We start from the raw sequence: 43,238 nt of genomic DNA, 5'->3' as shown, positions 1-43,238 counted from the left end.
ATCCTTTATTTGGAATTATTCTGCGAAGAAAATTCAACTCTCTTAATAATGTTTTGTTAATTTTATCAAACGAAAGGATAAAACACTTTTACGTTGTGTGTAACTAAAGAAAATATAACCCAGATTTAAGAATCATTTATGGCTAACAATATAACAAAGAGACAGCATTATGTATGGAGGAATTATCTTAGGGCTTGGGCAAATGATGATGTGATATATGCATACATCAAGATGAAGCAAGATATTATTCAAACTGAATTAATGAATGTTGCTCAGAAAAGATATTTTAATAATATTGAAAAATTTGATGCAACTGAAGAGAAATTTCTGAAGTATACGTGTTCTAAAATAAAAGGACCTATAAAGAAAATTGTTGATGACCTTTTCGCTATTTTGGATATTTATAATGGAGTAAAAAAGATTCAAGAAGAGATTACTGATGAAGTTCCCAAGCCATTAGAAGAAATAGAAAAGAACGGATTTGAATTATTACATTCAGAAATTGAAGGGCATGGGAGCAATCTAATTGCATGTAGAAAGAAAGAAGATTTATACTTTTTTGATAATGAAATGCAAAAATATAAAGCTCTAATGTATATATGTTTTCAGTATTTTAGAACTAAGAAGCAAAAGGATTCTCAAATCAAAAACTTTGAAGGTACTCCACTTGATATTGGAAAGATATATAATTTCCTAGCCATTACTAGTGCCGCACAAGTGGCTCAGAATATTTCATTTGACCCTAAAATACGGTATTGCTTGTTAGAAATAACAAATAATGAAATCAGTTTTATCACTGGTGACCAACCTGTAATAAATTTGGTAGCTGACGACGTGGATGATGAAGGTGGAGCTAAAGATTTAGTTTTTTATTACCCTATTTCACCTAAACATGCGATAAAAATTGAATTTAATGATTTAGGTGAGAAATATCAACACCGTGAATTGTCGGTTGAAGAAGTTGATGATTTGAACAAAAAAATGATAAATGAATATCATGAATTCATTTTTGCGGATTCTCATGAACAATTAAATAGCTACACACAACATTTTGTATAAGTAATGGCAGGCGATGTGGAGAATTTCAAGGTTTGTAGCCCGCTCAATCTGCGTAGCGGTTTGACAGGAAAGTGCCCCTTAATCTGCCACTACTCATACAATTTACCGTTAGGTGCAATTTAGATAAAGTCAATAATATTAATAAAATACAGGAGGGAATATATGAATTTTTCAAATTTTGATAATGATATAATTTCATTAATAAAACCAGATGGAACTATTATAGAGAATATAAAAGCCCTAGTTGAAACTGGGACAATACATATTAGTGACGTAAAATTGCCATTAGAGGAAGGTGATAAGATTTATAGAAAATTGCCTAGTGGTTTGGTTGATACTTATGTCGTGATCGACAAAGGTTATTATTCAAAATTTGGTAGTATCCCCGCTCATTATGAGGTAAAAGTGAGGAAAGAATGTAGTATTCCCGAAGATAAATATCAATCAATTGTAAATATATATAATGTTAACGGTATTAATTCAAGAGTAAATATTAACTCAATAGATAATTCTAGTAATATATATAATGATCCAAGCTTACTCTTTGAAGAAATAAAACAAACTCTAGAAAGTATTGCAGAGAAAGAAATACAAGAAACATCTTTACAGTTACTTGAAGATTTAAAAAACACTCATAATACACCTGATTTCATAGGCAATTATCAAAAATTCATTTCAACCCTCGCGAACCATATGACTATAATCGCTCCTTTCATTCCAGCATTAACACAGCTGATTAGTTAAATAATATTTCTACAGTAATAATTCTGTTGAGTTTATCAAACAACAGTAGTTCTTTACTACAAACAACAGGGAATAATTAACGATGGTTTAATGTAAATTATAAAAATATGATGGATGTTAGGGAAAGATTTCCAGAACTGCTTCAAACAAGAGAATATGTAAAACCTAAAGAAACAGTGTCCTATGAGGAAATTAACTTTAGAGAATTCGCAAAGCAAATTTTTAAATCAGACGACAAGTTTATTGAGTTAAATGACTTTGAAGTAATTCGACAATCTATCATCTCAACTTTCGGCAATGACACAAGTTGTTTTGAGGAAAAAGGTGAAATAGAAACCTTTAAGATAAATAACTTGTTCTTCTACCAACCGACAGTTGGAATAGATGGTCCACAATATTCTCATGTAGATGATCCTGTTTTTGTCATAAAATTGAAACATAGGAATATTTTATATAATGGATACCATAGAACATTTGCTAATATTATAAAAGATGTAAAAACGATTGATGCATTAACAATCAAATTAGGTTAAAAACAGCACCTAACAAAAGTAACCGTTGCACAACCAAGTAATATTTCAAAAAAATAAGATAAAAGCCTTAAAAGTATGCGGAGGGGCAAGCTTTTAAGGCTTTGTTTTTACAGTTGATTTGTTATGTGTTTTGATTTTGTTATGTAATTAGAATGCACTATTTCACCCTCACAAAATTGCCTTTGGCAAATCCGCTTCCTTGCACAATGGAACACTTGGAAGCTTTTCCATTTCCTACACTGGCATCGGTAATTTTTATTTCTCCTATTTTGGTATCCACACTTCCCAAGGAGATGCCTGTGTCGGGATCAATCAGGTCTTCTCCTTTGCTGTAAACCGCAAATACATCACCCACTTTAAGGCCATCGGCTTCTCCTGAGTTGATAAACACAATTCCTCCTTTTTCGGTGATTACTTTGGCTTGCCAAGGAATGTTGTTGGCGTTGTTATCTATCATGGCTACTACATCTTCAATGGCTTCACGAGCTGCTTTCCCAACCAATGATTCATCAAAATCTTTCCTGTCCTTAAAGGCGAGTTTATTGGTTCTTAGCTTTAATCCTTTTGCCGATTTCTTTTTGCGTACATTTTCTGCAGTAATAATTTCTCCGGTGTTTGTGTTTACCATGCGAACATCAACACCAACAACGGCTTGCTGGTTCGAAACGCCAATACCCAAGCCTTTAATGGCACCTCCGGTTTCTCCCTTTTTGTATCCAAATTCTGATACCGATCCGATTACAGCAATCTCAACACCCAACACCTGACCAATTTTCGCAGCGCTTTGTTGTGTAACTCTACCAGACTGACCAAAGTCTTGTTCGTTTAAGATACGGTCGATTTCGGCACGTTCCATTACCCTGTAGTTACCTGATTTAACCAATGCAGTGGTCAGCATATCGCTAACTCCATCGCCAACTCCTTTGTTGTTCCACCATCTCCAGCTTTTATCGGTTTTATCTTCAAACACAAAGACAGCAATTCGCTTTTTAATCTGTGGTTGTTGTGCTGAAACTTTAAAAGCTATGAATGAAAACAAGACAAGCAAAGCACTTATCTTGATTAGATTTCCGATTTTTTTCATTTTGGTTTAAGTTTAGTTAATATTCTAAAAATCAACAGATAGAAAAGTAAGTTACGGAAATTTGTGGAGCTTGTAAAGGGGGAGAAGAAGATCATCTTTCTCAGCTAAATTCTATTCTTTATACACAAATCTGAAATAATTCGTTTGATTTAACAATGCTGAATCATTTAAAGTATTTTCAAATTGATTGTTTCCCTTTTAGGGAACCGAAGCGAAGTGTAGCTCGTGAACACATTAAGTGTGAACAAACTGTCGACAGACAAAAGGGTGAGATAAGAAAAAATAATCAAAAATACACCCTTCTCCCTGTCGGGATCTTCCCTAGAAGGGAAGAATTTAGGATCAAACGATTGTATATATAATTCTTCTTCATACTATATTCTGGAAAATAAAGGTGCATAAGGGGTCGCCTAGAGGAAAGGGAAAAATATTCGCAGGTTTTATTCCATTGCCTCGGGTTTCAACCCGAGGATAAAATAGATTTCAAAAAAAAGAGACACCCAAAGGCATCTCTTCTCATTGATTGAAACATAGGTCTTAATATAACATGCAGCGACCTAATATTATCTTCTTGCTTGATCGATTAGTTTTAAGTCTGCCAGTGCAATGGCAGCAGCAGCTTCAATAATCACCGGGATGCGAAGTGCAATACAGGCATCGTGGCGACCTTCAATCAGCAGTTCTTCTACTTTTCCTTTGGCAAAGTTCATGGTGTTTTGAGTTTTCCCAATGGATGAGGTTGGTTTGATGGCTACCCGGAAAACCAATTCATTGCCATTGGTAATTCCTCCATTGATACCACCCGCATGATTGGTTTCTGTTTTTCCAGTTTCATCGATAAAATTATCGTTGTGCTGGGAGCCTTTCATTTTGGCAGCTTCGAAACCCGAACCAAATTCAATTCCTTTTGTTGCAGGAATGGCAAAAATCAGATGAGAAATCATTGATTCAACCGAGTCGAAAAATGGTTCTCCATATCCGATAGGAAGATGGTTTGCTTTACACTCCACAATTCCTCCAATTGAATCATGTTCAAGCAGAGCTTCTTCAATGGCAGCATCGAAATCGGTTCTACCACCAATTTCAGTTAGTTTGGCATCAATGTTAACATCGCCTAAGATCTTTTTCGCTACCACACCCGCTGCTACAATTCCCAGGGTAATTCTTCCTGAAAAGTGACCGCCTCCTGTGTAGTCGTTGTTCTTTCCAAATTTATGCTGCGCAACAAAATCGGCATGTCCGGGACGTGGACTGTCCAATAAATTGCTGTAATCCTTCGATTGGGTATTCTTGTTTCTGAACAGGATAATGATTGGAGCTCCCGTTGTTTTGCCTTCAAAAGTTCCACTTAAAATGGCTGGTAAATCTTTCTCAATTCTTGGAGTGGTTCCTCTTGCTCCAGATTTTCTGCGACCTAAATCGTGCATTAAATCTTCTTCTGTTAGAGGAATTCCTGCCGGACAACCATCAATGGTTATGCCAACCCCTTTACCATGTGATTCACCAAATATGCTTAATCTGAATATTCTTCCGAAATTGTTCATGTTCTATGTTTCTTATGCTATGTGTGCTCTAAATTAATGTTTTTGTCATGATAACATTGTCAATATATTCGCCATCATGTGTTTTTATGAATTTTTCTTGCCGACCATTCTCCTCAAAACCAAATTTTCGATACATATGTAAGCCTGATAAGTTGGATCCAAATACTTGTAGCCATAAAAGTTCAATTTCCTGGTTTCTTTCGTAGCAATCAATCATTTTCTGAAACAGAAGAGAGCCAACGCCATTGTTTTGCCAAGCTTCATGAACACCCATACCAATATATCCTGTGTGCTGAAGCATGCTTCTTCGGCTGGATGTTACATCAATATTGCCAATAATTTCACCTTCATATTCCGCAATTAGCAATAAACTGTTTGGAGCAGAGTTTAGGCCTTTAATCCAGTTTTCAATTTCTGTATTCGACTTATCAAATTCCTCTCTTGTAAAAGGAATGGTAACTCCATTGATATAGGAAAGAATACAATTTCTAAGTGAATGAGCATCCGAAATGCTTGCCTCACGAAGTGTAATTTCTTTGCCAGATTTGCTTGTGTGTATAGAAGGCTCGACTTTCATCGTTAGTGTATTATTTTATTCTTTAAAGTTCGTTTCATCTGTTTATATTTTTCTGTTATTTGCCAGATGGAACTCTCGATGAATTTTAATCATTCTCTTGTGTATAATTTAGAATGCTAAAATTGATTTCACGATTTCCACTTCGTTTCAATTCATGTTCGTTTCATTTTTGATTTCAATTCCTTGCTTTGACAATAGTTCGGCGGTCAATCCTTTTCCTTTGATTTTCTTTCCCGTAAAGCTGCCATCGTAAATCATTCCACATCCACAAGATGGACTATTGGCTTTTAAAATGGCTTGTTTGCTATCCAGAATTTTTGCAATCTCGGCTACCTTTTCAGCTCCTAGCAGGAATTGTGCTGTGCAATCAACTCGATCCTTTGTCATCACCTTTAATTGATTGTCCTCTTTCACAATTTCGCAAGGAGTTCGTGGGGTAGACAAGCCTCCTAATTCCTCAGGACACAATGCAATGGCTTTTCCCGATAAAACCAGTTCTTTGATTTCAGCTACCAGGTTGTCATTTCCATCGTATCTGCATTTTACTCCTGCCAAACAGGAACTAACTATGATCATTGATATTGATTTTTATACAAATTGACTTTTGAAATAGAATTCGGCAACGCCACCACCAATCTTTCTCAAATCCGTGAAAAAATCAGGATAAGACTTTGCAACACAATCATGATCACCAATTTCCACTGGATATTTCGAATTTAATCCGGCAACAGCCAATGCCATTGCAATCCTGTGATCGTTATTACTGTTTGTGATGCCGCCAATTAATCTTCCTCCCGGAATTACCATTTCATCGCCTTCAATTCGAATAGGTACGGCAAGTTTTCCAAATTCCTTCTGCAGAACGATACTGCGATTGCTCTCCTTGTGCTCCAGTCGATGTACTCCTTTAATTCTTGTGTCGCCATTACAATGAACCGCTAAAGATACCAGAGGAGGGAAGAGGTCAGGACAATGAGTTGCATCAAATTCAAAGGCGTTTAATCCTTTCTTTTCAACCGTCAGGCTATTGCCATTCCAATGTAAACTTGCTCCGCATTTTTTCAAAGCATCCAAAATGGCAATGTCGGCCTGGTACGAATATGGATTCAAATTTTCAAGGGTAAGTTTTCCTTTTAATGCTCCTGCTACCAAAAGTGGTGCGGCTGAACTCCAATCTGCTTCAACTGTGTATTCTATGGATTTGTACTGCTGATTTCCTTTGATGGTAAAGCGCTTGTAATTCTCATGATTGATTTCAATTCCAAAATCCTTTAACAAATCAATGGTCATATTAATATAAGGAATGCTCTTGAGGTTTGTTGCCTCCAGAATCGTATCTTCTTTTCTGCAAGGCAATGCCATTAAAAGACCTGTTAAGAACTGAGAACCCAATGCACCATTAATCACAGCTTTATTATTTTTATATCCACCTTCCAACTGGATGGGAAGTAATCCTTTGCCGGGATTTTTACATTCTATGCCCAGGACTTCCAGTCCTTCAAGAATATTGTGAACCGGACGTTTTAGAATACTTCCTCTACCGTTGATGCTTACTGGTTCGGGATTTAAAGCCAGAATGGGAGAGAACATTCTTAATGATAAGCCTGATTCTCCTACCATTACTGATTTGGCAGCATTATCTTCATTGCTTTTTACAATAATTTTGTGTCCCAAATCAGTAACATCAGCACCCATTTTTTGAATGATATTGCTTGCGGCAGTGGCATCATCGCATCGGCATGGATTTAGAATAATTGTTTCACCTTTTGCCAAAGCGGCTGCGGCCAATGCTCTTTGCATCATGCTTTTTGAGCTGGGAGGAGTGATGCTCCCTTTTATATTTGAATTTTGAATTCGAACTCTCATTGTTTTGTGGTTATTGTATTGGTTTTGGGTCTTTGCAAAGCTGAATGACCTTGCTTTTTAAATCTTCAATTGGAATTGACTTGATGCAAGCTTCTCCAATTTTTGTTAATAAGATAAAGTCAATAGAAGAGCGATTCTTTTTCTTGTCTTTGATCAGAAAATCATTAATGACTTCCGCTGGAACTTCATGATCAACAGGTAGCTTGAATTTTTTGAGAAGCGAGATGACCTCTGAACTTTCTTCTATATTCAAACCACACATTTCTTCTGATAATTTTGTTGCCAAAGCCATTCCAACAGATACAGCCTCACCATGTGTGAGGTCAGAATTGTTTTCGATGGCATGACCAATGGTGTGACCAAAATTCAGCTTTTTACGCTCACCTCTTTCAAATGGATCATTGTTTACCACATCAGTTTTGATAGAGACTGCTCTGAAAATCAAATTTTCCATTAGTTCCGGCTCCAACTTCAACAGTGCATCCTTATTGTCTTTCAAAAACTCGAAAAGATCTTTATCCTTAATAAAAGCATGCTTTATCACCTCTCCAAATCCACTTCTTACTTCGCGCTCAGGCAGTGTTTTTAGCAGTTGTGGATCGCAAATTACAAACTGGGGAGGATTGAAAACACCAATCATATTTTTGAGCTTGCCAAAATTGATTCCGTTTTTTCCACCAACACTTGCATCTACTTGCGATAAAAGGGAAGTAGAGATGAATCCAAACTCTAATCCTCGCATAAAGATAGAAGCAACAAAGCCTGTAACATCACAAACCAATCCGCCACCCATTCCCAATAGGTAACTGTTTCTATCGGCTCCGGATTCAAGCAATTTGGCTACAATCTTCTCTGCCGATGACCAGGTTTTAATCCCTTCGCCACAGCCAATTACGATGTGATCAAAGTCATCTATAAAACTTTTGTAATGAGCGTATATATTTTCATCGCAAATTAAAAAGCACTTCTTCTCAGGCAAGTATTTTTTAATGTTAAGATAAGATTCACCAATTAAGATTGTGCTGTTCTGATTTTCGATGTGTATGCTTTTCATTGTTTAGAGTAATTAGTAGGTTCGTATTTGGCAATGCGAATCAAGAGTTGAAACAACTGATTGGTTATACAATAATAAATTTTATAATATTTTCAAGTTGAGTTTTTCTCTTTTAGGGAAAATCCCGACAGGGAAAAGGGTGAAATAAGAATAATTTAATCAAAAATACACCCTTCTGGCTGTCGCCATCTTCCCTAAAAGGGAAGAATTTAGAAATAAACTTTTCTGTTATATTTTAAACTCTACTTTCAATTCTTGACTTGTTTTTAGCAACCAGTCATTACTATTAACTAACGACTAGTCACTAATTATTTCTGTTACGAATTCATGATATCTTCCTGCTGGTTGATTGATTCCTGGTGAATTGCTTTGAACAAATTATTAATGAATTGTTCACTGAATCCTTTTTTCTTCCCGTTTTCAAGGCTCTTTTCAAGAATCTGTCCCCAACGTTTATTTTGTAATACAGTAATGTTATTTTCTTTTTTGTAATGACCAATTGTTTTGGCAACCTGCATTCTGTTTTCCAGTAATTCCAAAAGTTTCTGATCGAAGTCATCAATTAAGTGTCTCAATTCGCCAAGAGTATTATTGATCACCTCATTGTCAGCTTCAGGATCACGAAGCACTAAGTTAGCTAAAAGTTCTTCAAGTGTCTTAGGAGTCAGCTGTTGTTTTGCATCACTCCATGCTTCTTCTGGTTTGCAGTGCGATTCAATAATCAAACCTTCGTAGTTCAAATCCATCGATTTTTGAGTCACTTCTTCCAGGTAAGCTCTGTCACCGGTAATGTGGCTAGGATCGCAGAACATTGGCAAGTTTGGCAATCTTCTTTTCATTTCAATTGGAATCTGCCATTGCGGATCGTTTCTGTACTTTAACTTTTGGTAAGTTGAGAATCCACGGTGAATTGCAGCTAGTTTGGTTAAACCTACTGCACTTAGTCTTTCAATTGCTCCAATCCATAATTCCAAATCTGGATTAATAGGATTTTTTACCAAAACCGGAATATCATGACCTCGTAATGCATCTGCAATTTCTTGTACTGCGAAAGGATTTACAGTAGTTCTTGCGCCAATCCAAAGAATATCAACACCTGCACCAAGAGCCAATTCAACATGTTTTGCGTTGGCAACCTCAGTTGCAGTTAGCATTCCTGTTTCAGCTTTAACCTTTTGTAGCCAGATTAATCCTTGTGCACCAATTCCTTCGAAACTATTCGGGCGAGTTCTTGGTTTCCAGATACCTGCGCGGAAAATTGGAATCCCAGCTGCTTTAATTCCTCTTGCTGTTTCCAACACTTGTTCTTCCGTTTCAGCACTACAAGGACCACCAATAATTAATGGTCTGTCAATATTTTCGATTGGCCAACTGCTTAGTTCTGCTATTTCAATTTTTTTGCTCATGCGATTTTGATATTTACTCTTTTTCCGAGTGATTAAAAATTTGGTTTATTTCTTTATACTTATTCCTTAATACTTTATCCTTTTCAGGCTCTTCTTATTCTTTTTGCATTCTTAATGGTTTCAGCTTCATTTCTTTCTTTTTCATCTAAAACCCTACGAATGTCATTGGCTTCATTAATTAAATCATCAACTCCCTCTAAATCGTCATTCTCAATTCGATCTTTAAATTGCTGTAGTGTATCGATATATTTCTGAAGAACCTTTCCAATGTTCTTTTTGTTCTGATGGAAAATTGGAGTCCACATTTCGGCCGAACTTTTTGCCAATCGAACGGTAGAGTCGAAACCACCACTTGCCAATTCAAAAATGTGTTTGTCTTTCTTTTCCTTCTGCAAAACGGTTAGCGATAAGGCGAATGCGCTGATATGCGAAAGGTGAGAAACATAGGCAGTTTGTCTGTCGTGTACCTCTGCATCCATGTAAACGCATCGCATTTGTAATGTGTGAAACATGTCGCTAATCATGTTAACCGCTTCTTTGTCCGAATCTTCAGGATTACAAATAATAGAGCATTTGCCATCAAACAATCCAGAGTGTGCCGCTTGTGGCCCAGAGAATTCGGTACCCGCCATTGGGTGGGCAGGAACATACTGCTTTCTCTTTGGATGATTTGCTATGGATTCTATCAACTGTTCTTTGGTCGATCCCAAATCGGTTACAATCTGTTGGTCTACCAAGTCCATGATTTGTGGAAGAGATTTAATGCATGCACTTACCGGAATGGCAAGAATAACCAAATGAGATGATTCAATCGCAGTTTTTAAATCCTGGATTTCATCTGCAATACCCAACTTTTTGGCTTGATGTGCATGCATTGGATTATTGTCCACTCCAATCACCTTGTCAGCAAATCCCCTTTGCTTTAAATCCAAAGCAATAGAGCCACCAATTAATCCTAATCCTATAACTGAAACTATCATTTTTTATTTTTTTCTTGATTTTTCGATACGTTGAATTGCTTCATTGATTACAGATTCACTGCTGCATAAAGAAATTCTGATATACCTTTTTCCTTGCTCTCCAAAAATTCCTCCAGGAGTAATAAATACTTTTGCCTGCTTTAAAATCTCATCACTTAATTCGTAACAATCTTTGTACTGTCCAGGAATTGATGCCCAAACAAACATTCCACTTTGATCCTGACTTGGCTTACAATTGATTAATTTCATCAATGAAAAAACCAATTCTCTTCTGGTTTTGTACACCTGGTTGATCGATTCGTACCAGCTTTTGTCATGACTTAGTGCTTTAATGGCAGCTTGTTGTACCGGATAGAACATTCCAGAATCCATATTGGTTTTTACTTTTAAAACCGGCTCCAGAAGTTCTTTGCTTCCGCAGATCATTCCAACTCTCCATCCTGGCATATTGTGCGATTTGCTTAATGAGTTCAGCTCCAGGCAACAATCTTTAGCTCCTTCAATACTCATAATGCTCATTGGCTGATCGTTCAGAATAAAGCTGTATGGATTGTCATTTACAATAAGGATTTTGTGCTTTCTTCCAAATGTAACAATCTTCTTCAACAAATCTTTACTAGCTCTTGCTCCAGTTGGCATATGTGGATAATTGATCCACATGATTTTTACCTTCGATAAATCTCTTTTTTCCAATTCATCAAGATCTGGTTGCCAATTTTGCTCTTCGCAAAGTGGATAAGAAATGATTTTACCACCCAGTAAATTGGTTACCGACTTGTAAGTTGGATAGGATGGATCTGGAATTAAAACTTCATCACCCTCATTTAGGTACGCCAAAGAAGTTATCATGATACCTTCCTTAGAGCCCATAAGAGGAAGAACTTCACTGTCAGGATTAATATCCACATCAAAATAGGTTTTGTACCAGTTCGAAAAACCTTGGCGTAGTGCAGGAATTCCCTGGTAACTCTGGTATCCATGACTTTTTGGATGAATACATGCTTCCTTAAGAGAGTTCCATGTATCTTCAGAAGGAGTCATATCAGGATCTCCAATTCCAAGGTTTAGAACTTTTACTTCACCCTCGTTCATGCGAGCAATCTCCTTCAGTTTTACCGAGAAGTAGTACTCCTTAATCACTTGGGTTCTGTTAGCTGGTTGAATCATTTCTATTGTTTGTTAAAAATTTGGTTTTGGTCATATAAAAAAAAATCCTGCTCTTTTCAGGCAGGATCTTTTATACTTTTTACTTGAGTTATGGTATAAGGCATCCTGCCCGATTTGTGTTAAACCAGAAATAATAAAAGTAAAATCGGTATGTGAATGCTTTGTTACTCATGCTTCAATTTATTCAATAAAAAAAGGCCTTACCTGTTGGGCAAGACCTTTGATTTATATTCTTTGTATTACTACATATCAATTCTTGCCCTTATCTTGTTGGATAAAAGTAAAACCAGAAATAATAAAAGTTAGAAATGTATGTAGTTACTGTTTTCATCGCTGTTTTGTGCGTTAATTCTGTGTCAAATGTATGAATTAATTTTTTACCCGCAAATTAAAATAGCTTTACTTAATGAAACGTTAACGTTTGAGTAGGTTAATTTATATTGCTCTTTAGTTAGTAAAATCAGGCTTTTCAGATCTTTTTTAAGAATTTTAATTTTTCTTTTATTGTCATGAGATTATGGGGGAGGGTTTTGAAAATTATCGCTTTTATAAATGTTAACCCTTTTTATAAAGGGTATGATGGAGATAATCTTAAAATCGAATATGAGTTTTAAAAATTAATAAAAAAATCACATTCGCTTCGAAGTTCAATGTTTATAGGGGATATAGAGCTTGTTGAGCATGGGGTTTTAAGCTAGGTTGAAAAATTGGATTTGGAATTTGAAAAAATAATTCTTTAGATTTGTAAAGACAAAAAACGAAAAAAATGTTCGGATTGAATAGCAAATATTGGTGGTGGCACAACTGTAATCTCTCAAATACCATGAGCGGAAGTGTCCTCCCTATGTGCTAAAATCAGACGAAAGAAAAGATAAAGCAAGCGGCCTACTGAAACTCAGTAGGCCGCTTTTTTTTTAACCAATCCTGAAATAACTATTAGTCATGATAAAATTTAAATACCTGAAAAAAGAAATGCTTGCCGATGTAATTACACCGGTGAGTATGTATCTAAAACTTCGAGATCGCTTTCCTGGTGCGATTCTATTGGAGAGTTCGGATTATCACAGTCCGGAAAATGCAAGTTCTTTTATTGCCTTGGAACCAATTGCCAGTATTCAGTTAAAAGATGGTGATTTAATTGAGGAAGTTTTTGGGAACAAACAACATATTGATGCAAGAGGAAAAGGCAAACGATTTGTTTCGGATCGATTGAAAGCTTTTGTAAATCAATTTGATTTGGAAGACAAGGAGAATGTGACCAAAGCCAATGCCTTGTTTGGATACACAGCCTACGATGCTGTGCCTTTTTTCGAGGATTTAGAATTTAATACAGGTAAAAAACAATCCGGAATTCCGCAAATGCGCTACTCTCTTTATCGTTTTATCATTGAGGTAAACCACTTTAACAACACCTTGAAGATTATCGAGTTGGTTGAGAATGGAAATGAATCCAGAATTCGTGAAGTGTCTGATTTGTTGAGAAACAGAACTTTGCCTGCTTTTACGTTCTCACTGGAAGGACAAGAGCAATCCAATATGGACGATCAGACTTACATGGATATGGTAAGCAAAGGAAAACAACATTGCAGGAGAGGAGACGTTTTCCAGATTGTATTGTCAAGACAATTTTCACATGATTATAAAGGTGATGATTTTAACTTGTATCGTGCACTTCGATCAATTAATCCATCGCCTTATTTGTTCTATTTCGATTATGGTTCGTACCGTATTATGGGCTCTTCGCCTGAGGCACAAATCGAAATCAAAAACAAGAAAGCATACATCCATCCAATTGCCGGAACTTTTAAACGTACTGGTGATGCGGTAAAAGATGCAGCTTTAGCAGAGGAATTGCTTAACGATGAGAAGGAGCAAAGCGAACACGTAATGTTGGTGGATCTGGCAAGAAATGATTTGAGTCGTGATGCACAAAATATCAAAGTAGAAACCTTCCGCGAGGTACAATACTTTTCGCATGTGATTCATCTGGTGTCGAAGGTATCTGGAGAGTTACCTGATGATTACAATCCTTTCCAATTAATGGGAGATACTTTCCCTGCAGGAACCTTATCGGGAGCACCAAAATACAGAGCCATGCAATTGATTGATGAGTATGAACCAACTGCTCGTGGTTTTTATGGTGGTTGCATTGGAGCTTTAGGTTTTAACGGTGAAGTAAACCAAGCCATCATGATTCGTTCTTTTCTGAGTAAGAACAACAGATTGTACTATCAGGCTGGTGCTGGAGTGGTAGAAAAATCGAGTGAAGAGAGTGAATTAAACGAGGTAAGTAACAAGCTGGCAGCTTTGCGTAAAGCAATGGAATTGGCACAAAATATTTAGACTATGAAAATTTTAGTATTAGATAATTACGATTCGTTCACCTATAATTTGGTCGAATATCTGCGAAAGCTTGGAGCTAATGATATTGAAGTTTACAGAAACAGAGAAATAGAATTGAAAGATGTAGACAAGTACGATAAGATTTTATTGTCGCCAGGGCCTGGAATTCCAGATGAGGCAGGCATTCTAAAAGACTTGATTAAAGAATATGCAGCTACAAAATCGATTTTGGGTGTTTGTTTGGGAGAGCAGGCCATTGCAGAGGTTTTTGGTGGTAGTATCGAAAATTTGAATACGGTATATCATGGTGTGGCAACTTCTATTTTCAGAACAGAATCCGATCAAGGAGTTTTAAAAGGAATTACCCAGGAATTTAAGGCAGCAAGATATCATTCGTGGAATGTGGTAGAGCAGGATTTGCCTGATTGTCTTGAAATTACTTGTCGTGATTCGGAAGGTGCAATTATGGGAATTCGCCACAAAGAATATGATGTAGAAGGTGTTCAATTTCATCCTGAATCAGTTTTAACTCCCGATGGAATGAAGATGATTGAGAATTGGCTGAAAAAATAAGCTACAAGAGACAAGCTTCAAGTTATAAGCTTTCGTAATACATTCTTGAAGCTTGCGGCTGTATAGTAAAAAGAATTCTATAGGTAGAATGATCATTAAAGAAAAAAAAAGAAGATGCGAAATATATTACAACACTTATTCGAACACAAAAGCCTGAAACAAGAGGAAGCCAAGGAGGTTCTGATTCAGATTACCAAAGGGGAATTCAATGAATTTCAAATCACCTCTTTTCTAACGGTTTTCATGATGCGTAGCATTACGGTTGAAGAGTTGACTGGTTTTCGTGAGGCATTATTGGAACTTGGAATTCCTGTTGATTTATCGGAATACAATGGAGTTGATTTGTGTGGAACCGGTGGCGATGGCAAAAATACCTTTAACATATCAACCTTGGCATCCTTTGTTGTAGCCGGAGCAGGAGAAATGGTTACCAAGCATGGTAACTATGGTGTTTCTTCGCTAAGCGGTTCTTCAAATGTAATGGAAGAATTGGGTTACCAGTTTAAGAGCAAGGAAGAAGATCTGAAAAGAGATTTGGACAAAGCGGGTATTTGCTTTTTGCATGCGCCATTATTCAATCCTGCCATGAAGAATATTGCTCCAATTCGTCGTAACTTGGGAGTACGAACTTTCTTTAACATGCTGGGACCCTTGGTGAATCCATCTCGACCTAAGCATCAGATTGTAGGAGTGTTCGATTTGGAGTTGGCACGTTTGTACCAGTATCTATTACAACAAACCGATTCAAAATACACCATCATTCATGGTATTGATGGTTACGATGAGGTTTCCTTAACCGATAAGGTAAAACTGATTGGAAATGGCATGGAAGAATTGTTGGAACCAGAGGAATTGGGATATAGAAAACTAAATCCAAGCGAATTGCATGGTGGGGAAAGTGTAGCGCAAGCAGCTAAGATATTTACTGATATCCTGAAAGGAGATGGAACAGATGCACAAAATGCTGTGGTGACCCGAAATGCAGGTTTGGCAATTCACTGTTTGCATCCTGAAATTAGCAGGGGTGATGCAATTGCAAGAGCGATTGAGTCTATAGAATCTGGAAAGGCATACGAGGTGTTAAAGAAATTAACGAGGTAGAAGATGAGTGCAAAAGCAAATATATTAGATCGGATTGTTCAGAAAAAATTGTCTGAAGTTGCTGTTCAAAAAATGAAGCAGCCTATTTACCAGGTAATGAGTGAGGAGAATTTCAAGAGAAAGTGCTATTCGGCAAAAGAGTCGATAACAAAAGCAGGAGCCTCTGGTGTAATTGCTGAATTCAAGCGTCAATCTCCTTCAAAGGGTGTAATCAATGGAAGTGCAACTCCAAATGAGGTGGTTGGAAAATACCAGCAGGCCGGTGCTTCTATGGTTTCGGTCTTGACAGATGAGAGTTTCTTTGGCGCAAAAGCAGAAGACTTTGGCACAGCCAGGAAAACTCTGCAAATTCCACTTCTTCGCAAAGAATTCATTGTCGATCCTTACCAGATTTACCAGTCGAAGGCAATGGGAGCTGATGTGATTCTTCTGATTGCAGCCATTCTAACCCCACAACGGTGCAAAGACTTCGCATTCCTGGCAAAGGAATTGGGTATGGAAGTACTTCTTGAACTTCACGATGAATCGGAATTGGAGCATGTAAATAAATTTGTGGATTTGGTTGGTATCAACAATCGAAATCTAAAGACTTTTGCAGTAGATACCGATAAGTCGATTCAACTGGCCAGCAAATTGCCTGAAGATATGATTCGCGTGGCAGAGAGTGGCTTAAGCAACTCGGGTATCGTGAAAGAAATGAGAGACAAAGGATTTCAGGCATTCCTGATGGGAGAGTACTTTATGAAACAAGAATCGCCAGGAGAAGCCTGCAAAGAACTAATCAGAGAGATTAATAATTGACAATGAATAATAAATCAAGCATGTGATGTGAGATACAAATTTGTGTAATAACATGTTTTCGATTTAAAATTTAAGTGAAAATTATAACATATAGCTGCCAATTTCCCTTTTCCAGGAGGGATTAAGGGGGGTGTGAAAAACTCAAATTAACCAAAATGAAAATTAAAGTTTGTGGATTAAAACATAGCAAGAACATCAAGGAGTTAACGCAATTGCCAATCGACTATGCAGGTTTTATCTTCTATCCAAAATCACCAAGATATGTTGGTGAAGAATTTGATGCTGCAATTCCAGCCCTATTTTCCAAAAGCACTCGTAAAGTTGGGGTTTTTGTGAACGAAGAATTGGATGTTTTATTGGCAAAAGGAAAGAAATACAAGCTGGATGCCATGCAATTGCATGGTGGCGAATCAGCAGAATACTGCCGAAAAGTAAAAGAAGCAGGTTTTGAGGTGATTAAAGCATTTCAGATGAATGATAGCTTTCAATTTGAGAGCTTGGAAAAATATGGAAATGTGTGCGATTTTTTCCTATTCGATACCAAAACAGAAAACTATGGCGGTAGCGGCAGAAAATTCAACTGGGAGCTATTGGAAAATTACAAAGGATCGATCCCATTTTTCCTGAGCGGTGGAATAGGAGCTCAAGATGCGGAGCAGATTAAACAATTGTCACACGATAAGCTTTATGCTCTGGATCTGAATTCAGGATTTGAATTACAACCTGCAAAGAAAAATGCAGATCAGTTGGAGATCTTCCTAAACAAATTAGAATTGAATACAATGAACAAAGATAAATATGCAGTTGACGAAAGAGGTTACTATGGAGAGTTCGGTGGAGCTTACATTCCTGAATTACTTCGTAAAAATGTAGATGAACTGCAAGAGAATTACCTAAAGATATTGGCCTCGGAGCAATTCAAGAAAGATTATGCTCGTTTGTTGGATAACTATGTAGGTCGTCCTACACCATTAACCAAAGCAGGAAATCTGTCAAAACGATATGGAACCAATATCTATCTGAAACGTGAGGATTTAACTCATACCGGAGCGCATAAAATCAACAATACCATTGGGCAAATTCTATTGGCCAAGTATATGGGCAAGAAGAGAATTATTGCCGAGACCGGAGCGGGGCAGCATGGTGTTGCTACAGCTACAGTTTGTGCCTTGTTTGGTTTAGAGTGTATCGTTTATATGGGAGCTTTGGATGTAGAAAGGCAAGCACCCAATGTGGCCCGTATGAAAATGTTGGGAGCGAAGGTAGTTCCTGCAATCTCGGGAAATCAAACTTTGAAAGATGCTACCAACGAAGCCATTCGTGATTGGATTGCAAACCCCGAGTCGTTCTATCTGATTGGATCGGTGGTAGGCCCACATCCATATCCTGATTTGGTAACGCGCCTACAATCGATTATTTCGAAAGAAATTCGTGAGCAGTTGGAAAAAGAGACAGGAAATCCAAATCCAAACTATGTAATTGCATGTGTAGGAGGAGGAAGTAATGCAGCTGGTGCATTTTACCATTATCTGAACGAGAAAGATGTGAATTTAGTAGCAGTTGAAGCCTCTGGTTTAGGTGTTGAAAGTGGAGAAACTGCTGCAACCATTACCATTGGTGATATCGGTTTTATCCATGGAAGTAAAACCATGTTAATGCAGGATGATGACGGACAAATTACCGAACCGTATTCCATTTCGGCAGGATTGGATTATCCAGGAGTTGGGCCATTGCATGCTCATTTGGCTGTTTCGGGAAGAGCTCAGTTCCTGTCGGCTACCGATGAAGAGGCACTTAATGCTGCAAAAGTGCTGGCAGAATCAGAAGGCATTATTCCGGCATTGGAATCATCACATGCATTGGCTGTTCTGGAAAAAATGCAGTTCAAAAAAGATGATGTTGTGGTAATCAACTTATCGGGGCGTGGCGATAAGGATATGGAAACTTACATGAAGAAATTCAATTAATATTTGAATTTCGTACAGACGCACGGCCGTGCGTCTCTAACAAATGAAATTATGAATAGAATCGATCAATTATTTCAAAATAAACAAAAGGATATTTTATCAATCTATTTTCCTGCGGGATATCCTAAACTGGAAGATACGCTTCCTACCTTACAACTATTGCAGGACAAAGGTGTTGACCTGGTAGAAATTGGCATCCCTTTTTCTGATCCTTTGGCGGATGGACCAGTAATTCAAACTGCAGCCAAGCAAGCCTTAGACAATGGTATGACTCTACAGATTTTGTTTGATCAGCTAAAAGATGCACGAAAAAGCATCACCATGCCTTTGATTTTAATGGGCTACTGGAATACCGTGTACAAATTTGGCGTTGATGCTTTTCTTGCAGAATGTCAAAAGGTAGGAATTGATGGCGTAATATTACCCGATTTGCCTTTGGAAGAGTACCAGGAAGAATACAAAGCAAAATTCGAGGCAGCTGGAGTGCACAATGTTTTGTTGGTAACACCGCAGACTACCGATAAACGATTGGTGACAATTGAGAAAGCTGCAAGTGGATTTCTATATATGGTTTCTACAGCTTCCACAACGGGTGGAGCACTGCAAGCCAGCAAAGAGCGTGAGGATTACTTCAAGAAAATTGCTGCCCTTGATATTCCATCTCTTATTGGTTTTGGAATACACGACAAAGTTAGTTTCCAGCATGCAGCCAGCTTTTCGAATGGAGCTATAATTGGAACCGCATTTATCAAAGCATTGGAAAAAGGAAACGCTGCAGAATTTCTGGAATCATTACAATAAAGAATTTCTGCCTTCAGTTCTTTACAGCCTGAAGGCAGTTTCAAATAGCATTTAAAAATAAAGCCAAGGCGATCCCTTGACTCTAACTATCAACCATTTTATAAGAGTACCGCACGTGATTTTTTCGTGCGGTATTTCTTTAGTGTTAATTTCTTCGCATGGTAATATTCAAAGGGAATGTGATAGATTCCTATTCAAATACTTGTACTCCTCGGGTTGTGTAAGACAGACCTTGCTGACCAGAGGTAGAAATCATTACAGCTTCGAATAAAGGAGGATTTTTATCATTGTTCATGGCCCAGTCAAAAATAAAATTTGCACCAGAACCTCCCTCGGTATCCTGCTCTTCAATAATAATTTCCAAAGTTTCAAGTGGCTTTAAATAAATGGGATTTTTTAGGTATTGCCTGATGTTTTCACCAACTGTATTGTAATAATTTGCCTTAAGCAGAAAAACCGAATCATTTACAGATACATTGCGGATGCTTACCGTAGTGGTAAGATCAAATGTTCTGTGTTCGTGATGATGATAGATGTGAGAATAAACCGGAAGGTATGTTTTTCCATGAAAATACTTCTCAATACTATCGATCTTGATTTCTTTGCTTTCCCAATTTGCTTGTTTAATAGGATATTTATTTGACTTGTCACTACAAGCCATTAAAATCAGGAGTAGAATCAGTATTTCAATTGTTTTTCTCATGTTCTCAATAATTTATTGACTGGTAAGTAATTCCAATTTTGAAGATACTGATTTTTTTAAATCACAATGTTCTTACACAAAAGAAGTTTAAAGAAATATATACTATTGGATTCACCACCAAATCTCAAAATACCGCAATACTTGTTCTATTTGATTTTCTTTGGTAAGGTAAAAGTCTGGAGCAATTCCATGTTTATCAATTTGGTTTACAGGCAATCCATAAATTTTAGTAGTTGGTGCTTGTATGTATACTTCATCTTTTATCACCTTGAAATGCCTGCAATTGCTGTAGTCCAAAGTGCCAGCCGTATTCTCACCAAATACTTTTACCTTAAAACTTTGTTTTGCGCAAAATACAAACGATTCGGCAGCGCTTCCCACTTTTCGATCTACCAATACTGCCACATGTTTTGGAAAATCATATACTATATTTACTCTTTGGTCGTTCATTCTCAAGAAAGGTTTCTTACTGTTTAACCAAGGAGCAGGGATTACCTGATCATCATATTCCTCTTTCCATTCACCTATATTCACTAATGAATCAACAAACTCCCAATTGGCTTTTGTAGCCAAGAATTCAACATTTCTATAGTACATGTCATTGGTGGCAATAATGGGTAGTAATTTTGAAAAGGCATCATCACCACCTCCCGTATTGCCTCTGATGTCAATGATTAAATTCTTTCTCTTGGATATGGAGTTGATGGCTTGGTATAGCAGACTATCTACGCGGCTTTTGTACATGAAGTGAGGAATTTTAAGATAACATGTACTATCATTCAGGTTTTTGAAATTAAACTCTTTGATTCGGTATTGTTTTTTCGCCACATACTTTTCGGCATCAAATTCATTAAGCTTTAGGTGATTGTCATCGAAAAAAGAAATGTAGGTTTTTAATCTCTTCTTTAAGGTTGATAAATCTCCAATGGAATCTTTCTCTAATTCCGTTTTAAAGATTTGGTAAAAACGTTCTTTGCCTTCGGTTTTATCCTTAAAACCAGCGTAGTTCTTTTCAATGGATGCGATTGCCTCTCTATACTTTGAATGATAATCTACTTGAGCGGACAAAGCTTGAAATAAGAATAAAATAAGTAGAGTAAGGGTAGTGTGTTTCATATTAATGAGTTAGTTGTTTCTTTTTGTTATATAATGGTTCTTCAAACATTTAATGAATCCTTCAGATTCTTTTTTAAAAATCCCACTCTTTTTGAATATAGCTTAGGCGAAGACGAAGCAACTCGTTGTTTTTGGCACCTTCATGCATCAATTTGTTGATGTGCTTTTTGTAGAAAAAAAAGCTGTATGCAAGTAAGCTAAGACCAATGGCAAAAACAATTCCCATCGATTCCCAATCCTTTTCTGCTTGCGTTACATTCACAACAATTTCTATTGACATGAAAAGCAAAAACATAACGAGCCAACCTAGCATCTTTTTCATAACCTCTTGTTTGCTTTTCTTGAACAATAGGCCAGGGGTTTCACCTTCTTTTAAATCGGCTTGCAATTCTTCAATGCATAGCTGTTTCTCCTCTTGAAGGATTTGTCTGTCGAAACCTCTTTCTTTTAATAGTTTACCTGCGATTATCTTCTTCTCGAAATTGTAAGCACCATCGTGTCTAAAATAAAAGAACAATTCATCTGTGCTTTCTTGTTCCAGTGATTTTTTTAGTGTTGTGTTCATGTGATTGGCTTTGTATGTTTACGATTTCCCAAAACAAGGGAGTAGTGGGGCTTTATTTTTCGACAGTTTTATACTGCTTTGATTCTATCTGCTTGAGCGAATAAATTGGTTCAATGATTTCATTCCCTTTCTTGTCAACAAATCCATAAGTACCAACGACAGTTTTGACCAATGCCAATCCTTCTTCAATTTCATTAAATCTTCCAACTTTTGAATAATTCGCAGGGATTACTTCATTGCCATTTTCGTTAACATATCCATAAGTACCAACAATAGATTTGACCAATGCCAATCCTCTTTCAATTTCATTGAATTTTCCAATTTTAGAGTATTCTGCAGGGATCACTTCTTTGCCATTTTTATCAATCAGTCCGTATGTACCAACGACAGATTTGACCAATGCCAATCCTTCTCCAAGTTCGTTAAATGTCCCAATTTTTGAATATTTTGCCGGGATTATTTCTTTGCCGCTTTTATCGATCATTCCATATTCACCGGTAATCGATTTTACCAATGCTAAATTTCCATTATCTCTGGTGAATTTTTCTATTTTCTTGTAGACTGCAGGAACAATTGGATTGCCATTTCGGTCTATCATTCCATATTCACCAGTAATCGACTTTACTTTTGCCCAATTCTCCTGGTATTCACCATACTCATAAATTTTTCTATAATCTGATTGAGAATAAACTGCAATTGAGCTTAAAATCAGCAATATAAAATTCAATAATTTTCTCATTACCTATTTTCAATTAAAAATTCCAATTCCTTGCAAGTTTTGCTCGGAACAAATTCAGTCAGCTCGTAATTCGCCAACTCGTTCTGTTTGAAAGGATCTTTTTCAATAATCGCTTCCAATTCCGATTTCGAAGCTACATTTGATAGAATGATTCCTCCGGTTCTTGGTATTTTTCGGCCCGAAGCCAGGAAATTACCCAATTCGTATTGCTCATTTAAAAACTCAATGTGAGCATTCAAAAATTGGTCAATTCGATCCAATTCGCTTTTGTAGTTTAAATTTATAATGAACATTTTTTCTCTTTTGTAATTTGTTTTTTGATCTATTTTGGAAGTTTACTTCTGCTTTATAAAGCACATGCTAGTTCGCCCTATCAAGGGACTTTTTATTGAATTTTTTCTCGTTAACAAATATTTGTATTATCGATGCTATAATTATTATTGAAGCACCAATAAACAACCAAGTTTTTTTAGATTCAATATTAAAATTTGAAAAATCAAAATTGAGAATATTTATAAGCATAGCTATAATAATCAATATTGATGATAGGTTTCTTTTTGTCATATTTTTTGTTTGTTATATGTTTCTTATTGCAGAGTAAGAGATACAAGTTCGCGTTGGCAGGGGGGCTTAGGTAAAATCATTCTTTATTAAAGATTTTTATAAGTGCTTTTTCTCTGATTTCATATGCAGTTGACTTCAGTTTATACAATTCATCTTTTGTCAATTGCTTCCAACCAAAATGAAAGTCATAAATCCATACTTTATTAGATTTCGAGTTGCTTTGAATATGAACACATCCTGGCATATTGTTTTCATTTAAAGTGTATAATATGACCATATCAAATTCTAGTTTTCTTGATCCTTTGGGGTAGATGTCTTTTGATGGTGCTGAGTTAACTTTCCAATAGATTTGATAATATTCAATTTGCTTCTCTAAGGCTATCTCTTTTCCATTCAAATGACGATGATAGCTATCCAAAATTATTCCAGTCATATCATCTGGATGAGATACTCCTTTTTCATTGAAATATTTTGATAATCTTGAGCCTCCCCATAGTTGCCAATTATTTCTCATCCACCTTCCAAATCCGATATGAGTTCTTCCGGTAAATTCATCTTCAGTCCATGATTTAATTTCTGTTTTTGTTGAATCAGCCCAAAACTCATTTATTCTCCTAAAACAGTCTTCTAAATCTTTTGGTATATATACTCCCCGAATAGTATCTGTTGTATATCGAACCAAGTCTTCATTTGCCCAATTATTTTCAATTTTTTTGAAAGGTTCAATAATTTCAATTTCATTCACATTTACTCCAATTAAGGATTTTTTGAATGCTATAAGAATAATTGATTGTTGGTGTTTATTATTTGAGATTCCTCGGTTAATCAGGTATTTTCTAAGTACTGACCTTTTGTTTTTACTCGAAGTCCAATCATAAATGATTCTGTAATCTCCTTTCCATGGGTAGCACAATTGAAATAAATAACTATCTTTTGTCTCTACAATAATGTTTTTCAAACTATCTGAGCAATCAGTTTGTAATCTGGTAATTGCTTCTTTTATGTCTTTTGGGGTCTTTCTTTTCTGTCCATATGATAATTGACCAAGAATGAGCACAAGGATGAATATTGTGATTAGTTTTCTCATTTGATTGTATCTAATTTATTTAGATTTGTACTCATTTTTTATTTCAGATTAAAACGGTACACAATACATACCAATAGAGGCTGTATTGTGCACATTTATATTTAATAATCATCGAATCTACACATCTTCCTTCATCATTCCAAAGAAACCATTATTGTTTAATCTTTTTAAAGCTTAATTTTGAAGCCATATAAATTATGAAATGTATTTTGTGCATTGTAAAAGAATTTGTGAATTGTGCCAGATGTTGTCTGTTGTTTAGAATTCGTGTAGTCTGAATAATCCTATGATTCTTTTATTTTTTAATGGTGTAAGAATATTATTGGTTTTCTCATGAAATTTGGATTAGGTAAGGCTAGTGTCTTGTAAGTGACTGAAAAATAAGGATAGGAAAATTGTTGAGATAAAAATAAATTTTGCATAAAAATTAAAAAAAAATGAATCGGCTTAAACGAGCATGAGCAGAGGGATAAGTGGGTGTATTAAACATAGAAAGTTGGCTTTTATAAATAAAAAATCAGCAAAAAGCTTTTTTTTAAATAAATTTATTTATAGCTTAGTTATTGTTATCGTAAAATTGAGAATTGACTCGTCTCAGTTGTTTAAATTTATCTTTTTTGGAGAAGGATTTGTGGAGAAGGATAATATTAATCTTTTAAATGTATTATTATGTCTGATCAACAAAGTTTACTGGATCATCTGGAAGAAATTAATGCAGTACCCGAAGAAAATGTCAAGTATTGCGATATTCCCTACTGGATTTTTATTGGAGAGGCCGAATCGTTGCATTCTCGTGCTACGCAAGATTTACCTATGCTACAGGCCTTTAATTTTGATGCTACAAAGCTGGAACGTTTGTTAAGCCTTACTGGAGCCATGCGTACGGCACAGGCCAATTGGGAAACCAAGCAAACCCTAAAACAAGTGGCCATTGAAAACTGGAGAAAAGAGGCTCCTATTATGTACGAACTTCATAACGAGCTGATCGATTTTATGGAATTTGCTTTCCGAAATCGTGAGGATTTGCTAAAACGCTTATCGGCCATTAAAGAAGGTGATTCGAAAGCAGATACCATTCAGGATATGGCAAGCCTATCGGTATTGGGGAAAGACAATTTGGAATTGCTAACGGCCGTTAATTTTGAGATTGAAAAATTGGATAAAGCAGCCGAAATTGCCGATAGAATGGGAACCTTGTTGGGTGAGGTGAATGGTAAAAGGTATTTTGAGGATGACATTAAACTGACCCGAGACCGATGCTTTACTCTTTTGCGAGAGGTAGTTGGTGAGATTCGGGATTACGGTAAGTTTGTATTCCGAAATAATCAAGAAAAACGTCAGGCTTACGTTAGTAAATACAATCGTGAGCGAATGATTGCTTATCGTAAAGCTAAGGCTGCGGAAGCGAATTTATAGCCCAATTAAGTATGAAATAGTTTTGCAATTTTTTTATTAATAATTTGCAGTTATAGTTGTAATATGGAGAGTAGTAGTACTCTCCATTTTTATTGAATAGATCTTCTATGTTTCTGCACAGAAAGGAGGTATCTCCGCACGCTCAGTAAGCTTTTCCGCACACCAAGAAATTTGTTTTGCACAGCAAAGTATCTCTTCCGCACACTTTAGAAGTGTTTCCGCACGCAAGTTTTTTTATTCCGCACGCAGAGTTGTTTCTTCTGAAAGCCCAGGAAGTGCTTCTGCACATAAAGGCGAGACTTCCGCACGTCCAGAAATTTATTCCGCACGCATGGGAAAGTCTTCCGCACACCAAAAGAGGTGTTGTCTCTTCGTGCGGAAGTATTCAAATTGGGTGCGGAACTACTGGTTTTGCGTGCGTAAATGAAATCTCCGCTTTCTGAAGCTTTGAATTTTATTACGGAAAGTACACCAAGTAGTGCGGAAGGGATTTTTCGGTTACAGTCTCAAATTTTGTGTTAAGAATTAAAAACGAAATGTTTCGAGAGAGCCAGGTAAAAGACGTTTAGTTCATAGTTAGTAAGCCTGGGAGGCGCATGTTATATACGACTTGCTAAAAATTTTTGTTTTCTCCAGAATAAGGCAGTTGATCAACGATTCGTATGCACTGGTAAGAATCCTTTTTGTTTAACTAATATTAAAAGTATATTCAACCAACTAATTCTTAATAATCTGTATGAGGAGAATCATTCAAATAATACGCATATTCTTTTCCATTCTTAGGAAGAACAAGTTCATTTATCCGGAAGATTGTTTGATATGTAATGGAGGATACAGAAAGGATATGTATTTAAATCTGTTTAAAAATTCCTCGGTAGGCCTATATCAAACTACACCTGCAGGTAAAATTCTTTCTGCAAATCCTGCATTGATTAAGATGTTGGAATTCGATTCTGTTGAAAGTATTCAAAAAAGAGATTTGTCGAAAGGAAGTTATGTGGATCCTAATAAGAGAGAATTATTTAAAGAGATTTTAGAAAGGGATGGGGAGGTTATTAATTTTGAATCGGAATGGTATACAAAATCTGGTAAAATTCTTTATGTAAGAGAAGGTGCCAGGGCTATAAAAGACCGCACAGGTGAGATTGTTCGATACGACGGTGCTGTTGAGAATATTACAGATTTAATATTAATACAGCAGGAATTAACCAAGGCAAAGAATGAGGCTGAAGAAGCAAATCGATTAAAATCTGCTTTTCTTGCTAATATGAGTCATGAAATTCGCACGCCAATGAACAGTATACTAGGTTTTTCGGAGCTCTTGGAGGAGCCTGATTTATCGGAGTATCAGCAACGGAGATTTTTTAGCATCATTAGAGAAAGTGGAGAGAGAATGTTGAAAACAATTAATGAAATTATGGACATTTCAAAAATTGAGGCAGGTTGTTGTGAACTTCATTTTGAGAAGATTGATATTGATCATTTACTAAGAGGTATTTTTGAGTTATTTAAAAGTGAAGCGGAAAATAAAGGCTTAGAATTGTCTTTTAAGCAAGAATTGTCTGAGGAAGATTTTCTTATTCTGTCCGATGAAGAAAAGTTAAGGTCGATAATTACCAATTTGCTTCAAAATGCGATTAAATATACCAATAATGGTAGTGTTTCATTGGTTTGTTCAAAGAGTAATTCTATGATTGAAATTAAAGTAGAGGATACAGGAATTGGGATTGAAAAGCACAAACAAGCCATGATATTTGAATATTTTACCCGCGCAGCAGAAGATTCTGACTTGGTTTGTGATGGATCAGGATTGGGTTTATCTATTGCGAAATCTTATGCCAAAATGATTGGTGGACGCATTGGGGTTGATTCGGTGTTTGGTGTGGGTTCCAAGTTTTTCTTGTCACTACCAATCTAAAAATAAAAATTGTAACTTGGGTAAAAAATATAAAAAGTAAGAAATATGATTTTAGGAGTATCAGAATGGCTCAGTGGGAAATTAGGCTGGGATGTGTCGTTTATAAGAGTTGCATTTGTAGTATCGGTTTTGCTTTTTGGAGTGGGAATTGGTCTGTATCTAATTTTATGGCTGGTAAAAATGTTCTCGAATTAGTTTAGATAAAATAATCAGCCAGTTCATACACATGGCGCATAAGAGACACTGTTTATACGTGTCTTTTTTTGTGATGAATTATTTCTATACTATTATTCAATATGAAGATAATTGAGCTATTTATACAATAGTAAAGCCAAGGTATTGCCTTGGCTCTTTTTGTAAATATCGTTTTAATGCTTTTAGAATTGCATAGCTTGCTATTGTTTGGTTTCAACTCTAATGACTCCTCTGGCGCCATTGGTTCCGTAAAGAGATGTTTGTGGATTGTTTGGTTTTAAGATTTCAAATTTTACAACATCCTCTTTGGTGTATTTGTTTAGTTCATCAAATTTAGCAGGCTTGTGATTGATAATCAATGCAGGATATTTCCAATGATCCGTTTTCTTGCCAATATTCAATTTTCTTTTGATTTTCCTTTCGGCCATCACATAAAAATCAGTCTTTTCGGCTTTATCATCCAGGAATCGTTCAATCCTAAGCGATGACATTCCCCAACTGTATCCACCAACAGGAAGTGAGTTCAAAAAAGTATTATACAACTCTTTAGAGTTTACAGCCTGATGCATGTCATCAAGAAATTGTAAAAGAGATTTACAATCTTCGCTTCTGTCTGAACTTGGCGACCAGTAGCTAACAACTTTGTATTTATTTTTTGTGGCAATTTCGATGTATATAAAACTACCATCTATGCCTCTAAAACTATCATCTTTTAACTTGTGCATGTTGTTGGCATCAAAAGATGTCAATAATGCTTTTGAGATATCTTCTCCGAATTTGTGGGAAGTAGATACAAAATCAGTTCCTCCTGTTCGTATTATAAATTCGGAGGAAAACGTGTTGTTACAGCTCAGGTTGAATATTTCATGTCTTTTCCAAATTCTAATGTTCAAGGAATCTTTAGAGCTTTTCAGATCTTTAAAATGAAATCGCTCTAGTTGCTCGGGTAAACGTTTTACAAACCAGTTAACTGCTGAGGTTTCTGGAATTTCAATTTTCTTTTGAGCTGACAAGGCATTAAATGCGAGTAGTATAATTAGAGTTAATCTAATGTGTTTCATATGGGAATATTGTTTTTTGATGTGTACTTGTTTGGCATCTTGAAGATGCTTGAACTATTTTTAAACTTAGCAGGTTTTACTCGACCACTAAATTGCGATATTTCGGATATTTCACTGAATACCATAGTTCTACTTCCTTATTGTTCCCTGGATCCAGATCGAACAGCCACTTAATTTCACCTGTTTCCTTATTGTGTTTGGCATTGCTAAGGTTTAGAATGTTAATTTCGATATCCGAAATCGAGGAAACAGGAACCTGATCCATAAGTACCAGCTTAATTTTCTGATTCTTGTTGTTCTTCACCGTGCATTTCCAGGCAATGGTTTCCTCTTTCTTTTTGGCCAATATTTTTTTCGACGAAAAATCCTTTACTTTTTCTCTGTTCACACTCACTTGTTTGTCAATTCCTAAGGATATCTGCAATGTATCATTTGCTTTTCGCAGATCTAAAAGACTTTTCCCAATGTAAGTATCCTCGAAAAATACATTGGCTTCACCATCGAGCAGGTTGTATTTTTCCCAATCCATGATATTAGCCAAAAGGAATGCATTCTTGTCGATTTTAGGAATGCAATAGTATTCGTAAACGGCAGGGATTTCGTACTCAGCCATATTAATGGCAAAATTGGCATTACCCGATTTAATGGAATAGGCACGCTTGATTTGGAAACTAACAGAGGTTTTGCTTTCTACCTGGTCAACCGAAATGGGAATGCTCCTCATTTCGTGTTTTTTTAATATTGGAGCCCGTTTAATCGATACGCCTGCAACTTGTCCTTGCAAATCAGGAAAGTTGGGTTTGTCATAGTCTTCCATTTCTAATTCATCTGATACGCCGAAAGCTGTTACTACCACTTCATCTAAACCTACAGATGATGATTCAAGTGATACGTTCATTGTAGAACCTGTAATTGGAAGAGTTTGAGTATTCATACCAACAAATGAATACTCCAAATGGTTGGCATTGTTGGGGATGGTAATGGAGTAATTTCCATCGAAATCGGTACTTGTACCAATGGTAGTTCCTCTAACAATTACACTTACACCTGGCAATCCCAAACCATCTTCTTGAGCAATTACCTTACCTGTTATAAGGTTTGAACTGATGCTGTACACGGGCGGTTTGCTGTAATAATCCAGGTAATAGGTAATCAACTTAGGCGCAACACCCGAAGTGTTTGGATCGGCAGAGGAGAAGGTCAACTTTACATTTTTCCAGTCAACGCGAGTATTTTGGGTTACATTGGCTTTGTATACTAGCTCAATTGGTTCGTTAATATTATTGGCCCTGATATCGTAAGTTGGAAACCATCCTGCATTGTTCACCAAATAGCTTAGTTCCATAGGAAAAGACTTGGCTACTTTTGCATCTACCTTTATCAGCACTTCACCTGTAGGATATTCCTTTTCGCTACTCAAATTGCGCATCTGATTTTCAATATCGAGTTTCTTTTTGTGAAGATCACGTAAAGTATTTCTTCTTTCGATTTGCTTTAACTTCAGCGAAGTAAGTTTCTTGCTGTAATAATCGGCAGTTTGTTGCAAATTGCTTAATGATACTTGCTCATTTTTGCCACCGATTTCTCGATTGTCTTTCAAAAAATCAAGTTCTTCACCAATTACCGATAAGTGTGCATTCTCCAATTCAATCTTTAAGCGTATTTGTTCCAGATTTTCTTGCAAAGACTTTAATTCTTCTGATTTTTTCGACTTGCTAAGGTGATTCAGCTGGTGGTTTACCGATAAAACGGTTAACTCTCCTTTGGCTTTGAATTGAATGCTTTTGGCATCGATAAAAGGGGAGAGGTTCACAAACTTGATCAGTGTTTTGCCTTTGGCAAGTTTTACATCCTTGTTACGATGAACCTGGGCACCATCAAGAAAAACGGTGGCTTCCTTCACTTCACTTATTACTTCTTGTTCTGCGATTTCCTGAGCAAACAGATTGCTGAAAATCAGACTGAAAATTAAAATGCTGATTGTTCTCATAATATAAGTTTTCTTGAAGGATGCAATCCTATCAGGAATTCCATAAAAGAATTTGAAAAAATATCGAATTAAAATCTATTATTGAATGTTGGAGTTGGTGGCGGTGTGAATTTAGGTCCTGTGTTAAAATGATTAAAGTGGTTAAAATGATTGAAATAATAACGTGTAGGTTTTCTGTAAAATCGAAGAATGCTAAATTCGAATGGTAAAATAAACTCACAAAACTGTTTCTTTTTGTTATGCTTATAAGGTTTAAATTTATTGAGAGTCATATTTGGTATTGATTCATCTCCTAATAAAAACTCATGTATCATACTATCTAATTGCGGATGGATTTTATTTAAAATTTTACAATCCACCATATGGCCTTTTTTATTGATTCGAATTAATGCCAGAATAATTCCCTGAGCGTTCATACTTATGGCTTCATCGCAGTTATTATCTGATAAAATATAATCTAAGTTGGTCTGCAGTTTTTTAATTCTAAATTTATAATTGGGATCTGTAATTTGATAAATTGTATCCTTGTTTTCTATTCTGTACGATGACACCAATTGATTATCCCTATATATTTGATTGTATTTTAAATTTCTATATTGATCTGTTATTTGAATGCTCCCATTAGTTTTTTCTTTTAGAATATTATTGCCACTCGCATTTACTAAAGAATCATATGTAATGGTTTTTACCCATGGATTTAAGCTGTCTTTTTTTAAGAATTTGCATTGATAACAATTAAGCAGTGATCCATTTTGCTTGTAGTTCTTAACTTTTTTTAGCTTGTTGTTTTTATAGAAAATTCTTTGTCTTACCGTCCCATCAATATTATAAGCTATTAACTCTCCATCTTTTACATTGGGATAAAATGAACTAAAATGTGCAGTGTATAATTTCACTTCGTTTTTGAAGTAATCAAATATCCAGATTGAATCGTTTTGCTGACTTATGTAGGCATGATACTTTGCTTTTTCTGTACTATAAGTTTCTGTCCAGAATTCATCATAGAGAACGGGTTGAAAATTTTTTGCTTTACTTCTGTATTCAGCATATTTTATTAACGAAATTGTGTTTTCGAATTTGTATTTGTCAACTTGGATTTTTTTCTTGAGGTAGGGGATATGTCCGAAATATTGAAGGGCTTTACTCTTGAATCTGTCACGGTTTCTAGGGAATTCATCCCAAATCATTTTATCTTTTTCTTTGATCAGGAAAATTTCTTGAATTCCATTATTGTCAAATAAGTCAAATTCAAAACTTGATTTGAATTGATATAGTTTAGCATATGTATTTCCATCGAACTCTGTAATAAATTGAACAAATTGTGGTTTGGTTTTTAATTTGCCACGCCAATAGTAATTGGAAACTACAAAAAAGGAATCTACACCAATTACGAAATTTTTTACCAAGTCGGGTGTTAGTTTTTTTCTGCCCAGAGACATGTTTTCCTTGAAGTAGATTTTCTTGTTTTCAAACTTGATAAAGCCTTCTACTTTATTGCCTATTGAGTCATAATAATGTCCCATTTCATAAGAGTCCGAATAATGAACTTTGCTTAATTTTTTTTCAGGAGCATAACTTAAAGGATCAAGGTATCCATGAATCGCTTGTCCGTTGATGTCGTAATGTAGTCCTACTTGTTGTTGAGAGAATGAGTTATTTGCCAGTGACAATAAAACTAGCAACAGGAATAAATTTAGGTTTTTCATTTAGATGGTTAGTCTGTTATTGTTTCTAGTAATCCATATTTTTGATTAAGATCACAATGTATTTAAAAGATTAAACTAAACAAAATGGAATGGGTGTAAATAAATATTAGTAAGCATGTACTTATTCTTAAGTATCGGATGGATTATAAAAAAAATAGAGCCGAGTCTTTTACTGGGCTCTATCTTTATTTCCTGAGGTTTTATACTGTAAATAATAGATTTGACAGAATAATCGGGATTTTTTTCGAAGATTATTGAGTTCGTTTGAAATTCATTATATCACCTTCCTCAATATCAAATTTGTCGCAAAATCCACCAATCACCTCAACTACATATTTTGCCTTTTTAATAGATGGAATATTCTGTTCCGATAAAGGCACGGCGCGTTCATGAATTCGTACAATTTCAAAATTGCTGTTCACATAGATGATATCCAAAGAAATATAGGTTTCTTTCATCCAGAAATCCTGTGTTTTTTCAATATCCATAATAAACAACATTCCTTGTTGATCACTCATAGAATATCGGTACATTAAACCTTGGGCCGTTTCGGCTAAACCTTCCGCAATTTCAATATCTATGGTTTTGATTGTTGAGTTGTTCTGCTTACTAATAAAAGATAGTTCACCTTCTTTTGTGAAAGGAATTTCCAATTTCTGACTGTCTTTTTTTGCAGATCGTTTGGAAAAGTTTGGCTGAGCTGCCAAGAAAATCAATGCGATACCTATTGTAATAAGAGCAATGATTTGGAATAATGAGGTTTTCCTTTTTGATGATTTTCTTTTCCTATTTTTTTTGTTTGCTTGTTTCATGTGTTACTACAGTATTTATTTATCTTAATCCCGAAGGGATTACATGTTTCTAGTATCCAAATGCATTCTATAATTCGACCCCATCGGGCTTGTATTGCTCTAAATTTACTTATGCTATAAACATATGAACCCTATAGATTTTTATTGCTTTTCGAGCATTCCTGCCTTTTTAATAAAGTTTTCTGCTTTTTCTTGTTCCACTTTGGTTGAAAGACTCACGATAATAAAAATCAAAGCTGAACCAATCATTCCATAAGCCGCTTGTTGTACAGAGGCAATTTCCCAGGCAGTTGGTAAGTTTACACCTAATGCCACCAACAAATTATAACTTGAAAACAGTAATCCAAAGATAATGGATAAGGTTGCTGCTAAGGAATTTCCTTTTTTCCAGATAAAGGCCAATACCAATGGTACAAAAGCTCCTGTTGCCAGAAAATCGGAACCAATCCAGGTGATTTTTAGGATAGAGCGAATTTCTATGGCAATAAACAATCCAAGTATTGCAATAATTAGAGTGGCAATTTTTCCTACCCACACCATTTCATGGTTTTTGGCTGTTGGCTTGAATCGATTCTTAAAAACATCTACACTCAAAACTAAGGCTCCTGTATTGATCATGGAATCCATGGTTGACATGATGGCTGAGCAAAGCCCTACAAATAGCAATGCTGCCAATCCCATTGGCATATAATCTTGAATAATAGCAGGCACAATTCCTCCTTCGGGTACTGATTCATATATACCTAGGCTAAGCATACCGGTTAGGGTTACCATTAAATATAGAGGTATAAATACAATGAATGCCAAACCCATCATTTTCTTGGCGTCGGTAGGTTGTTTTGCAGCTGATATTCTCTGCCAAATATTGGCCTGTATCATCCATGAACAGCCAAAAGTGATGATGAAAACAAAATTGTTGGAGAGGTTATGAAAGAAGGAAAAGAACTCAGGTTTATTTCTGCTTAACGCGATTTCCTGCACTTTTTCGAATCCACCCGAATGATTGTACGCAAATATGAAAAGCACAATGGCTGCCATTAATAGGAATACAAATTGAATGATGTCGGTTACTACAACACCCTTGAATCCGCCAAAGAAAGAATAAAGCACAACAATACCAGTTCCTATTAATGCTGCAATCTTATAATCTACATCGAAAAAGGACTGAAAGAAATTGCCAATTACAACAGCCTGTGTGGCTACACCCAAAATCATAAAGATTAAAATGAGAATGGAGAGGAGCAAGGCTACAGTTTTGTTGTAGCGCATTTCCATGATTTGTGGCTGTGTAATGGTACCAATTTTACGAATGGCTTTTGAGAAAAGGTACATCAGGAAAGTGGAAAATAGTACAGGCATTCCATAAATCCAGAAGGAGGAAAGTCCCTGGTTGAATCCATGATCTACCAAATCGATAGAAGAACCGCCTCCCCACCAGGATGCGATAAAGGTGATGGCCAATGCCCAAAAAGGCAGTTGACGTCCGGCTAAAAAATAATCTTCGGTGTTTTTACTAGCTTTTGATCGCAAAACAATAAACATGATTCCTGCGAAATAAGCAATTAATAGAAGTATTGAAATATTTTGAAGTTGATTCATTTTTGAATTTTATAATTAATAATGCTGTTTACCGCAGCATTTCTTAAATTTCAACCCGCTTCCGCATGGGCAAGGACTGTTTCTGCTGATGCTATGTTTGGCGCGAAGCAATTTTCTTTGTGACATATTCTGGTTGAAAATCTCTTCCAGCAATTGATATAGTTCCGGATGAGCATTGGCCAATAGCTTTGGTCTTTCGAAAAAGTACTCACTGATTACTGCAAAAAACTCTGCTTTGTTGGTTGCTCCATAAGGGTTGATATCTGATTTTTCTTCGTAGATTTCTTCAATTTTCTTACTGATTAAGTCCAGCCAGGGAATAGAGTACTGCTTTTCCATCAATATGGAAGGAAGGCCATCTATCTTACCGTCCATTTTATCAATAAGGTGTACAAACTCATGGATGGCTGTATTTTTCTTATCCGATTCGTTTGAGAAACCGTGCAATAAAGCAGGTTTCGAAAGAATCATTTTGCCTTCCATATAACCTGTGCCTACCATGCCTAAAATTCTGGCATCTTCAGCTTGTGTTTCAAATTTGTCGTTAAAGCTGTTGGGGTAGAGCAGCACCTCAAACAGATTGGTGTATTTCCAATTGGGAAATTCAAAAACAGGAATAATTGCACTGGCAGCAACCAAAACCCTATCAGTATCATCTACCTCGGTGTGAATTCCGGTAATTCTACAATTCAATAAGAATTCTTGAACCTTATACTCGAATCTGGTTTTTTCTTCAGCTGTTAGGCTATTGTAGAAACTGACTTTTTGGATTAGAATATTTCTCCAATTGCCTGGGAAAGGTTTTTTTGGTGATATCCAGTTTTTATTGGACCATAATTTTTTAAACAATAGATAGGCTAATATGCCTATAGAGAGGATTGCAATGTACTTCATGAAATATGATATTCTTACTTGTTGATTAGACTGTAAATTGTTTCATCCCAATATTTTCCGTTGGTGAAAGAATGTTCTTTTAAGTGCGCTTCTTTTTCGAAACTACGCTTTTCCAATAATTGTATTGATGCCTGATTTCCATCTAAGATGTAAGCATAAATTTTGTGTAATGATAATGATGATTTTCCAAAATGGATGATTTCATCAATAATTTCGGACATAAATCCTTTATTCCAATGTTTTTGCATGATTCCATAACCAATTTCGGCTCTGTTGTGTTCTTTTGAGATGTCAAATAATCCACCATATCCAATATCTTCGCCGGTTTCTTTTAAAGTAAACACCCACCAATAGGCAGTTTTTTTCTTATTGGCCTCTAAAAAGAAATTTAATTTTTCGATTGCCTTAATTTTTGATTGAAATGGTTCCCTAATAATGTATTTTAAACAATCTTTCGAAGAATTAAATTTAAAGACAATGTCTACATCTGTAGATTTCATCTCGCGAATAATCAGTCTTTTACTGTTAAGGATAGGGAAATGTTTATACATGTTTGGACTAATGAATAAAGGTTTATTAAATGAAATAAAAACTAAAGATAGTAAAGTATGTTGAATATGAATTTTCGATTCTAAATAGGGTGAACGATCCGAATTCTTAGATAAATCAACTAAAAGAGCCAACGAATTTGATGATTATTCTTGAAATACTGCTAAATTTGTAGCTTGTATAATTTCAAAACGTTTATGGAGTACATCGAATATATTGAAAGAGAGAGTGGTAAAGTAAAAAAAGAGGTGGTGCCCGGCGAGGGGATGCTTAAATGGCTTTATGGTTCTTTCTTTGGAAAAGCATCGTTGCATGTACTTGTAAAGAGAAAAGTGGTTTCGGCTGTTGGTGGTAGATTCATGAATAGCCGCTTATCTAAAGGACAAATCAAGCGTTTTGTTAAAAAAAATGGAATAGACCTTTCCATTTATCATGAATCAGATAGTAAATCCTATAAGCATTTTAACGATTTCTTCTATCGTAAGATTCAAGATAAGCAACGTCCTATTGGCGATGCCATCGTTTCGCCTGCTGATGGAAAAATTCTTGCATTTTCTTCGCTTAAAGATGTAGAATCGTTTTTTGTAAAAGGATCCGAGTTTTCTATTAATAGCTTTTTGGGGAACAAAAAGTTGGCAGAGAAGTATGTTGATGGGGCAATGGCTATTATTAGATTGGCTCCAGCCGATTATCACCGATATCATTTTCCAGCTGAAGGAATAGCATCAAAATCAAAAAAGATTAAAGGAAAGTATTTTTCGGTTTCGCCTTTGGCTTTAAAGAAAAGTTTAGAAATATTTTGTCAGAATCAACGAGCTTATAGTATTTTAAAAACAAAGGAGTATGGCGATATTTTGATTTCTGAGGTTGGAGCAACTATGGTAGGTAGTATTATACAAACCTACAAGAAAGATGCATTTGTAGAAAAGGGGAGTGAGAAAGGGTACTTTGCTTTTGGTGGATCTACAGTTGTTTTATTCTTCGAGAAGGAAAAAGTTGCTTTCGATGAGGATATTGTTGAAAATACCCGACATGGCTACGAAACTTCAATAAAAATGGGCGAAAATATCGCCCAGAAATTATAGATCTTTTTCTAATTCATCGCACTTAAAAATATTGGAATAAATACGATTACCAATACAGAAATGGTCATTTGCATATAGTAATTGGTTACAAGCAAACCTGAAAGTATTGCCAATTCATCATCTGTATTGGTTTCAATATTTCCGCTAAATGAGTTGGTACAGGCGTTTATTTGTGTATTGTCGTCGCCTAGCATGGCCCATTTCGTGTTCCACATATTATTGTATTTCCAATAGTAATATTTAGAGTCTAAGCTGATTTGAGCTTTTGTCATCCACGAATTGTATTGAATTTCACCAACAAGTTTATCTAATTCGTTATAAACCTCAGTTGATTGCTTAAAGAATCCTTTTGTTTGAAAAGTATACTTCTTCCCATTCATTTCGGCCTCACTGGTTTGTGAAAAGCTACGATTACTTATTGAACCTATTTGTTTACTGCCAGAGTATATTTTGTAAGTAGAACTAAAAAGGCCTTTTTTCCAGTTTAAGGTTTTCATATTGTTTGGTTTTAGTGCTTCAATTCTAAAATTAGTGAATTATGTGCACTTATTTTCGATTTGAGACCTTGATTTGTTAATTCTTCAGAATCAATGCTTGTTTTAAGCGTTATTGGCCTTTCAACCTTTAGCAAAAACAATTTTGGTTCTGAGCAAATCGAATTATCAAAGCTGTATTTTTTTGCTTTCTCTTATAAATTAAAGGGTTTACCAAAATCAAATTGTTTTGGGAGAGAAAAATATGTAACTTAAGTATTATTCACTAAATACTTGCTGAAATGAAAAAGATATTGCTATTGGTTACGTTTGCTCTGTTATGCAGTGTTGGCATGGCACAGCAGGAAAGATTTTTGGTTTTTGATTTTATGAAGGTTGCCGATGACATGGAGAATGATTATTGGGAAACAGAAACCTTCTATGAAAAAATACACGAACAACGCCTAAAAGATGGCGAAATACTGGGGTGGGATCTTTGGTCGCTTAAGCCTGGAGGAAGTGAACAGGGATATCAGTACCTAACTGTTACCATTTACGACGATCCGGTTAAAGCAATGGCAAATGGAGACACTTTTGCCGCAGCCAAGAAGGCATATCCTAATATGTCGGAAGAGGAATTGAAAGCAGAATTGAAGGAAACAGTTGGTTCGCGAGAGTTAAGTAAAAGAATTTTCATGAAAGTAGTTTCGGCTACCGAAGATGACTTTAAAATGGAAGTGGGTACGGTAATGCGAATGAATTTTATGGAAGCTATTGAAGGTAAGTTCGATGAGTATGAAAAGGCTGAAATGGAGTTGTTTTTGCCAATTCATCAGAAAAGAGTAGATGCAAAAACGATGAGTCATTGGAGTTTAGCTCGAGTATTAATGCCTTCGGGAAGTAGTGTGCGTATGACACACATGACTTTCGATATGTTTGAAGGGTACTTGCATTATTTCGATGCTTATGGTAGAAATGAGGTGTTCAATGTCGACGAAGAAACACAAGGCAAAATTGATGAAGCCATGAAACTGAGAGACCTGAATTGGTCTTATATTGGAATTATGAAGAAAACTGTAAAGTAATGAACGGTAAACAATGACCAATGATTAATCAGGTTGTTTGATTATTACATACATTATTGAAACAAATAAACCGTAAAGTAAAAAGGAGATAAATGCAAAAGCATCATCTCCTTTTCTTTCATAGTTAGTGGTTAGTTGGGTATTGTGTTCATTATCACGTACCAACTCCATTCATTGGGATCACCTACACCTACGCTTGGTGTGTATCGGAAAAGCCCAATGTTTTTTCCTCCCTTTAAATATCTATTTACAATAGCCAAGTCGTTAATCGAATTCCAAATATCCTCTAGAGGGTAATCAACTCCTTCTTCAGGGAAAATAATTTGAAACCTCTCGTCGGCAGGTTTTTCGATTTCTTCATCCAGATACAGAAAATTATCAGGATGATATATGTATCTAGGGAATGTTCTTTCTCCTGATCCTGCCCAAACAATACTTCCTTCAAAAATTAATTCTTCTTTGGGTTCGTAGTATAGCGAAATACTTCCAAAGTCTCCAGGAGGAACATAGTCAACACTTATTGGAATGTTAGTAGATTCGTTAAATTCTGAATGAAGAAATATTTCAATGCCTCCCTCAAATTCAAAATCGGTGTAGTTGATCTTTAGCAAAACTACAGAGTTGTCGTGGGTATGATAGATGTATTTATCATCGTCGTCTAGACAACCAGTGAGTAAACCCATTAATAAAATAAATATCCACTTCTTCATCACATCTTTCTTTTAGAGTTATACTAGCCTGACTACAACAAAAATAGTACCTAAATTATAGATGCATTTGTCGTTTTCCAGACCATTTATACAATTAAATGATGAAGAAAAGGTGAATGGGTTGCGTGAAAATATTTCCTAAACTTGAATTTGCATTATCATTTCTTCAATAATATCTTCCAGTTTTTGATCTCCTTCCAGTTTTAATTTCTTTCTCAAGCGATATCGTGCGGTATTTACACTGGATGGTGATATCATTAAAATTCCAGACATTTCGCGAGTTGTAAGTCCAAGTTTGATGAGGGTGAAGATTTTGATTTCGTTTCTCGATAAGTTTTGATATCTGATTTTTAAAGTAGGAATGAAATTTGGATTTTTCTTTGTGAAAAGTTGAAGGTAATTGTCCCAGTCTTCTTCCGTAGTCAGTTTTGCACTTAAAAGCGCTTCCAATTCATTTACTTCCTCTTCTGTAGTGAATGCTGTTTGATTGTTGGCAAGTTTTTCTTTTAATTGTTCAATGGTTTCTTCCTTTATTTTTAGCAACTCATTGTTCTTTTCAATGGTAGTTTTATCAATTTGGCTTTGTTGCTTTAATTTTTCCTGTGCACTTTCTTTAATTTGAATTTCTGTTTTTAATCTTCTTGTTCGTTTTTTCATATATATCACAAGAAGGCTAATTAAACTAATACATAGGATGATATAGAAAGCTCGAATGAGTAGAATTCGATCGAAAAGCTTTTTGTTTTCTTTTGTTAGTACTTTCTGTTTCTCCCTGGCCTGTAGGACTTTAAAGTCGTTATCCTTTTGATAAAGCATTAATACATCTTCGCGATGATGGATTTTCTTGTTAATGCTATCTGCTTTTTGCAAATATATGTATGCGCTATCTGTTTGGTTTAAACTTTTGTAAACTTCAGATAATGATTGTGCAATATTTGATCTATCCACAAGCATTAGTAGGGAATTTCGCTTTGCCCATGCAATAGAGAAATGCCTTTTTGCTTGGAGTAAGCTGTCTTTCATTAAATAATAATCTCCATAGGCTTTGTTGATGTAGGTGCTTAGAGCAGTAGATTTCAATGTTGAGCAAAATTTATCTGCCCTTTTCAAATTTACATATGCGGCTCGTGGATTTTTGTTAAAGTTTAGATTAACCAGCGATTTGTTGATATAGTATGCACACTTACCACTGGTAGCATTGTGTTTATCAGCCTCGTTTTTTAAGATGTTCAAATAATAATTTGTAGAATCCTTATCAGTCTGACTGTATTTCGATAGAACCATATTGGTATAATCGGTGATGGCAAGATAGGGAAAGTTGAGTTCTTTGTGCATATGAATGGCTTTGTGTAAGTATTGATCTGCATCCTTAAAATTGTGCCATTTTATCATTAAACGGCCTAAATGTTGATAGGCTTTAGCTTCTGCAGCTTTGTTATTGTTTTTAATGAAATACTCTATACCATCAAAAATTAAATTTACACCTTTCTTTAAGTTGCCGTTTGCATCGTAACAAATGCCAAGATTAAGAATTATATAGGATATTTTATTGCTACTTTTTTCGTTTTTGGCTATTTGAAAAGCATTTTCATAATGCTTTATGGCTTTTTGATACCTACCCATATTGGCATATAGAGCACCTAAATAAGCCTGATCCATATAAATATGATTTGTATTTCCTTCTTTAGTACTTATTTCGGCAGCTTTCAAGAGGTAGCGTTCAGCTTGCTTTATATCTATACCTCTGTTGTATAAAAAGGAAATATTGGTATAGTAGGATCTTAAGAGGTTTTCAGAAAAAGAAGCATTGATATTGATTTCGTTGTGGAAAAAATCAATTCCATCATGGAGTTTTGCGGCGTACCAATAGGAGTAGGTTAGTTGTTTTAAAATGCCATGATAATACTTGGAGGCAAATTCTCTATTTTCTGATTGAAATAAGCTTACAGAATACCTGTAAGCCTCCTGAAAACTTAGTATGGATAAGTCGTATTGCTTTGAACCTTGATAATTTCGGGCCTTTAAATAATAGGCTTGTAATATCTCCCGAGGTCTATTCAATTTTTCCGATATATGTATTACCTGTTCTACTTTTTCTAAAGAATTATCGTATTTCCTGCTTGAGTAAAGTCCACAACTCCAATAAAACAAAGCTTTTAGTTGGGCGATGTCATCATGTAACTCAAGTGCTTTCGAGTGACATATTTTGGAATAGTAAACAATGGTATCGCCATTATTTCCATAGGAGAAGTCTTCGGCAATTTTAAGGTAGGTATATAAGTATTCTTTTCCTGTTTGCTTTTGAGAAATATTCAGAAGAGAATCGATTCTATTGTTGCAAAAAGCATTTGTGATAAAAAATATCCAAACGAATGTAAAGAGAAAAAAGCGCTTCATAAAATGTCATACTGTTAAAGGGATTGTAAAAGTAAAAAAAACCAAATTTTCCTACAAATAGGAATGTATGGAGATTGTGTTTTGTAAGTAGCTGATTATTAACTACTGATTAATGTCGTGTTGAAATGTCTATTGCAATGTCTATTGCTGTTTTTACCTAAGGCTTAAGGATGTTTGCATCTTTGATCTCGATATTGCTCGTAAAATAAACATTGTGATGAAAGGAGCATATTGATGCATGAATGCTCGCAATTATTTGATTTTCGAAAAGTCACATACTAAAACTAATCTTACACCAATTATAAAAAATATGATGAAAAATTTTATTCTACGAAGATTGTTAATTCCAGCTGTTTATTTGTTTGTTTTTTCGGTTGTTTTATACGGCTGTGGTGCAAGCGGAATGTTTTCTGAAGGTAAAGGCGAATTTAGACTTGCCAAAGAGGAAATGAATAAGGGAAATAGTCTAAAAGGATTAGACCATGCTTTTAATGCAATTATTATAGATTCAGAAGTGAAATCCTTCAAGAAGTTTGTATATACTCATTTTGACAATTCATTAACCAAAACAAAATCTTTTCTAAGCAGCTCAGAAAATACAAGCAGTATTTCAGATGCAGAGAAACGTGTTGAAAAGCTGCAATTATTGGTATCCATTTATTCAAAGATACAGCAGGTAGAATTGCCATTTGTTGATCCGAAAGGAAAGTGGGAGTGGACAACCAGTTTTGTAGATTACTCTGAGCAAGCAAATGCGTCTGTTAAGTATGCTTTTGATTTGATCATGACAAATGGTAAGGCAGATATTGATGCATCGCGAGTGCAGGACGCTTACGAAAAGTTTATCAAAGCATATAATAAGTACTGTGTTAGTGAAATTAGAACGGAAACTGCACAAAAAATTACCAAGTACTTTACCGATTTTGCTGAGGAGAATCAAAAATCAAATGAGATTCCTACTTTGGAGCTGGCGC

Annotated in this window: 40 protein-coding genes (1 of these 40 only partly in view); 15 read left to right on the top strand and 25 right to left on the bottom strand. The window is 35.6% G+C overall.

All coding sequences use genetic code 11. The features are described 5' to 3' along the window. Positions 1-138: 138 nt before the first annotated feature. The 3 genes from BXY64_RS21165 (at position 139) to BXY64_RS21155 (ending at position 2,336) form a co-directional block, all read left to right on the top strand. Positions 139-1,059, top strand: coding sequence for a DUF4238 domain-containing protein (locus BXY64_RS21165; RefSeq protein ID WP_120241970.1), 921 nt, complete (start codon positions 139-141; stop codon positions 1,057-1,059). A 162-nt stretch (positions 1,060-1,221) separates the two neighbouring features. Then, on the top strand, positions 1,222-1,803 hold the full coding sequence (locus tag BXY64_RS21160) for a hypothetical protein (RefSeq protein ID WP_120241969.1): 582 nt from the start codon (positions 1,222-1,224) through the stop codon (positions 1,801-1,803). Between the two features lie 107 nt (positions 1,804-1,910). Beyond that, entirely contained in the window at positions 1,911-2,336 is a 426-nt protein-coding gene (locus BXY64_RS21155; RefSeq protein WP_120241968.1) for a hypothetical protein, read from the top strand. Positions 2,337-2,493: 157 nt separating this feature from the next. Here BXY64_RS21155 and BXY64_RS21150 read toward each other — a convergent pair whose 3' ends face one another. The 9 genes from BXY64_RS21150 to BXY64_RS21110 all read right to left on the bottom strand — a co-directional run bounded on the left by BXY64_RS21150 (position 2,494) and on the right by BXY64_RS21110 (position 12,014). Further along, positions 2,494-3,420: a CsgG/HfaB family protein gene (locus tag BXY64_RS21150; RefSeq protein ID WP_120241967.1), complete on the bottom strand. Its 927-nt coding sequence runs from the start codon at positions 3,418-3,420 to the stop codon at positions 2,494-2,496. 563 nt (positions 3,421-3,983) lie between these two features. After that, positions 3,984-4,964, bottom strand: coding sequence for a chorismate synthase (locus BXY64_RS21145; RefSeq protein ID WP_120241966.1), 981 nt, complete (start codon positions 4,962-4,964; stop codon positions 3,984-3,986). A gap of 28 nt (positions 4,965-4,992) precedes the next feature. Beyond that, entirely contained in the window at positions 4,993-5,541 is a 549-nt protein-coding gene (locus tag BXY64_RS21140; RefSeq protein WP_120241965.1) for a GNAT family N-acetyltransferase, read from the bottom strand. A 147-nt stretch (positions 5,542-5,688) separates the two neighbouring features. Then, positions 5,689-6,117: a DUF523 domain-containing protein gene (locus tag BXY64_RS21135; protein ID WP_120241964.1), complete on the bottom strand. Its 429-nt coding sequence runs from the start codon at positions 6,115-6,117 to the stop codon at positions 5,689-5,691. Positions 6,118-6,129: 12 nt separating this feature from the next. Further along, positions 6,130-7,407 carry a 3-phosphoshikimate 1-carboxyvinyltransferase gene (gene aroA / locus BXY64_RS21130; RefSeq protein WP_120241963.1) on the bottom strand — a complete coding sequence of 426 codons (1,278 nt, stop codon included), beginning with the start codon at positions 7,405-7,407 and terminating at the stop codon, positions 6,130-6,132. A 10-nt stretch (positions 7,408-7,417) separates the two neighbouring features. Further along, positions 7,418-8,461, bottom strand: coding sequence for a 3-dehydroquinate synthase (aroB, locus tag BXY64_RS21125; protein ID WP_120241962.1), 1,044 nt, complete (start codon positions 8,459-8,461; stop codon positions 7,418-7,420). 317 nt (positions 8,462-8,778) lie between these two features. Continuing rightward, positions 8,779-9,867, bottom strand: a complete 1,089-nt coding sequence (locus BXY64_RS21120; protein ID WP_120241961.1) for a bifunctional 3-deoxy-7-phosphoheptulonate synthase/chorismate mutase type II — start codon at positions 9,865-9,867, stop codon at positions 8,779-8,781. Positions 9,868-9,950: 83 nt separating this feature from the next. Beyond that, positions 9,951-10,847 (bottom strand): prephenate dehydrogenase, encoded by an 897-nt coding sequence (locus tag BXY64_RS21115; RefSeq protein WP_120241960.1) that lies wholly within the window; start codon positions 10,845-10,847, stop codon positions 9,951-9,953. A 3-nt stretch (positions 10,848-10,850) separates the two neighbouring features. Next, positions 10,851-12,014: a pyridoxal phosphate-dependent aminotransferase gene (locus BXY64_RS21110; RefSeq protein WP_120241959.1), complete on the bottom strand. Its 1,164-nt coding sequence runs from the start codon at positions 12,012-12,014 to the stop codon at positions 10,851-10,853. Between the two features lie 942 nt (positions 12,015-12,956). Here BXY64_RS21110 and BXY64_RS21105 point away from each other — a divergent pair. The 6 genes from BXY64_RS21105 (at position 12,957) to trpA (ending at position 19,600) form a co-directional block, all read left to right on the top strand. Beyond that, the gene (locus BXY64_RS21105) at positions 12,957-14,357 is read left to right on the top strand and encodes an anthranilate synthase component I family protein (RefSeq protein WP_120241958.1); all 1,401 of its coding nucleotides are present in this window, start codon (positions 12,957-12,959) and stop codon (positions 14,355-14,357) included. A gap of 3 nt (positions 14,358-14,360) precedes the next feature. After that, a complete protein-coding gene (locus tag BXY64_RS21100; protein ID WP_120241957.1) occupies positions 14,361-14,930 on the top strand; it encodes an anthranilate synthase component II in 570 nt (189 codons plus the stop codon). A 114-nt stretch (positions 14,931-15,044) separates the two neighbouring features. Then, on the top strand, positions 15,045-16,031 hold the full coding sequence (gene trpD, locus BXY64_RS21095; protein ID WP_120241956.1) for an anthranilate phosphoribosyltransferase: 987 nt from the start codon (positions 15,045-15,047) through the stop codon (positions 16,029-16,031). Positions 16,032-16,034: 3 nt separating this feature from the next. Beyond that, positions 16,035-16,832 carry an indole-3-glycerol phosphate synthase TrpC gene (gene trpC / locus BXY64_RS21090; RefSeq protein ID WP_120241955.1) on the top strand — a complete coding sequence of 266 codons (798 nt, stop codon included), beginning with the start codon at positions 16,035-16,037 and terminating at the stop codon, positions 16,830-16,832. A 155-nt stretch (positions 16,833-16,987) separates the two neighbouring features. Next, on the top strand, positions 16,988-18,799 hold the full coding sequence (gene trpB / locus BXY64_RS21085) for a tryptophan synthase subunit beta (protein ID WP_120241954.1): 1,812 nt from the start codon (positions 16,988-16,990) through the stop codon (positions 18,797-18,799). Positions 18,800-18,850: 51 nt separating this feature from the next. Further along, positions 18,851-19,600 carry a tryptophan synthase subunit alpha gene (gene trpA, locus BXY64_RS21080; RefSeq protein ID WP_120241953.1) on the top strand — a complete coding sequence of 250 codons (750 nt, stop codon included), beginning with the start codon at positions 18,851-18,853 and terminating at the stop codon, positions 19,598-19,600. A 190-nt stretch (positions 19,601-19,790) separates the two neighbouring features. On the opposite strand, the gene BXY64_RS21075 is transcribed toward trpA, so the two are convergent. From BXY64_RS21075 to BXY64_RS21045, 6 genes are all read right to left on the bottom strand, one after another. Then, the gene (locus BXY64_RS21075) at positions 19,791-20,303 is read right to left on the bottom strand and encodes a DUF3124 domain-containing protein (RefSeq protein WP_120241952.1); all 513 of its coding nucleotides are present in this window, start codon (positions 20,301-20,303) and stop codon (positions 19,791-19,793) included. A 111-nt stretch (positions 20,304-20,414) separates the two neighbouring features. Further along, a complete protein-coding gene (locus BXY64_RS21070) occupies positions 20,415-21,419 on the bottom strand; it encodes a S41 family peptidase (protein ID WP_120241951.1) in 1,005 nt (334 codons plus the stop codon). Positions 21,420-21,492: 73 nt separating this feature from the next. Then, a complete protein-coding gene (locus BXY64_RS21065) occupies positions 21,493-21,984 on the bottom strand; it encodes a hypothetical protein (RefSeq protein WP_120241950.1) in 492 nt (163 codons plus the stop codon). 52 nt (positions 21,985-22,036) lie between these two features. After that, positions 22,037-22,723 (bottom strand): WG repeat-containing protein, encoded by a 687-nt coding sequence (locus BXY64_RS21060; protein WP_120241949.1) that lies wholly within the window; start codon positions 22,721-22,723, stop codon positions 22,037-22,039. Next, positions 22,723-23,016 (bottom strand): YciI family protein, encoded by a 294-nt coding sequence (locus tag BXY64_RS21055; protein WP_120241948.1) that lies wholly within the window; start codon positions 23,014-23,016, stop codon positions 22,723-22,725. The genes BXY64_RS21060 and BXY64_RS21055 overlap by 1 nt, the downstream gene beginning before the upstream one ends. Positions 23,017-23,363: 347 nt before the next feature. Further along, entirely contained in the window at positions 23,364-24,374 is a 1,011-nt protein-coding gene (locus BXY64_RS21045; RefSeq protein WP_120241946.1) for a DUF6794 domain-containing protein, read from the bottom strand. A gap of 669 nt (positions 24,375-25,043) precedes the next feature. Here BXY64_RS21045 and BXY64_RS21040 point away from each other — a divergent pair. The 3 genes from BXY64_RS21040 to BXY64_RS21030 all read left to right on the top strand — a co-directional run bounded on the left by BXY64_RS21040 (position 25,044) and on the right by BXY64_RS21030 (position 27,903). Beyond that, on the top strand, positions 25,044-25,790 hold the full coding sequence (locus BXY64_RS21040) for a hypothetical protein (protein ID WP_120241945.1): 747 nt from the start codon (positions 25,044-25,046) through the stop codon (positions 25,788-25,790). Between the two features lie 736 nt (positions 25,791-26,526). Next, positions 26,527-27,708 (top strand): PAS domain-containing sensor histidine kinase, encoded by a 1,182-nt coding sequence (locus BXY64_RS21035; protein ID WP_120241944.1) that lies wholly within the window; start codon positions 26,527-26,529, stop codon positions 27,706-27,708. 45 nt (positions 27,709-27,753) lie between these two features. Next, positions 27,754-27,903 (top strand): PspC domain-containing protein, encoded by a 150-nt coding sequence (locus BXY64_RS21030; RefSeq protein ID WP_120241943.1) that lies wholly within the window; start codon positions 27,754-27,756, stop codon positions 27,901-27,903. A gap of 200 nt (positions 27,904-28,103) precedes the next feature. On the opposite strand, the gene BXY64_RS21025 is transcribed toward BXY64_RS21030, so the two are convergent. From BXY64_RS21025 to BXY64_RS20995, 7 genes are all read right to left on the bottom strand, one after another. Beyond that, on the bottom strand, positions 28,104-28,964 hold the full coding sequence (locus BXY64_RS21025; protein WP_147376074.1) for a hypothetical protein: 861 nt from the start codon (positions 28,962-28,964) through the stop codon (positions 28,104-28,106). 76 nt (positions 28,965-29,040) lie between these two features. Continuing rightward, positions 29,041-30,954, bottom strand: coding sequence for a DUF4139 domain-containing protein (locus tag BXY64_RS21020; protein ID WP_120241941.1), 1,914 nt, complete (start codon positions 30,952-30,954; stop codon positions 29,041-29,043). Positions 30,955-31,022: 68 nt separating this feature from the next. Next, on the bottom strand, positions 31,023-32,660 hold the full coding sequence (locus BXY64_RS21015) for an energy transducer TonB (RefSeq protein WP_120241940.1): 1,638 nt from the start codon (positions 32,658-32,660) through the stop codon (positions 31,023-31,025). Between the two features lie 251 nt (positions 32,661-32,911). Next, positions 32,912-33,472 (bottom strand): DUF192 domain-containing protein, encoded by a 561-nt coding sequence (locus BXY64_RS21010; protein WP_120241939.1) that lies wholly within the window; start codon positions 33,470-33,472, stop codon positions 32,912-32,914. Between the two features lie 141 nt (positions 33,473-33,613). Then, entirely contained in the window at positions 33,614-35,071 is a 1,458-nt protein-coding gene (locus BXY64_RS21005; protein WP_120241938.1) for a sodium:solute symporter family protein, read from the bottom strand. Positions 35,072-35,086: 15 nt separating this feature from the next. Then, entirely contained in the window at positions 35,087-35,965 is an 879-nt protein-coding gene (locus BXY64_RS21000) for a zinc-dependent peptidase (protein WP_120241937.1), read from the bottom strand. 14 nt (positions 35,966-35,979) lie between these two features. Next, positions 35,980-36,516, bottom strand: a complete 537-nt coding sequence (locus BXY64_RS20995) for a GNAT family N-acetyltransferase (protein WP_120241936.1) — start codon at positions 36,514-36,516, stop codon at positions 35,980-35,982. Positions 36,517-36,711: 195 nt separating this feature from the next. On the opposite strand from BXY64_RS20995, the gene BXY64_RS20990 reads away from it, so the two are divergent. After that, complete coding sequence (locus tag BXY64_RS20990) at positions 36,712-37,599, top strand: phosphatidylserine decarboxylase (RefSeq protein WP_120241935.1); 888 nt, start codon at positions 36,712-36,714, stop codon at positions 37,597-37,599. A gap of 8 nt (positions 37,600-37,607) precedes the next feature. Here BXY64_RS20990 and BXY64_RS20985 read toward each other — a convergent pair whose 3' ends face one another. Next, entirely contained in the window at positions 37,608-38,096 is a 489-nt protein-coding gene (locus BXY64_RS20985) for a hypothetical protein (protein ID WP_120241934.1), read from the bottom strand. A gap of 278 nt (positions 38,097-38,374) precedes the next feature. Here BXY64_RS20985 and BXY64_RS20980 point away from each other — a divergent pair, with 278 nt between their 5' ends. Continuing rightward, on the top strand, positions 38,375-39,157 hold the full coding sequence (locus tag BXY64_RS20980; RefSeq protein WP_147376073.1) for a hypothetical protein: 783 nt from the start codon (positions 38,375-38,377) through the stop codon (positions 39,155-39,157). Positions 39,158-39,288: 131 nt separating this feature from the next. Here the strand turns inward: BXY64_RS20980 and BXY64_RS20975 are convergent, their stop codons facing one another. Both BXY64_RS20975 and BXY64_RS20970 read right to left on the bottom strand, forming a co-directional pair. Continuing rightward, positions 39,289-39,867 (bottom strand): hypothetical protein, encoded by a 579-nt coding sequence (locus BXY64_RS20975; RefSeq protein WP_147376072.1) that lies wholly within the window; start codon positions 39,865-39,867, stop codon positions 39,289-39,291. Positions 39,868-40,005: 138 nt separating this feature from the next. Continuing rightward, complete coding sequence (locus BXY64_RS20970; protein ID WP_120241931.1) at positions 40,006-42,264, bottom strand: tetratricopeptide repeat protein; 2,259 nt, start codon at positions 42,262-42,264, stop codon at positions 40,006-40,008. 313 nt (positions 42,265-42,577) lie between these two features. Between BXY64_RS20970 and BXY64_RS20965 the strand changes: the two genes are divergently transcribed. After that, positions 42,578-43,238 carry the beginning of a hypothetical protein gene (locus BXY64_RS20965; RefSeq protein ID WP_211334570.1) on the top strand. Its footprint extends 1,415 nt past the window's final position, so the window shows 661 of its 2,076 coding nt (coding positions 1-661); its start codon is at positions 42,578-42,580; its stop codon lies off the right edge, out of view.

It is taken from the genome of Marinifilum flexuosum, from assembly GCF_003610555.1.
Taxonomy (GTDB): domain Bacteria; phylum Bacteroidota; class Bacteroidia; order Bacteroidales; family Marinifilaceae; genus Marinifilum; species Marinifilum flexuosum.
The sequence above is the reverse complement of the archived record's forward strand: the minus strand, read 5'-3'. Positions and strand labels throughout refer to the sequence as shown.

Bases quoted from the DNA above. Each gene is read 5' to 3' on its own strand.
- BXY64_RS20985 (WP_120241934.1), bottom strand. From the start codon at position 38,096: ATGAAAACCTTAAACTGGAAAAAAGGCCTTTTTAGTTCTACTTACAAA.
- BXY64_RS21115 (WP_120241960.1), bottom strand. From the start codon at position 10,847: ATGATAGTTTCAGTTATAGGATTAGGATTAATTGGTGGCTCTATTGCT.
- BXY64_RS21145 (WP_120241966.1), bottom strand. From the start codon at position 4,964: ATGAACAATTTCGGAAGAATATTCAGATTAAGCATATTTGGTGAATCA.
- trpB (WP_120241954.1), top strand. From the start codon at position 16,988: ATGAAAATTAAAGTTTGTGGATTAAAACATAGCAAGAACATCAAGGAG.
- BXY64_RS21045 (WP_120241946.1), bottom strand. From the start codon at position 24,374: ATGAGAAAACTAATCACAATATTCATCCTTGTGCTCATTCTTGGTCAA.
- BXY64_RS21075 (WP_120241952.1), bottom strand. From the start codon at position 20,303: ATGAGAAAAACAATTGAAATACTGATTCTACTCCTGATTTTAATGGCT.
- BXY64_RS21150 (WP_120241967.1), bottom strand. From the start codon at position 3,420: ATGAAAAAAATCGGAAATCTAATCAAGATAAGTGCTTTGCTTGTCTTG.
- BXY64_RS21155 (WP_120241968.1), top strand. From the start codon at position 1,911: ATGATGGATGTTAGGGAAAGATTTCCAGAACTGCTTCAAACAAGAGAA.
- trpA (WP_120241953.1), top strand. From the start codon at position 18,851: ATGAATAGAATCGATCAATTATTTCAAAATAAACAAAAGGATATTTTA.
- BXY64_RS20975 (WP_147376072.1), bottom strand. From the start codon at position 39,867: ATGAAGAAGTGGATATTTATTTTATTAATGGGTTTACTCACTGGTTGT.
- BXY64_RS21030 (WP_120241943.1), top strand. From the start codon at position 27,754: ATGATTTTAGGAGTATCAGAATGGCTCAGTGGGAAATTAGGCTGGGAT.
- trpC (WP_120241955.1), top strand. From the start codon at position 16,035: ATGAGTGCAAAAGCAAATATATTAGATCGGATTGTTCAGAAAAAATTG.
- BXY64_RS21005 (WP_120241938.1), bottom strand. From the start codon at position 35,071: ATGAATCAACTTCAAAATATTTCAATACTTCTATTAATTGCTTATTTC.
- BXY64_RS21135 (WP_120241964.1), bottom strand. From the start codon at position 6,117: ATGATCATAGTTAGTTCCTGTTTGGCAGGAGTAAAATGCAGATACGAT.
- BXY64_RS21025 (WP_147376074.1), bottom strand. From the start codon at position 28,964: ATGAAACACATTAGATTAACTCTAATTATACTACTCGCATTTAATGCC.
- BXY64_RS21105 (WP_120241958.1), top strand. From the start codon at position 12,957: ATGATAAAATTTAAATACCTGAAAAAAGAAATGCTTGCCGATGTAATT.
- BXY64_RS20970 (WP_120241931.1), bottom strand. From the start codon at position 42,264: ATGAAGCGCTTTTTTCTCTTTACATTCGTTTGGATATTTTTTATCACA.
- BXY64_RS21055 (WP_120241948.1), bottom strand. From the start codon at position 23,016: ATGTTCATTATAAATTTAAACTACAAAAGCGAATTGGATCGAATTGAC.
- BXY64_RS20995 (WP_120241936.1), bottom strand. From the start codon at position 36,516: ATGTATAAACATTTCCCTATCCTTAACAGTAAAAGACTGATTATTCGC.
- BXY64_RS21020 (WP_120241941.1), bottom strand. From the start codon at position 30,954: ATGAGAACAATCAGCATTTTAATTTTCAGTCTGATTTTCAGCAATCTG.
- BXY64_RS21070 (WP_120241951.1), bottom strand. From the start codon at position 21,419: ATGAAACACACTACCCTTACTCTACTTATTTTATTCTTATTTCAAGCT.
- BXY64_RS21165 (WP_120241970.1), top strand. From the start codon at position 139: ATGGCTAACAATATAACAAAGAGACAGCATTATGTATGGAGGAATTAT.
- BXY64_RS21035 (WP_120241944.1), top strand. From the start codon at position 26,527: ATGAGGAGAATCATTCAAATAATACGCATATTCTTTTCCATTCTTAGG.
- BXY64_RS21065 (WP_120241950.1), bottom strand. From the start codon at position 21,984: ATGAACACAACACTAAAAAAATCACTGGAACAAGAAAGCACAGATGAA.
- BXY64_RS21000 (WP_120241937.1), bottom strand. From the start codon at position 35,965: ATGAAGTACATTGCAATCCTCTCTATAGGCATATTAGCCTATCTATTG.
- BXY64_RS21100 (WP_120241957.1), top strand. From the start codon at position 14,361: ATGAAAATTTTAGTATTAGATAATTACGATTCGTTCACCTATAATTTG.
- BXY64_RS21040 (WP_120241945.1), top strand. From the start codon at position 25,044: ATGTCTGATCAACAAAGTTTACTGGATCATCTGGAAGAAATTAATGCA.
- BXY64_RS20990 (WP_120241935.1), top strand. From the start codon at position 36,712: ATGGAGTACATCGAATATATTGAAAGAGAGAGTGGTAAAGTAAAAAAA.
- BXY64_RS21120 (WP_120241961.1), bottom strand. From the start codon at position 9,867: ATGAGCAAAAAAATTGAAATAGCAGAACTAAGCAGTTGGCCAATCGAA.
- BXY64_RS21060 (WP_120241949.1), bottom strand. From the start codon at position 22,723: ATGAGAAAATTATTGAATTTTATATTGCTGATTTTAAGCTCAATTGCA.
- BXY64_RS21110 (WP_120241959.1), bottom strand. From the start codon at position 12,014: ATGATTCAACCAGCTAACAGAACCCAAGTGATTAAGGAGTACTACTTC.
- trpD (WP_120241956.1), top strand. From the start codon at position 15,045: ATGCGAAATATATTACAACACTTATTCGAACACAAAAGCCTGAAACAA.
- BXY64_RS21010 (WP_120241939.1), bottom strand. From the start codon at position 33,472: ATGAAACAAGCAAACAAAAAAAATAGGAAAAGAAAATCATCAAAAAGG.
- aroB (WP_120241962.1), bottom strand. From the start codon at position 8,461: ATGAAAAGCATACACATCGAAAATCAGAACAGCACAATCTTAATTGGT.
- BXY64_RS21015 (WP_120241940.1), bottom strand. From the start codon at position 32,660: ATGAAAAACCTAAATTTATTCCTGTTGCTAGTTTTATTGTCACTGGCA.
- BXY64_RS21140 (WP_120241965.1), bottom strand. From the start codon at position 5,541: ATGAAAGTCGAGCCTTCTATACACACAAGCAAATCTGGCAAAGAAATT.
- aroA (WP_120241963.1), bottom strand. From the start codon at position 7,407: ATGAGAGTTCGAATTCAAAATTCAAATATAAAAGGGAGCATCACTCCT.
- BXY64_RS21160 (WP_120241969.1), top strand. From the start codon at position 1,222: ATGAATTTTTCAAATTTTGATAATGATATAATTTCATTAATAAAACCA.
- BXY64_RS20980 (WP_147376073.1), top strand. From the start codon at position 38,375: ATGAAAAAGATATTGCTATTGGTTACGTTTGCTCTGTTATGCAGTGTT.